Origin of the sequence: Sphingopyxis flava (assembly GCF_900168005.1) — a bacterium.
GTDB classification, from domain to species: domain Bacteria; phylum Pseudomonadota; class Alphaproteobacteria; order Sphingomonadales; family Sphingomonadaceae; genus Sphingopyxis; species Sphingopyxis flava.
Window position 1 is genome coordinate 55,734 of sequence record NZ_FUYP01000014.1, and the last position, 52,748, is coordinate 108,481.

At 63.6% G+C, this 52,748-nt stretch carries 54 protein-coding genes (1 of these 54 only partly in view); 33 read left to right on the forward strand and 21 right to left on the reverse strand.

Translation table 11 applies throughout. From position 1 onward, the window contains the following. From der to B5X69_RS12485, 3 genes are all read left to right on the forward strand, one after another. Positions 1-1,040, forward strand: the 3' portion of a protein-coding gene (der, locus tag B5X69_RS12475) for a ribosome biogenesis GTPase Der (protein WP_079639031.1). 328 nt of this gene lie to the left of the window's left edge; the window shows 1,040 of its 1,368 coding nt (coding positions 329-1,368); its start codon lies off the left edge, out of view; the stop codon is at positions 1,038-1,040. Beyond that, entirely contained in the window at positions 1,033-1,245 is a 213-nt protein-coding gene (locus tag B5X69_RS12480; protein WP_079639032.1) for a sulfurtransferase TusA family protein, read from the forward strand. Before der ends, B5X69_RS12480 begins: the two co-directional genes overlap by 8 nt. Positions 1,246-1,359: 114 nt before the next feature. Then, complete coding sequence (locus B5X69_RS12485; RefSeq protein WP_079639033.1) at positions 1,360-1,764, forward strand: Hpt domain-containing protein; 405 nt, start codon at positions 1,360-1,362, stop codon at positions 1,762-1,764. Here the strand turns inward: B5X69_RS12485 and B5X69_RS12490 are convergent. After that, positions 1,758-3,011 (reverse strand): DUF418 domain-containing protein, encoded by a 1,254-nt coding sequence (locus B5X69_RS12490; protein WP_079639034.1) that lies wholly within the window; start codon positions 3,009-3,011, stop codon positions 1,758-1,760. The genes B5X69_RS12485 and B5X69_RS12490 overlap by 7 nt on opposite strands. Before the next feature lie 175 nt (positions 3,012-3,186). Between B5X69_RS12490 and B5X69_RS12495 the strand changes: the two genes are divergently transcribed. Beyond that, the gene (locus tag B5X69_RS12495) at positions 3,187-4,005 is read left to right on the forward strand and encodes a Coq4 family protein (protein WP_079639035.1); all 819 of its coding nucleotides are present in this window, start codon (positions 3,187-3,189) and stop codon (positions 4,003-4,005) included. 10 nt (positions 4,006-4,015) lie between these two features. Here B5X69_RS12495 and B5X69_RS12500 read toward each other — a convergent pair whose 3' ends face one another. From B5X69_RS12500 to B5X69_RS21500, 4 genes are all read right to left on the reverse strand, one after another. Then, positions 4,016-4,756, reverse strand: a complete 741-nt coding sequence (locus tag B5X69_RS12500) for a DUF72 domain-containing protein (RefSeq protein WP_079639036.1) — start codon at positions 4,754-4,756, stop codon at positions 4,016-4,018. Positions 4,757-4,790: 34 nt separating this feature from the next. Then, positions 4,791-7,046 carry a phosphoribosylformylglycinamidine synthase subunit PurL gene (gene purL / locus B5X69_RS12505; protein WP_079639037.1) on the reverse strand — a complete coding sequence of 752 codons (2,256 nt, stop codon included), beginning with the start codon at positions 7,044-7,046 and terminating at the stop codon, positions 4,791-4,793. An 83-nt stretch (positions 7,047-7,129) separates the two neighbouring features. Further along, positions 7,130-7,423 carry a hypothetical protein gene (locus tag B5X69_RS12510; RefSeq protein ID WP_079639038.1) on the reverse strand — a complete coding sequence of 98 codons (294 nt, stop codon included), beginning with the start codon at positions 7,421-7,423 and terminating at the stop codon, positions 7,130-7,132. Between the two features lie 123 nt (positions 7,424-7,546). Continuing rightward, entirely contained in the window at positions 7,547-7,708 is a 162-nt protein-coding gene (locus tag B5X69_RS21500) for a hypothetical protein (RefSeq protein ID WP_176141592.1), read from the reverse strand. Positions 7,709-7,934: 226 nt separating this feature from the next. Here B5X69_RS21500 and B5X69_RS12515 point away from each other — a divergent pair, with 226 nt between their 5' ends. From B5X69_RS12515 to queA, 5 genes are all read left to right on the forward strand, one after another. Beyond that, positions 7,935-8,198, forward strand: a complete 264-nt coding sequence (locus tag B5X69_RS12515) for an exodeoxyribonuclease VII small subunit (protein ID WP_079639039.1) — start codon at positions 7,935-7,937, stop codon at positions 8,196-8,198. A 4-nt stretch (positions 8,199-8,202) separates the two neighbouring features. Further along, a complete protein-coding gene (locus B5X69_RS12520; protein WP_079639092.1) occupies positions 8,203-9,126 on the forward strand; it encodes a polyprenyl synthetase family protein in 924 nt (307 codons plus the stop codon). After that, positions 9,126-9,632 carry a pantetheine-phosphate adenylyltransferase gene (coaD, locus tag B5X69_RS12525; protein ID WP_079639040.1) on the forward strand — a complete coding sequence of 169 codons (507 nt, stop codon included), beginning with the start codon at positions 9,126-9,128 and terminating at the stop codon, positions 9,630-9,632. The genes B5X69_RS12520 and coaD overlap by 1 nt, the downstream gene beginning before the upstream one ends. Positions 9,633-9,719: 87 nt before the next feature. Beyond that, a complete protein-coding gene (locus B5X69_RS12530) occupies positions 9,720-10,523 on the forward strand; it encodes a peptidylprolyl isomerase (protein WP_245798724.1) in 804 nt (267 codons plus the stop codon). Positions 10,524-10,547: 24 nt separating this feature from the next. After that, a complete protein-coding gene (queA, locus tag B5X69_RS12535) occupies positions 10,548-11,594 on the forward strand; it encodes a tRNA preQ1(34) S-adenosylmethionine ribosyltransferase-isomerase QueA (protein WP_079639041.1) in 1,047 nt (348 codons plus the stop codon). Positions 11,595-11,675: 81 nt separating this feature from the next. Here queA and B5X69_RS12540 read toward each other — a convergent pair whose 3' ends face one another. Then, positions 11,676-12,335, reverse strand: a complete 660-nt coding sequence (locus B5X69_RS12540; protein ID WP_079639042.1) for a helix-turn-helix domain-containing protein — start codon at positions 12,333-12,335, stop codon at positions 11,676-11,678. An 801-nt stretch (positions 12,336-13,136) separates the two neighbouring features. Between B5X69_RS12540 and B5X69_RS12545 the strand changes: the two genes are divergently transcribed. From B5X69_RS12545 to B5X69_RS12565, 5 genes are all read left to right on the forward strand, one after another. Beyond that, on the forward strand, positions 13,137-13,685 hold the full coding sequence (locus B5X69_RS12545) for a hypothetical protein (protein WP_139375775.1): 549 nt from the start codon (positions 13,137-13,139) through the stop codon (positions 13,683-13,685). A gap of 107 nt (positions 13,686-13,792) precedes the next feature. Then, complete coding sequence (locus B5X69_RS12550; protein ID WP_079639044.1) at positions 13,793-14,344, forward strand: hypothetical protein; 552 nt, start codon at positions 13,793-13,795, stop codon at positions 14,342-14,344. A gap of 101 nt (positions 14,345-14,445) precedes the next feature. After that, positions 14,446-15,255, forward strand: a complete 810-nt coding sequence (locus tag B5X69_RS12555; protein WP_217699121.1) for a fimbria/pilus periplasmic chaperone — start codon at positions 14,446-14,448, stop codon at positions 15,253-15,255. Positions 15,256-15,264: 9 nt separating this feature from the next. Then, positions 15,265-17,751: a fimbria/pilus outer membrane usher protein gene (locus B5X69_RS12560; RefSeq protein WP_139375777.1), complete on the forward strand. Its 2,487-nt coding sequence runs from the start codon at positions 15,265-15,267 to the stop codon at positions 17,749-17,751. A 41-nt stretch (positions 17,752-17,792) separates the two neighbouring features. Continuing rightward, positions 17,793-18,635, forward strand: a complete 843-nt coding sequence (locus B5X69_RS12565) for a hypothetical protein (RefSeq protein WP_139375778.1) — start codon at positions 17,793-17,795, stop codon at positions 18,633-18,635. A gap of 198 nt (positions 18,636-18,833) precedes the next feature. On the opposite strand, the gene B5X69_RS12570 is transcribed toward B5X69_RS12565, so the two are convergent. Next, positions 18,834-19,247, reverse strand: coding sequence for a hypothetical protein (locus B5X69_RS12570; protein ID WP_079639049.1), 414 nt, complete (start codon positions 19,245-19,247; stop codon positions 18,834-18,836). Positions 19,248-19,874: 627 nt separating this feature from the next. Here B5X69_RS12570 and B5X69_RS12580 point away from each other — a divergent pair. Both B5X69_RS12580 and tgt read left to right on the forward strand, forming a co-directional pair. Further along, positions 19,875-20,363, forward strand: a complete 489-nt coding sequence (locus B5X69_RS12580; protein ID WP_079639051.1) for a hemerythrin domain-containing protein — start codon at positions 19,875-19,877, stop codon at positions 20,361-20,363. Between the two features lie 58 nt (positions 20,364-20,421). Then, positions 20,422-21,546 carry a tRNA guanosine(34) transglycosylase Tgt gene (gene tgt, locus B5X69_RS12585; protein WP_079639052.1) on the forward strand — a complete coding sequence of 375 codons (1,125 nt, stop codon included), beginning with the start codon at positions 20,422-20,424 and terminating at the stop codon, positions 21,544-21,546. 3 nt (positions 21,547-21,549) lie between these two features. Here the strand turns inward: tgt and B5X69_RS21505 are convergent, their stop codons facing one another. Next, positions 21,550-21,720 (reverse strand): NepR family anti-sigma factor, encoded by a 171-nt coding sequence (locus tag B5X69_RS21505; protein WP_176141593.1) that lies wholly within the window; start codon positions 21,718-21,720, stop codon positions 21,550-21,552. 210 nt (positions 21,721-21,930) lie between these two features. Here B5X69_RS21505 and B5X69_RS12590 point away from each other — a divergent pair, with 210 nt between their 5' ends. The 7 genes from B5X69_RS12590 (at position 21,931) to xth (ending at position 28,834) form a co-directional block, all read left to right on the forward strand. Continuing rightward, positions 21,931-22,722 (forward strand): response regulator, encoded by a 792-nt coding sequence (locus B5X69_RS12590; protein WP_079639053.1) that lies wholly within the window; start codon positions 21,931-21,933, stop codon positions 22,720-22,722. Between the two features lie 88 nt (positions 22,723-22,810). Further along, positions 22,811-25,519, forward strand: a complete 2,709-nt coding sequence (locus B5X69_RS12595; protein ID WP_079639054.1) for a bifunctional [glutamine synthetase] adenylyltransferase/[glutamine synthetase]-adenylyl-L-tyrosine phosphorylase — start codon at positions 22,811-22,813, stop codon at positions 25,517-25,519. Further along, positions 25,516-25,980: a peroxiredoxin gene (locus tag B5X69_RS12600; protein ID WP_079639055.1), complete on the forward strand. Its 465-nt coding sequence runs from the start codon at positions 25,516-25,518 to the stop codon at positions 25,978-25,980. Before B5X69_RS12595 ends, B5X69_RS12600 begins: the two co-directional genes overlap by 4 nt. Position 25,981: 1 nt before the next feature. Next, positions 25,982-26,773 carry a ferritin-like domain-containing protein gene (locus tag B5X69_RS12605; protein ID WP_079639056.1) on the forward strand — a complete coding sequence of 264 codons (792 nt, stop codon included), beginning with the start codon at positions 25,982-25,984 and terminating at the stop codon, positions 26,771-26,773. 183 nt (positions 26,774-26,956) lie between these two features. Further along, positions 26,957-27,595, forward strand: a complete 639-nt coding sequence (locus tag B5X69_RS12610) for a M23 family metallopeptidase (protein WP_079639095.1) — start codon at positions 26,957-26,959, stop codon at positions 27,593-27,595. A gap of 87 nt (positions 27,596-27,682) precedes the next feature. Next, a complete protein-coding gene (erpA, locus tag B5X69_RS12615) occupies positions 27,683-28,024 on the forward strand; it encodes an iron-sulfur cluster insertion protein ErpA (RefSeq protein WP_079639094.1) in 342 nt (113 codons plus the stop codon). 39 nt (positions 28,025-28,063) lie between these two features. After that, the gene (gene xth / locus B5X69_RS12620) at positions 28,064-28,834 is read left to right on the forward strand and encodes an exodeoxyribonuclease III (protein WP_079639057.1); all 771 of its coding nucleotides are present in this window, start codon (positions 28,064-28,066) and stop codon (positions 28,832-28,834) included. A gap of 33 nt (positions 28,835-28,867) precedes the next feature. Here the strand turns inward: xth and B5X69_RS12625 are convergent, their stop codons facing one another. Continuing rightward, on the reverse strand, positions 28,868-30,037 hold the full coding sequence (locus B5X69_RS12625) for an N-acetyltransferase (RefSeq protein ID WP_079639058.1): 1,170 nt from the start codon (positions 30,035-30,037) through the stop codon (positions 28,868-28,870). Between the two features lie 119 nt (positions 30,038-30,156). Between B5X69_RS12625 and B5X69_RS12630 the strand changes: the two genes are divergently transcribed. Further along, positions 30,157-31,254 carry a fatty acid desaturase family protein gene (locus B5X69_RS12630; RefSeq protein WP_079639059.1) on the forward strand — a complete coding sequence of 366 codons (1,098 nt, stop codon included), beginning with the start codon at positions 30,157-30,159 and terminating at the stop codon, positions 31,252-31,254. Positions 31,255-31,283: 29 nt separating this feature from the next. On the opposite strand, the gene B5X69_RS12635 is transcribed toward B5X69_RS12630, so the two are convergent. Genes B5X69_RS12635 through lptF form a run of 3 tightly spaced genes read right to left on the reverse strand, consistent with a single transcriptional unit; the run spans position 31,284 to position 33,877 of the window. Further along, the gene (locus B5X69_RS12635) at positions 31,284-31,559 is read right to left on the reverse strand and encodes a hypothetical protein (protein ID WP_079639060.1); all 276 of its coding nucleotides are present in this window, start codon (positions 31,557-31,559) and stop codon (positions 31,284-31,286) included. A 12-nt stretch (positions 31,560-31,571) separates the two neighbouring features. Then, positions 31,572-32,669, reverse strand: a complete 1,098-nt coding sequence (lptG, locus tag B5X69_RS12640) for an LPS export ABC transporter permease LptG (RefSeq protein WP_079639061.1) — start codon at positions 32,667-32,669, stop codon at positions 31,572-31,574. Next, positions 32,669-33,877, reverse strand: a complete 1,209-nt coding sequence (gene lptF / locus B5X69_RS12645) for an LPS export ABC transporter permease LptF (RefSeq protein WP_079639063.1) — start codon at positions 33,875-33,877, stop codon at positions 32,669-32,671. Before lptF ends, lptG begins: the two co-directional genes overlap by 1 nt. Before the next feature lie 132 nt (positions 33,878-34,009). Between lptF and B5X69_RS12650 the strand changes: the two genes are divergently transcribed. The 3 genes from B5X69_RS12650 to B5X69_RS12660 are packed head-to-tail and all read left to right on the forward strand — an operon-like array spanning position 34,010 to position 36,363. Further along, positions 34,010-34,519: a DUF2141 domain-containing protein gene (locus tag B5X69_RS12650; protein ID WP_079639064.1), complete on the forward strand. Its 510-nt coding sequence runs from the start codon at positions 34,010-34,012 to the stop codon at positions 34,517-34,519. A 2-nt stretch (positions 34,520-34,521) separates the two neighbouring features. Continuing rightward, positions 34,522-35,493, forward strand: coding sequence for a diacylglycerol/lipid kinase family protein (locus B5X69_RS12655; RefSeq protein ID WP_079639065.1), 972 nt, complete (start codon positions 34,522-34,524; stop codon positions 35,491-35,493). Between the two features lie 9 nt (positions 35,494-35,502). After that, positions 35,503-36,363, forward strand: a complete 861-nt coding sequence (locus tag B5X69_RS12660) for a hypothetical protein (protein ID WP_079639066.1) — start codon at positions 35,503-35,505, stop codon at positions 36,361-36,363. 47 nt (positions 36,364-36,410) lie between these two features. Here B5X69_RS12660 and B5X69_RS12665 read toward each other — a convergent pair whose 3' ends face one another. The 3 genes from B5X69_RS12665 to B5X69_RS12675 form a co-directional block, all read right to left on the reverse strand. Further along, the gene (locus B5X69_RS12665; RefSeq protein ID WP_079639067.1) at positions 36,411-38,375 is read right to left on the reverse strand and encodes an ATP-binding protein; all 1,965 of its coding nucleotides are present in this window, start codon (positions 38,373-38,375) and stop codon (positions 36,411-36,413) included. 112 nt (positions 38,376-38,487) lie between these two features. Continuing rightward, on the reverse strand, positions 38,488-39,690 hold the full coding sequence (spt, locus tag B5X69_RS12670) for a serine palmitoyltransferase (RefSeq protein ID WP_079639069.1): 1,203 nt from the start codon (positions 39,688-39,690) through the stop codon (positions 38,488-38,490). Positions 39,691-39,750: 60 nt separating this feature from the next. After that, the gene (locus tag B5X69_RS12675) at positions 39,751-39,987 is read right to left on the reverse strand and encodes an acyl carrier protein (protein WP_079639071.1); all 237 of its coding nucleotides are present in this window, start codon (positions 39,985-39,987) and stop codon (positions 39,751-39,753) included. A gap of 149 nt (positions 39,988-40,136) precedes the next feature. Between B5X69_RS12675 and B5X69_RS12680 the strand changes: the two genes are divergently transcribed. The 4 genes from B5X69_RS12680 (at position 40,137) to groL (ending at position 44,447) form a co-directional block, all read left to right on the forward strand. Next, positions 40,137-40,712 (forward strand): Pycsar system effector family protein, encoded by a 576-nt coding sequence (locus tag B5X69_RS12680; protein ID WP_079639072.1) that lies wholly within the window; start codon positions 40,137-40,139, stop codon positions 40,710-40,712. 195 nt (positions 40,713-40,907) lie between these two features. Next, positions 40,908-42,305, forward strand: coding sequence for an MATE family efflux transporter (locus B5X69_RS12685; RefSeq protein ID WP_079639073.1), 1,398 nt, complete (start codon positions 40,908-40,910; stop codon positions 42,303-42,305). 131 nt (positions 42,306-42,436) lie between these two features. Continuing rightward, positions 42,437-42,724, forward strand: a complete 288-nt coding sequence (gene groES / locus B5X69_RS12690; RefSeq protein ID WP_079639074.1) for a co-chaperone GroES — start codon at positions 42,437-42,439, stop codon at positions 42,722-42,724. 79 nt (positions 42,725-42,803) lie between these two features. Beyond that, positions 42,804-44,447 carry a chaperonin GroEL gene (gene groL / locus B5X69_RS12695; protein ID WP_079639075.1) on the forward strand — a complete coding sequence of 548 codons (1,644 nt, stop codon included), beginning with the start codon at positions 42,804-42,806 and terminating at the stop codon, positions 44,445-44,447. A gap of 99 nt (positions 44,448-44,546) precedes the next feature. On the opposite strand, the gene B5X69_RS12700 is transcribed toward groL, so the two are convergent. Both B5X69_RS12700 and B5X69_RS12705 read right to left on the reverse strand, forming a co-directional pair. Further along, on the reverse strand, positions 44,547-45,026 hold the full coding sequence (locus tag B5X69_RS12700; RefSeq protein WP_079639076.1) for a vgr related protein: 480 nt from the start codon (positions 45,024-45,026) through the stop codon (positions 44,547-44,549). 6 nt (positions 45,027-45,032) lie between these two features. Continuing rightward, positions 45,033-45,581, reverse strand: coding sequence for a copper chaperone PCu(A)C (locus B5X69_RS12705; RefSeq protein ID WP_079639077.1), 549 nt, complete (start codon positions 45,579-45,581; stop codon positions 45,033-45,035). 163 nt (positions 45,582-45,744) lie between these two features. Between B5X69_RS12705 and dnaK the strand changes: the two genes are divergently transcribed. Both dnaK and dnaJ read left to right on the forward strand, forming a co-directional pair. Beyond that, complete coding sequence (dnaK, locus tag B5X69_RS12710) at positions 45,745-47,649, forward strand: molecular chaperone DnaK (RefSeq protein ID WP_079639078.1); 1,905 nt, start codon at positions 45,745-45,747, stop codon at positions 47,647-47,649. Positions 47,650-47,768: 119 nt separating this feature from the next. Next, on the forward strand, positions 47,769-48,893 hold the full coding sequence (dnaJ, locus tag B5X69_RS12715; protein WP_079639079.1) for a molecular chaperone DnaJ: 1,125 nt from the start codon (positions 47,769-47,771) through the stop codon (positions 48,891-48,893). Between the two features lie 13 nt (positions 48,894-48,906). On the opposite strand, the gene B5X69_RS12720 is transcribed toward dnaJ, so the two are convergent. From B5X69_RS12720 to B5X69_RS12735, 4 genes are all read right to left on the reverse strand, one after another. Continuing rightward, entirely contained in the window at positions 48,907-51,258 is a 2,352-nt protein-coding gene (locus B5X69_RS12720) for a patatin-like protein (RefSeq protein ID WP_079639080.1), read from the reverse strand. 39 nt (positions 51,259-51,297) lie between these two features. Then, a complete protein-coding gene (locus tag B5X69_RS12725) occupies positions 51,298-51,969 on the reverse strand; it encodes a DJ-1/PfpI family protein (RefSeq protein WP_079639081.1) in 672 nt (223 codons plus the stop codon). Next, positions 51,966-52,172 carry a hypothetical protein gene (locus B5X69_RS12730; protein ID WP_079639082.1) on the reverse strand — a complete coding sequence of 69 codons (207 nt, stop codon included), beginning with the start codon at positions 52,170-52,172 and terminating at the stop codon, positions 51,966-51,968. Before B5X69_RS12730 ends, B5X69_RS12725 begins: the two co-directional genes overlap by 4 nt. A gap of 85 nt (positions 52,173-52,257) precedes the next feature. After that, positions 52,258-52,554: an entericidin EcnAB gene (locus tag B5X69_RS12735; RefSeq protein WP_079639083.1), complete on the reverse strand. Its 297-nt coding sequence runs from the start codon at positions 52,552-52,554 to the stop codon at positions 52,258-52,260. Positions 52,555-52,748: the final 194 nt, after the last annotated feature.

Here is a 52,748-nt window from a genome sequence, read left to right on the forward strand (position 1 = left end):
GCAGCGAAGACACGCCGATCATATTGTGCGCGAACAAGGCCGAAGGCAAAGCGGGCGAAGCCGGACTGATGGAGGCCTATTCGCTGGGCTTTGATACCGTCCTTGCCTTGAGCGCCGAACACGGCGATGGCCAGGTCGAGTTGTTCGATGCGCTGCGCCCCATCGTCGAACCCTTCATGGACGCTGAGGCCGAAGAGGCTGCTGCTGAAGAGGATGCGCTGGGTCCGATGAAGCTCGCGATCGTCGGACGGCCCAATGCCGGCAAGTCGACGCTGATCAACCGCATGATCGGAGAGGACCGTCTCATCACCGGGCCCGAGGCCGGGATCACCCGCGACTCGATCCGCGTGGATTGGCAGTGGGAAAAGGACGGCGAGGTTCATGAAATCCAGCTGTTCGATACCGCAGGGATGCGCAAGCGCGCCAAGGTCCAGGACAAGCTCGAGAAACTGTCGGTCGCGGACGCGCTTCATGCGGTCGATTTCGCCGAGGTTGTCGTGCTCTTGCTCGATGCGACCAAGGGGCTTGAGGCGCAGGATCTGCGCATTGCCGACCGGGTGCTGCAGGAAGGGCGCGCGCTGATCGTCGCGCTCAACAAATGGGACGTCGCTGAAAATCCCTCAGCCCTTTTCAATGGCGTGCGCGGCGCGCTCGACGACGGGCTCGCGCAGGTGAAGGGGGTCCCTGTCCTCAGCATTTCGGGCGCGACGGGGAAGGGCATCGATACGCTGGTGCGCGTCGCCTTCGAGCAGCGTGCGATCTGGACCAATCGCGTTTCGACCGCAAAGCTCAACCGCTGGTTTGAGGGGGCGGTAGCCGCCAATCCGCCACCGGCGCCGGGCGGCAAGCGGATCAAGCTGCGCTATATCACCCAGGCTCGCACGCGTCCGCCGACCTTCGTCGTCTTCGGCACCCGGACCGATGCGTTGCCGGCGAGCTATGAGCGCTATCTGGTCAATGGCATGCGCAAGGAACTGGGCTTCCAGGGCGTCCCGGTGCGTCTCAACTTCCGCAATTCGCGCAACCCCTATGATGAATGAGCCGTCCGCCGCGGCGGTGGTCGATGCGCGCGGCATGCGCTGTCCCTGGCCGGCGCTGCGTCTTTCGCGCGCGATGCGCGCCGAAAGCGAAGTCCTCTTGCTTGCCGACGATCCGCAGGCCGCGCGCGAGATTGCGGCGCTTGCGGCTCAGCACGACTGGACGGTCGAAACCGCGGGGGAGGGGTGCTGGCGGGTCGCGCGCTGATCCGTTTCGGGACATGTTGCGGGCGGGCTTTCCTGCTGTAACGGCTTTTTTACCCAAGTGGGGCATGGAGGCCGCTGGGACCAAGGACCAAATCGAGCACCAAGGAACGGAACATTGGAAGATATCCTGGTCGATTGGGATGAATTCCGCGCGACGCGCGCTCAGCTCGGCGCTGCATTTATCCGGATTCTCGGCTATTTTCGCGAGGATGGCACCAAGTCGGTCGCCGTGATCGAAGAGGCGATGCGCGCGCGCGATGCGCGCGGTCTCGTTATGCCGGCGCATACGCTGAAGAGCGAGGCCCGGCAGTTTGGCGCCGAACGGCTGGGCGAACTGGCCGAGGATATCGAGATGTTCGCACGCCGCTGCGTCGAAAGCCAGGTCAGCCCCGAAGAATATCTGCCGCGTGTCGTCGAACTGCGCCCGCTGTTCGAAAAGACACTCGCAGCGCTTGAGCGCGAGGCCAATCCGCTCGTTCAGCGCCGTCCGGCGAGCTTCGGAAACGCCGTCAGTTACTGAGCGGGCGGGCGTCGTCGCATCGGCTGCGGCGATGCGCGCGACAGGCTGCGCCACAGCCACTCGAGCGGGCCATAGTGAAACCGGTCAAGCCACGGCTTCGACCAGAGCAGCATCGCGGCCCACATGCCGAAGCAGAAGAGATAGAGCGGCGCTCGGCCCACGCTGCCGAACAGGCCGAGGCCATAGCCATAAAAGATCGTCGTCATCACGATCGAGGTCGTCAGATAGTTTGTGAAGGCCATGCGGCCCGCAGCCGCAAGCCGGGCGCGGACAGCATCGCTTACGGTGATGCGGATCAGCCACAGGATGAGCGCGGCCCAACCGAAGGTCATCATGATGTCGAAGGGGAGCGAAAGCGCTGCCGCCGATCCGAAGACCGCCACGCCGCTGAAGCCTGCCTTTGCCTGATAGACAGCAAGGCCGGCGAGCGGCGGCGCGGCGAGGAGAAATCCGGCGATGGCCCATTTCAGATAGCGCGCCGCGGGCCATTGCCCCGTCAACATGCGGGACTTGAGCAGCGCCATCCCGGCGAGCATCAGCCCCATGGTTTCCCAGAGCATCACGATCAGGCCCTCCACGGGTTTGCCCGCGGTCTCGGTGATGCGATGCGTGACGATCGCGCCGTAGCTTCCAAGATAGCGCGCAAGCTCCTTCGCATAATCGGGCGAATTCGCGCCCATCGCCGTCTCGATCTGACGCAGCGCGGTGCTAGCGCCTGCGCCGGCATCGACCGGCAGCGCGCCCGCTTGCGCCGCGAGGAGCGAGGCCCAGAGCGCGAGGAAAAGCGCTGCGCCGACCAGGAAAAAGCCGGCCGCCCACCAGGCCAGCGCCCTTGCGGAGAGGCGCCGAAAGGGGAAGAGAAGCAGGCCGCAGACGGCATAGAGAAAGAGAATGTCGCCGAACCAGATGAAATAATAGTGGGCGAGACCGAAGAGCGCGAGCCAGAGCATCCGGGCATAATGGGCACGCAGCGGGCTGCGTCCCGCAGCTTCGGCGCGTTCGATGACGAGCAAGGTGCTCGCGCCGAAGAGCATCGAGAAGAGCCCGCGCATCTTGGAGTCGACAAAGAGGAAGTTGAAGAACCATGCAGCAAGGTCGGCCCCGCCGGGCGGCCCGCCCGCAGCAGGGTTGGAATAGGCCGGGAAGGGCAGGGCAAAGGCGACGATGTTCATCGCCAATATGCCCATCACCGCGACCCCCCGGATTGCATCGAGGCTTTCGAAGCGTTGGTTCGTCGCCGCGTTCATGAGCTGCCCCTGCTGTCTTAGGGGGATGATACAGTTTAGGGCGCGCGGCGTCCAGCGCGCTGATCGAGGCTTTCCGAACCCCAAATCTGCATTTCTCCGCCCAGTGAGACCGTATTGACATTTATGTCAATAATGCTAGGTCGTACAGCGACATCGATTCCCAGCGAGACTGAAGATGACGCGCCTACCGCTTTCCCACCCCGACCGCACCGACGGCGGTTTTCGTCCGATGAAGGCGCTTCATCATTTCCGCAGGCTGATCGCCGACAAGGAAGACACCGAGCAGGTGTTTCACATCATCGACGCCCTGCGCGACAAGCGTTTCGGCCGCTCGGTAGAGCGTTTCTTCGAGACCGCGGAAGGCCAGCGCGTGCTTGCCGAACGGCCCTATTTGCCCGCGCTGCTCGACGACCATGATGCGCTTCGCCGCCTGCCCGAAGCGAGCGTCGGACGCGTCTATGTCGATTTCATGGAGCGCGAGGGTCTGACCGCGCAGGGGCTGGTCGACGAGTCGCTCAAATTCCGCCGCGGCAAGCCGAGCTATGATGACATGCTCGAAATCTATGGCGACCGGCTTCGCGACACGCACGACCTGTTCCACATCCTGACCGGCTACGGCCGCGACGCGCTCGGTGAGCAATGCGTGCTCGCCTTTTCCTACAGCCAGACGCCGAGCTGGGGGACATTGTTCATCGCGTGGGCGGGCGCGCGCGAAATTCGCAAGGGTATTGGCCGGCGCTATCCCATCTATGCCGCGGTCCGCGAGGGGCAGCGGATCGGCCGCGTCGCCGAGCAGATTGCGCACCAGAATATCGAGGCGCTGCTTGCCGAACCGCTTGCCGCCGCGCGCAAGCGACTGGGGATCCTGGAGCCGGTGGTCTACAAACAGGTTCACGCAATGATGCGCGCCGATGGTATCGATCCCTATGATCTGTTGGGGACCAAGCCCGCCGAGGCGGGCGCTGCGAAGCCCGAACTCGCGCAGGCGGCGTGACGGCGCGCCTTTATGAGCCCAATTTTTCGATCAGTGCCTGCGCAGCCGCAGGATTTCGCACCTTCGCGCCCGCGATAAAGAAGAGATAGACATCGCGGCCGCCCTGTGCCCAGTCGCGGGCCTGCTTTGCCCAACGGTCCAGCGCCTTGTCGTCATAGCCGGTTTCGACATCCTCCCGGCTCCTTTGCAACCGCGCATAGGTGAAATCCGCGGTCGGCTCGTCGATGCGCGGAAATTCATCGCTGTCGGCGAAGACGATCGCCATGTTCCGCTCGCGCGCGAGGTCGACGAAATCAGGATCGCAAAAACTCTCGTGCCGCACTTCGAGAGCGTGGCGAAGCGGCAGGCCGTCCTGCGTCTCGGGAAGCAGGTCGAGGAAGCTTGCAAAGTCGTCGCGTTCGAACCTCTTCGTTGCCATGAACTGCCACAGGATCGGTCCGAGCCGGGCGCCGAGCCGCGTCACACCCTGCGCCAGGAATTTTTCGACCGATCCTGCGGCGTCAGCGAGCCGTTTGCGATTGGTCGCAAAGCGCGATGCCTTGACGCTGAAGCGAAAGCCATCGGGTACGGCCTCCGCCCAGCTCGCGAAGGTTTCCGGCTTCTGGCTGCCATAATAGGTGCCGTTGATCTCGATTCCGGTCAAATGCTGCCCGGCGTATTCGAGCTCGCGCTTCTGGGGATGCCCGGGCGGATAGAAGGGCCCGCGCCACGGCTCATAGGTCCAGCCCCCGATTCCGACATGGATGCTCATGAGCAAAATCTCCCGGCCGCGCGACGCGGGCGCCTCACGCCAAAGCTGCGTCGGCTCCCATCAAGGTCGGGAAGAAGCCTTCGTGCGCCTCGCGCAGCTCGGCCAGCGTCACCTGATGGTCGCTTTCGGGCAGTTCGAAGACGATACGATCCTTGATCGTGCGGCCAAGCGGGTCGACCGGCACATCGGCGCGGTTCGCAGCGTCGAGGAAATCGGCAAGGCAGGTGTCGCAGACGGTGGCGAGGTAAAGGCCCTGATCCTCGCCGAAGAAGCTTTCGGCAATGCCGAATGGCTGTTCCTCGCTGACGAGGACGCCGATGTTCGACTTTAAGGCCATTTCGGCGAGTGCGACCGCGACACCGCCGTCGGAGACGTCGTGGCAGGCAGTGATCCACCCGGCATTGATGCTTGCGCGGATGAAATCTCCCGTGCGCTTCTCGGCCTTGAGGTCGACGGGTGGCGGCGGGCCCTCCTCGCGGCCATGGATCTCGCGCAGCCAGATCGACTGGCCCAGATGCCCCATGCGCTCGCCGATGGCGAGCACGATGTCGCCGGTGCGCTTGAAGCCGATTCCGACCGCCTTTGAAAGATCGTCGATGACGCCGACGCCCCCGATCGCGGGGGTGGGCAGGATGGCGCTGCCGCCGCCCGTTGCCTTCGACTCATTGTAGAGGCTGACGTTGCCCGAGACGATCGGATAGTCGAGCGCCCGGCACGCCTGGCCCATGCCCTCGAGGCAGCCCGTAATCTGGCCCATGATTTCGGGGCGCTGCGGATTGGCGAAATTGAGACAGTTGGTGATCGCGAGCGGTGTCGCGCCGACCGCCGTGATGTTGCGCCACGTCTCCGCGACAGCCTGTTTGCCGCCCTCGACGGGGTCGGCAAAGCAGTAGCGCGGGGTGCAATCGGTCGACATGGCCAGCGCGCGGTTGGTGCCGTGGATGCGGACAAGCGCGGCGTCGCCGCCGGTCTGCACCGTGTCGGCGCCGACCTGGCTGTCATACTGCTCCCAGATCCAGCGGCGGCTGGCGATGTCGGGGGTTCCCATGAGCAATTTGAGGTCGGCTGCGATGTCCTTCGTCTCGGGCACGTCGCTAAGCTCGGCAGGCTTGGGAGTCGCCACGTGCGGGCGATCGTATAGCGGTGCATCGTCGGCGAGGGGGGCGAGCGGAATGTCGCAGACGATCTCGCCCTTATGCTCCAGCACCATGCGGCCGGTATCGGTAACCGTGCCGATGACCGCGAAGTCGAGTTCCCATTTCTCGAAGATCGCCTTGGCGAAATCTTCCTTGCCGGGCTTGAGGACCATCAGCATGCGTTCCTGGCTTTCGGACAGCATCATTTCATAGGCCGTCATGCCGGTCTCGCGCTGGGGCACATCGTCCATCCTGAGGTGGATGCCGACGCCCCCCTTCGAGGCCATTTCGACCGACGAACTGGTGAGCCCGGCGGCGCCCATGTCCTGGATCGCGACGATCGCGTCCGACGCCATCAGCTCAAGGCAGGCCTCGATCAGCAGTTTCTCGGTGAAGGGGTCGCCGACCTGCACGGTCGGGCGCTTTTCCTCGGTATCCTCGCCAAAGTCCGCGCTCGCCATCGTCGCGCCATGAATGCCGTCGCGGCCGGTCTTCGAGCCGACATAGACGATCGGATTGCCGACGCCGCTCGCGGCCGAATAGAAGATCTTGTCCTGTTCGGCGACGCCAACGGTCATGGCGTTGACGAGAATATTGCCGTCATAAGCCTTGTGAAAATTGACCTCGCCGCCGACCGTGGGCACGCCCACGCAATTGCCATAACCGCCGATGCCATGGACGACGCCCGAGATCAGATGCTTCATCTTCGGATGATCAGGACGGCCGAAGCGCAGCGCATTGAGGTTCGCAACCGGGCGTGCTCCCATGGTGAAGACGTCGCGCAGAATGCCGCCGACGCCGGTCGCGGCGCCCTGATAAGGTTCGATGTAGGAGGGGTGGTTGTGGCTCTCCATCTTGAAGATCGCGGCAAGCTTCTTGCCGTCCGGTCCCGCGCCGATATCGATGACGCCAGCATTCTCGCCGGGACCGCAAATCACCCACGGTGCTTCGGTCGGGAGTTTCTTCAGATGGATGCGCGAGCTTTTGTAGCTGCAATGCTCCGACCACATGACCGAGAAAATGCCAAGTTCGACCAGGTTCGGCTCGCGCCCGAGCGCGTGGAGGACACGATCATATTCTTCCGCCGAGAGGCCGTGATCGGCCACAATCTCAGGGGTGATGGCAAAGTCGGACGGGGCTGCTGTCTGGGTCATGGCGCGCCTTTAGCCGCGCGCGCGCGATAGGAACAGACCCCATGCGCCTTTTTCAGCGCGCTGGGGTCTGTCCCGGGACCTCATTACCGCGCCGCAAGCGTGGTGGGGGCCGTATCGAGCGGCTCGACGTCGCGCAGCGGGAAGTTCACCTGCTGCGACCCGACGGTGCCGCGAACCCGGCGTTCGCCGATGCGCAGCCGGAAGCGCTTGCCGCTGCGTTCCTCGATGCCGGTGATGAGGCGCATGTCGCCCTTGCGCGTGATGCTGTAGCTGTAGATATGCCCCTCATGCTCGAACCGCTGCTTGGCATTATCCTCGGCCTGAGCGGTGGGCGCGAGCAGGGCAAGTCCGAGGGCGGCGGAGATGGTCGTCTTCATGACGCAAGTCCTTGTCTGATAAACAAAACTTGCCTTTCAGCCCCTCCTTATTGTGCGGTGCAGCATGGCTTATCGGCGGGCGAGCGGCAATTGCAAAGAATCAAAATGCAATTGCGCCCTCTGTCAGGCTGCGAGCGCGCGGCGCTCGCGCGTCGTCCACGAGGCCGCCCATGCAAGCAGCGCATAGGCGCCCAATATTGTCGCAGGGATCGCGAGCGAATAGGCATATTCCTTGGGGCCAAACCAGTCGATCGCCTGGATCAGGGCAAGCAGACCTGGAAGCATCCAGAGACGCCGATCGCCCCCCCGGCGCTCGCGGATCAGAAGCGCTGCAAAGCCGATGTCGGCGAACTACGCCGCGATGAATAAAGTGCAAAGCCCGGCAGCGCGGGGCTGCGCAGCCGCGAGGAGCGCCGGAGCGAAATGGCCGACGAACAAGGCGCGATGCCAGGGCGGCCGGAGGCGACGTCAAGCTTGACCGCAAGGGGGCGAAGAGGCCAAAGCAGGCGCCATGACGGACACGCCCGCACCTGCTGCTGCCCCTGAAATCGCCTCCATGTCGTTCGAGGCGGCGATGGGCGAGCTTGAAACCATCGTGCGGCGGCTCGAAAGCGGCGATGTCAGTCTCGAAGAATCTGTCGCGCTCTATGAACGCGGTCATGCGCTCCGTGCGCATTGCGAAGCGCGGCTCGCAGCGGCGCAGGCCCGCATCGAACAGGTCAGTCTCGGGGCGGATGGCCAGCCCGCGGGAACCGCGCCCTTCGGCGAAGCCTGAGGCCGTGACGACACGCGTCGAAGGCGGATCAGCGGCGGACGCATCGCTCGTTCATGCGGCACAGGCCGAGGTCACGGCGGGCATCGACCGGCTTTTCGACCGGCTGCTCGCCGTACCGTCCGATCCCAGGGGCCCGCTTTACGAGGCGATGCGCCACGCCGCGATCGGCGGCGGCAAGCGGCTGCGTCCGCTTCTCGTGCGCGCGGCAGGCGACCTTTACCATGTCGACCAAGCGCCGGCGCTGCGCGTCGGGGCGGCGGTCGAGGCGATGCACGTTTATTCACTGATTCACGACGATCTTCCGTGCATGGACGATGATGACATGCGCCGCGGCAAGCCGACGGTGCACAAGGCCTTTGGCGAGGCGACTGCGATTCTTGCGGGCGATTCGCTCCATGCCCTCGCCTTTGAATGGCTCGTCGATCCCGCAACCCACGCCGATCCGTTCGTGCGCGGCGAGTTGGTGCGCGAGCTCGCTCGTGCGGCCGGGCCGGCGGGCATGGCGGGCGGACAGATGATGGATCTCGCCGCCGAAACCGCCGATTTCGACCTGCCGACGGTCACGCGGCTGCAGCAACTCAAGACCGGCGCGCTGATCGCCTTTTCGGTCGAGGCAGGAGCGGTTCTTGCGCGCATCCCCGCCGAAGGACGCACGCCGCTGCGCGGCTACGCACGCGATATCGGGCTCGCCTTCCAGATCGCCGACGACATCATGGACGTCGAGGGAGATGAGGCGCTCGCCGGCAAGGCGCTGCACAAGGACGATGCCGCAGGCAAAGCGACCTTTGTCACGCTGATGGGGATAGAGCGCGCACGCGAGCAGGCGGCGCTGCTTGTCGACCAGGCGATTGCCCATCTGTCGGGATTCGGCGACGAGGCTGCGCTGTTGCGGGCCATCGCGCGCTATGTGGTGGAAAGGGACCGTTGATGCGCATTGGGGTTTATCCCGGAACGTTCGATCCGATTACGCTCGGGCACATGGACATCATCCGCCGCGGCGCGAAGCTGGTCGACAGGCTCGTGATCGGGGTGACGACAAATATCAGCAAGTCGCCGCTGTTCGATGATGAGGAGCGCATCGCGATGGTGCGTCACGAGGTCGCCGCGATCGAAGGCGATATCCGCGTCGTCGGCTTCAACTCGCTTCTGATGGACTTTGCCGAGCGCGAGGGCGCGAGCGTCATCGTCCGCGGCCTGCGCGCGGTCGCGGACTTTGAATATGAATATCAGATGGCAGGGATGAACCAGCAACTGAATGACCGGGTCGAGACGGTTTTTCTGATGGCCGATGTGGGATTGCAGCCGATCGCGTCGCGGCTGGTCAAGGAGATCGCGATCTTCGGCGGCGAGATCCACAAGTTCGTCACCCCCGCGGTGCGCGAGGCGGTCGAGCGGCGAATCGCCGAAAGGGGCTTGCGGCAGGGCGAGCCTTGACCGCAATCATTGAGCGTTCAGCTTTTTCCCGCTAGGGCGCGCAAAAACGGGGCGCAAACCGGATTCAACGATAAAGGCCGATATAGCATGATATTCCCACTCCGCCCCCTGGCCTTGACGGTGATGGCGCTCGGCCTCGCGGCTTCGGCCGTAGCGCAGGAAGCACCGCCGCCTCCGGGGCCCACGCCGGAAGAAAGCCCGGCTCCAACCGACATTCCCGAGCCGGCGCCGCCGCTCGAAACACCCCCCGCTCCGCCCGCCGAGGAGCCGGCCGCACCCGATGCAAGCGCAGCCGAGGAGACGTCGGTGGCTGCGGCGATGGCGCCCGAGCAATATCTCAACAATCCCGAATATATGCTCAACCTTGACCTTTCGACCGGCGGACGGGTGGTCATCCAGCTTTTCCCGAACGTCGCACCGGGTCATGTGGCGCGGGTCAAGGAACTCGCGCGCGCGGGCTTTTATGACGGGGTCAAGTTCCACCGCGTGATCGACGGCTTCATGGCGCAGACGGGCGATCCGACTGCGACGGGTCAGGGCGGCTCGCGGCTTCCCGACCTCAAGGCTGAATTCAACGACATGCCGCATCTGCGCGGTACGGTATCGATGGCGCGCGCCGAAAGCCCGGACAGCGCGAACAGCCAATTCTTCATCATGTTCCAGCCGCGCTTTTCGCTCGACCACCGCTATACCGTGTTCGGACGGGTTGTCTCGGGCATGCAATATGTCGACGCGATCCAGCGGGGCGAGCCGCCCGCAGTGATGTCGCGCATGGTGCAGGTGTCGGTCGCCGCCGACAACAAGCCCGTGCCTCCGGCGCCGATGCTGACCGAAGCGCAGGCGCCCGCGCTAGATATCACGGCCGACCAGCTCAACGCGCCGATCCAGTAAGCGGTCGAGGGCGCGCGATATCCCATGCGCGTCGACGCCTTCGATTTCGAGCTCCCTCCCGAGCGCATAGCGCTACGCCCCGTGCGGCCGCGCGACGCGGCGCGGATGCTCGTCGTCGAGCGCGGGGGGATCCGCGATGCCACGGTGAGCGACCTCCCCGGCGAGCTGCGGGCCGGCGACTGCCTCGTCTTCAACGATACGCGCGTCATCCCGGCCCAGCTCGAGGGGCGGCGAGGCGACGCCAAGATCGGGGCCACGCTCCACAAGCGGATCGACTTGCGCCGTTGGCAAGCCTTTGTGCGCAACGCGAAGCGGCTAAGGGTCGGCGAGAGCGTCGATTTTGGTTCGGGGGTCACGGCCGCGGCCGAAGAACGGCTGTCCGACGGCAGCTTCATCCTCGCCTTTGCCGGTGACGAGCCCGTTGAGCTGCTGCTCGAACGCGCCGGCACCATGCCGTTGCCGCCCTATATTGCCGGCAAGCGCGCGACCGACGAGGCGGACCGCCGCGACTATCAGACGATGTTCGCGCGCGAGGATGGCGCGGTCGCCGCGCCCACCGCGGCGCTCCATTTCACGCCCACGCTGCTCGATGCGCTCGCCGCCGCGGGTATCGCTTGTGAGACGCTGACGCTCCACGTGGGGGCGGGCACCTTCTTGCCGGTGAAGGCCGATAATACCGAAGATCATGTCATGCACGCCGAATGGGGCCGCATCGACGCTGCGACCGCCGATCGCCTCAACGCCGTGCGCGCCGCGGGCGGGCGCATCATCGCGGTGGGGACGACAAGTCTTCGCCTGCTCGAAAGCGCGGCGCTCGGGACCGGCCTCATCGAGCCTTTCGAGGGCGATACCGCGATCTTCATTACCCCCGGCTATCGTTTCAAGGCGATCGATGGGCTCATGACCAATTTTCATCTGCCGCGCTCGACGTTGTTCATGCTGGTCAGTGCCCTGATGGGGCTCGAGACGATGCAGGCGGCCTATGCCCACGCGATTGCGAACGGCTACCGTTTCTACAGCTATGGTGATGCAAGCCTGCTGCTTCCGCAGCGACCGGACCGCTCGGCGTGAAAGAGCCGTGCCGGCCCCGTGAATCGGGACCCGGCTAAGGCGACGAGAAGCTCAGCCGTTTCGCCAGCTTCCGGCGGGACATCACACTTCGATGACGACCTTGATGTTCTCAGGGCTAAGCTTGGCCGCCCGGGCAATGTCCTTCTTGGCCCGCGCGATGACATCCCCCAGGCATTCGCCCTCCTCGAGGCCGAGCAGCTCCGAAACGTCGGTTCCAAGTAACGCGGCAAGGGCTTCCATCCGCCCGGGCTTCGGGCGCGCTTTGCCTTGCTCCCAAGCCGAAATCGAGGGCTCGCTCACCGCCAGTTGCTTCGCCATTTGCGACTGGGTCAGTCCCCTTGCCATCCGCAATCTTTGCAGACGGGTACCGAAGCTCTCGGCGCTTCTTGGGCGCGGAGAGACGCGGGCGTCGGGACCGACAATGCTGCGAAGCTGCGCGGCGCTGAGCGTAGCAGACGTAATGGCCGTATCGAACTGACAGCCATAGATATGGGCGCTGTTCCAGATGATCCGCGCCCCGGTGGGGCCGGCGTGGGGCAGGTCGATCTCGATCCTCTCGCCGATTGCGAGCGCGACTTCGCTCTCGATCAGGAGCCCGCTTGCAGAAATATTGTGGACCTGCACCATGAGGTCATCGCCCGTCGCTTTAGCGCCGGGCAACTGAAGCCGAAGCGTGCGGCGCGGGCTTCGGGACTTGGCGCCGCGAACCTCGCCGGTCTCAATATATGCGGGAATTGCCATCGTCCTGCCTATTCGGGCAGATTGCGTTAAGAGAAGGTTACCGGCGCGACAAATGCCGTGCGGCCATATGTGCCCGCAAGGCGATGGCTGCAGCCGGCAGGATGGCTTCACAATGGAAGATTAAGCGGCGCGCCTCGAATTCGGGCCTCCCCGCAATGCTGTGCCGCACCGAGCGGCTCATCGGCAATTAACTTTTGGCTAAGTCATGCCGATTCCGCCGCGTGAACCTTATCCGCTGGCACTCTGCAAGGGGTTTAATATCGCGCCGCTGACAAACCCTCGCAGAAGACCCTCTTTTAGACGAAACAATCGGGGTTCACCTACTTTCGAGCCCACGCGCACTGGCCTCAGCTCAGACCCAGCAAAATTTAACTTTTTTTTAGTGAATGTCAGGGCGCGCAGCAAACGTCTTAGCGAGCGACAGCCCCGCTATTTTGGAATATTTTTGTACAAGTAAATCAATTATATAACGTCGTTAGAGGGGCGGGGGCAGCGCGCCGGCCTGGCCGGCGACTGTTTCGCCTTGGGACAAATGTTCTCCCGCTCGGCGCCAAGGCCGTGCTTTTGAGACTCGACTCAGACTTAACAAATTCTTAACCCCTACCGCGTCGAGCGAATCAAAACTGGTTGGCTTGGCCGGGGGGTCGCGCATCGAAGAAACTTAATGTTTCGTGTATGTTTCTGAGAAGGTGGGGAATTTCGGGATCAAGAAAATTTACTTGTATAAGTAAATTGTGAGCGTGATCAATTAAAATGCTCTAGGACCTCGTTATTCACTCCGTATTGTGCGGAATGAGTCAAATGTTATACATCAATGTCCGCGCCAGAAAGGCATTTATACTGATGGCCTCGGCGTTATCGTCGCTCGCTTTCGGGAGCTATGCTGCAAATGCGCACAGCGTGAATGGCGCGCATCAAAACTTGCAACTTAACATATCGGGGCAAATTAGCCCTAAGTGTGGGCTAAGTTTTCCCGATAACGAGGCAGATGTGGTGCTCACCGAAAGAGCGGGCACGACTTCCTTGCCCTTCGCTGTCAGTTGTAACCAGCGGATGAATGTTCAGTTGCGCTCGTTAAACGGCGGTCTTCAACACACAGAGGTTGGGCGCGCGCCCCGGTTCAACGGGTTCGCCAATTTCGTTCCGTATACGCTCACCTTTAGCATCGACTCCGAAGGTGCCCGGGACGTCTCGGCCGACAGTCGAGAAATGACATCACCTGTTCAAGGCACCGTTGGGCAAATCCCATTCGAGTCGAACGGCTCATTGACTTTGGCCTGGGCCGCCACGCCGCCGCTTCTCGGGGGCCAGTATCGCGACGTCGTCGAAATTCGCATCAGCGGATATTGACCGGCGTCCACAAAGATCTTCGGTCCGACATTCGGGCAGAAGGTAGAATGCGGCATTTATTGCCGTTGGGGAAGTGGGAGAAATCCCGAAATGAAGGAATTAACGACATGATTAAGCGTATTCTTATTGCTACCGCTGTGGTCGCTGCTGCCGCTCCGGCGATGGCTGCTGAAACCACCACCGTTAACGGTGCGACTGTCGCCTTTTCGGGTAACCGCGCGACCGTCTGCGAAGTCCGCGACTATGAAAACACCGTCCAGTTCGGCGCGCTCGGCGAATTCGGCGCGGCTACGCCCGTTAGCGACACGGCGTCGATCTACTGCAACGTGAAGTTCAATGCGTCGATCGCATCGCAGAACGGTTATCTGCGGCTCGTGACGAACGACGCAGGCGCGACCCCGATCTCGCAGTCGAACACCACTGCGACGGCGTATCAGCAGTTCGCATCGGCTCTGGATTACGGCATCACCGTTCAGGGCCTCGGCAGCGCCAACACCACGGCTATCGGTGCCTCGTCGCCGGTGAGCCTGGGTTCGAACCTGCCCCCGATCAGCGCTTCGGCTCAGCTGACCTACTCGACCGTCACCAGCTCGAAGCCTCTGCTCGGCGGTAACTATGTTGACTCGGTTACGCTGACGCTGACGCCGGTCGCGTTCTAATCGTCCAAACGACTTGAGTTCAGGCCGGGGCATTGTCCCCGGCCTGTTCGGCTTTCCGAGTGCCGGTCCCAGGGGGAAATATGAAACGTTGGTTATGCGCGATGCTGCTCGGTGCGGCTTTGATTTTGCCCCCATCGCAACCAGCGAACGCGCAATCTCTAGCTGTGGAGCCGCTGTTTATCGAAACCCAGCCTGGGCAGAGCGCAGCAATTCGCGTTCGCAACAGTTCGTCGGTGCGGCAGACGGTTGAAGTATCGATCGCGGAACGTGTCGCCGACGAAGCTGGCGAGGTCGCCCGAGTCCCGGCTGACGACGATTTCATCCTGTTTCCCCCGCAGAGCGTCATTGAACCCAATAGCGTTCAAGTGTTTCGTGCGCAGTCAATAAATCCGACACTCGACCGTTCGAAATCCTACTACATTACCGTTCGCCAGCTGCCCGTCGATCTGACGATGGACCCCGTCGCCGGCGGGGCACAACTTCAAGTCGTCTTCGCATTCGATGTAGCGATGCACACGGTACCGCGCGGAGCGGCATCAAATGCTGTCATTTCATCGGCCACGCCCACGACGACCACTATGTCGGCTGTCGCGATTGACGATCCCGCCCGTTCGCCTGATCCAGCGGTTCGAGCGAAAGAGCCGCGGATCGACGTCCCCGGGGTTGAGATCGTCCTGAGAAACGATGGAAACAAATATCTCTATCTGCATCATCTGGAATATCTGATCAGCGGCCAGACCGCGCAGGGCGAGAAAATCGACCTGCCAATTCTAAGCGAAGACGAAGTGCTGGAAGCGGTGACGATGCCGCTTGTTCTTCCGGGCGCTGCGCGCAAGTTCATCCTGCCGTTTCGCAATGGCCCGATTCTCACATCAGCGACGGTTCGCGTCCGCACGCGAGCGGGATATTAAGAACGAGCCATGGCCGGGATTTCGAGCCTTGCACACGCGCTGGAGCCGGTCCTTCTGCTCGCCGCAACTCAGCCGGCTGAGCCGGCAGCATTGGTGGCGCAAGTGCCGGACGCGCCCGCTCATTCCTCCGCTAAATCCATTTCTATTAGCCTACCCGTCACCCTGGATGGGCGCTACGTCGGTGACATCCAGATGGATATCGCGGGCGAACGCGTCACCTTTCCGGCCGAACGCTTCGTTCAGCTAATCCAGGCCGACGTGACAGCTGCTACCACAACTTCTGTCGCGCAAGCCGCCACCGCCGGTCGTTTGACGCCTATAGATGCGTCGGTGGCTGGAATGAAGGTCCGCTATGACTCTTCGTTGCAAGAGCTACAGGTCCTGACCCTCATTGAAGCGCGAAATCGTCGCCTTCTCAACGTCAGTCCTGGCGAAGGCGCCGACACGAGTCCCATCGAGACGCCCGAGCCCGTCTCGCTCTTTCTGAACGGCGCCATTTCCTACAGCTATATTGTGGAGGGACCGCGCGGGAGCGACCGGGGCCGCCAACCTCTCACCGGGTCACTCGAATTGGGTGGCCGCCTCTTCGGAAATGATGGCGTCGCCTTTATTACGCGGCAAGTTTACGACGAGGCTGCGGCTCATCCGTTCCGCCGAATTGAATCGCAACTGATTTACGATGATGTTGCACATCTTCTGAGGGTCACAGCAGGTGACCTTCGTAATCGCGGAACGAATCTTCAGGCGCTACCCCGCATGGCGGGGCTTTCAGTCGAGCGATTCTATGGGCTAGAGCCCACGCGCGTATTCCGCCCTATCGGACAGACCACCTTTGATCTTGAGCGCCCATCAACGGTTCAGGTGCGGGTCAACGGCCTCATTTTTCAAGAACTGTATCTCGATAGCGGTCGATACGACCTTAGGGATCTTCCTCTCAACCAGGGGTCGAACGCGATCGAACTCGTGATCCGCGACGACACCGGCCGCGAGCAGATCATCTCTCAGAATAATTTCTTCGATTTCGACTTGCTGGCGACCGGCGAGACCGATTTTTCGGCCGCCGTCGGTGTCGGCTCCGAAACGCCAAACGGCGTTATTCGTTACACCAATGATTGGATCTTCAGCGGCTTCGCGCGACACGGGTTTTCGGATAGCTTTACAGCGGGGCTTGACGCCCAAGGCGACAAGAAGGGGGGAGCCGTAGGGGCATCGGTCATCTGGGCCTCGCCAATCGGGACTTGGCGCCTCCAGGCAAGTGGGAGTCAGCGCAAAGCCATTGGCTTTGGCTATGCGGTAGGTGCAGGCTATTCCAACACCGGCTATGTCGGCCGCGACTGGAGATGGTCCCTTCGCGCCGATGCCCAATATGTCGACGACAAATTTGCAACGATCGGCGACATTGCTCTTTTGAATGGGGGGGCGATCGATCGGGCGGCTCGTACGCGTGTATCCGCAAACGCCCAAATCAACAGCGCGCGGTTGGCCTTCAATTTGTCGGCCGATTACGAAAGAATCCAGGGCGAGGGCACGCGCACAACGGCACTTGCGGGGGTGAACTATACGATAAATTCGACGTTGGCAGTGGGGGTTTTCGGACGCCATGTGAAAGCGTCCGGACAATCCAACACAGGTTTTTTCTTCCAGCTAAACTGGACACCGGGCAGAAACCGCCTCGTTCGCGGAACCTACGATACGGCGCGCCGCGAGGTGGACCTGAATTACCGCTATTCGCCTCAGCCCTATGTTGGTACGACAGCCTACGAGCTTGGTTTACGTCGCAGCGGCGAAATTGATACCGCGGAACTGAGCGGTCGCGTTGCGCATGTTTCCAACCGGTTCGAAGTGACTGCCCAGCACAATATCTTGTCGACATCGAATTTCGACAGTGACGAACGGGTACAGATCAGCCGGGCAACGCTGGCGTCGAGCCTGGTCTTGGCTGGCGGAAAGCTGTCTTTCTCCCGGCCCGTGCGTGAGGCTTTCGCGATTGTTTCACGGCATTCTACACTGGCGAGAAAACAGATCCTCATCGATCGGACCGAGAATGGCGTGCGGGCGCAAAGCGACGGTTTCGGTCCCGCGGTTATTCCCGATTTGCCGACCTACATCCGAACGTCCGCTTATGTGGACGTGGAAGATCTTCCGCCCGGATATGATATGGGATCCGGCCAATTCGGATTCAAGGCACCGCTCTATGCTGGTTATTCTCTAGAAGCGGGCTCGGCCGCTTCCGTTTCTATAATGGGCTCTGTGGTCAACAAGGAAGGCAAGCCACTCGGCTTTATCGCCGGGGAATTGCAGCGTAAGGATCGCCCGGGCGACGAACCGATCCCCGTCTTCACCAACCGGGCCGGCCGGCTCGTGGGGATCGGATTAACGCCCGGAGTTTACGTGCTGACACTTCGGACGGAACCGCAGTTTCAACAGGATATCACGATCGACGGAAACGGGGGCAACCTCGTGAACATCGGTGAGATAAGGGTAGATCAACGATGACCTCAATCCGAATTCTGACTGTCTGCGCTGCCGGATATGCCGTGATCACTCCTGCGTTTGCCGCGCCCGACAGGCCGGCGTGCGACGTCACAATACAGGAACTCGGCGAGGCCAAAGTTAACCACTATAATGCGCTAGACGGGGGGGATTATCTGGAACCGATCCGCCTCCGCCTCCGCAATAAGGGCGATGGCACATGCGTTGGAGCGGTGAAAATATCACGGATCACGGGTTCTCCGGAATTAATTGGGCCGCACGGCGGGAAATTGACCTACACGATCGTCGCCGAGAATGATCTGGGCAGAGTCGTTTACGACCCCGCAACGAATATCGGCAGCTTGATTCCGGTCTCGATCCCCGGCCGAGCGACGACCGAAATCAGTCCGCGTCTTTTCGTAAGCGGATCGCAGCCGGGACGGGCCGGTCGCTACGCGGCGACGCTCGAAGCCAGTTTTGTTCCAGCGGGCAACAATTTGGCGGCGGATGCGGCCCAATTCACCGTATCGGCGCAAGTCACTCCAAGCGTGCAGGCAAATTTCGTGGGCTCGACCAATCCGCAGCACGCACATCTGGATCTTGGCGAGCTTGCTCCCAACAAGCAGGGGTCGATCAGCCTTCAAATTCGGACAAGCAGTGAATATCAGATTTCGTTTCAGTCAGAGAATAGGGGAAATTTAAAAGGCCCGGCCGAAACGTTCATCCCCTATTCGATGACCTATGCGGGAAGGCTCATCGACCTGTCTCGAACCGACGAACAGCAGTTCAACCCTGCCGACCCCGTTCGCCCGCAAACAAATTTCATCAATGTCGTCGTAGGGCAATTCCAACGAGCCAGATCTGGAACTTACGTCGACCAGGTAACAATCACCATTTCAGCGCTTTGAAGAGCTTATTCATGAGCCTGCCGCTTTGAGCTATTCGCGCCTTGACCGACCGCATGCCATGTGAGCCGGCAATACGATCGCTAGCGACTCGGTCTCGTGGCGTCCTGATGAGGGGCTCCGCCTAACCCCGCGCAATTCAGATCAGAGGCCGGTGCCACCGCCTCTGATGCCCCGCGGTGAATAAGCCGGGCTATGGAATCAGAAGCCGATTGGTGTTATTTCGATCACCACGCTGCTAGCGAATTTTTCGGTATCGCCTGCCTCCCCGTTCGCCAACCAGAGGCTCTCAGCTCCGATGACCGGCTTTCCGTTCGGCTCGATTAGTGTCGACCCTGAGCTGGCTGCGGCAATTTTGTCGCCGAGCCCTAACATGGCGTTGGCGGAAAGGGGCTGATGGCTGAAGCGCATTTGATAACGCGTATTGCAGTATTGGTGGACGGTGCCGAGCGTAGAGACGCCCGCAACTTCGCTAACAGAAGGTGTGAACGTCATTTCGCACCGAATCGGAACGAATGCAGTTAGCATAATACGCGCGTCCGAGGCTTGTGCCGGGGCAGCCGCGGCGAAGACGGTCGTTGCGGACAAAAGCATTCGGGCAATATGCTGCTGCATCGAAGAAACCTTTCGAGTTTCCTTCTGGCACGGAGAGGTTAAAGTTCTGCTAAGCGAAACTCGGGTTGGCGCCCCCATTGCAAAGAGTGGGCCTCACCTAGTCAAATTGATGGAATGGTCCAACGCGGATCGATTTCAGGACCGGGACGACGATGCGCGCGAAATTCCGCAAGAGTTTTTAGGCACGATTGCCTCACGCACACCAAGCCGCGTGGCCGCGCCAAATCTGCATGCCCGCGCGAAGCAGCGCTGCTACTCCAAGATTATGCGGCAAGCATGGATTTTGCCGCTTCCGAGGGGCGTCTGACCTGCACCATCTATAGGTCGCCCGGTTGAGGGGGCAATATGCCCGCCGCACCGTACGGCGCGATGCTCAGCGCTCTGTTTCCTGCAGTTGGCTTGTCATCGCGAGTACCAGCGCACTCAGCTGACAGCCGAAGTTCCGGCATGCCGCAGTCCAGCGCCGCGCGACCGAGATGCCTCGCTCCTTGCCTTTTGCTGGCCGGCCCCCAGACCGTATCAATATTTGGCTGCCTTGACACGACTGCGGACTGGCAAAGATTTTGAAGGGGAACCGAAAGGGACCCGGGTCCGTTTTCCCTCGCGCAAGTCAAAGGGGACCCCGACATGGCCGAGACCAAAATCTTCGCGCGGCTAAAGGCTGACCACGATCGCCACCGCAAACTGCTGGACCAGATTGACGCCACGAAAGGCGACAGCCCAGAACGCGAGCGGCTGTTCGAGGCGTTCCGCGTCGAGGTCACCGCGCATGCCGCCTCGGAGGAAATGTCCCTCTACGCGACGATGCTGGCAAACGCGGATCTGCGCGATGAGGCGCAGCACAGCGTTTCCGAGCATAAGGAAATCGAGGATATGCTGACCGAGCTATATGAAATGGATTTTGGCTCGACCGGTTGGCTTACGCGCTTCCGCACGATGAAGGATCGCTATCTCCATCATATCGACGAGGAAGAGGAGGATATGTTCCCCGCAGCCGAGGAGGAATTATCGGACGCCAAGAAGGCGGAGCTTCTGGCGATTTTCGACAAGGAAAAGCCAAAGGAAAAGGCAAAGGCGGCCGCCGAGGAGCCTTCGAGCGAGGATGAGCGCGAGTAGGAAGGGGCCTTCCCCCCCATCTCGACTTTCGGTGCCGCCCAGCCCATAGGCGCGCGCCATGACCGACAGATTCGCTTTCCAGCTCGCCGCGACCGATGGCGCCGCGCGTACCGGCGTCATTCGCATGATGCGCGGCGAGATCCGGACGCCCGCCTTCATGCCCGTGGGCACCGCGGCGACGGTGAAGGCCATGCGTCCGGCCGAGGTGCGCGCAACCGGCGCAGACATCATTCTTGGCAACACCTATCATCTGATGCTGCGCCCAGGCGCCGAGCGAATGGCGCGCCTCGGCGGGCTGCATGGCTTCATGGGCTGGGACCGGCCGATCCTGACCGACAGCGGCGGCTATCAGGTCATGAGCCTTGCCGCGCTCACCAAGCAGAGCGAGGAAGGCGTGACGTTCAAAAGCCATCTCGACGGCTCACGCCATATGCTCACCGCTGAACGCTCGATGGAAATCCAGCGGCTGCTTGGCAGCGATATCGTGATGGCCTTCGACGAATGCCCGCCCGCAGGCGTCGACGCGAAGCGCGCCGAGGCGAGCATGGAGCGCTCGATGCGCTGGGCGGCGCGAAGCCGCGCGGGCTTCGAGGCGGGTGAGGAGCATGCCTCGCGCTCAGCGCTCTTCGGCATCCAGCAAGGATCGCTCGATGAAAAGCTGCGCGCGCGCTCGGCCGCGGCGCTCGTCGACATCGGTTTCGACGGCTATGCGATCGGCGGCCTCGCGGTCGGGGAAGGGCAGGAGGCGATGTTCGCCGTGCTCGATTTTGCGCCCGCGCAGCTCCCCGCCGACAAGCCGCGCTATCTGATGGGTGTCGGAAAGCCCGACGACCTTGTTGGCGCGGTTGCGCGGGGGGTCGACATGTTCGATTGCGTGCTGCCGACGCGGTCGGGCCGAAATGGCCAGGCGTTCACCTGGGAGGGGCCGGTCAATATTCGCAACGCGAAGCATGCCGAAGATCCGGGGCCGCTCGACGCATCGTGCGCATGCCCCGTTTGCACCACTTGGTCACGCGCCTATCTCCATCATCTCGTGCGCGCAGGCGAAATGCTGGGCGCGATGCTGATGACGGAGCATAATCTCCATTTTTACCAGGCGCTGATGCAGGCGATGCGCGATTCGATCGCGGCCGGACGCTTTTCGGCCTTCCAGGCCGACTTTGAGACCCGCTATCGGCGCTGAAGATTAGTTAAGTTTGTTGAGCAGGTCGAGCATCGACTGCGGGATCGTTTCGTCGACCGCAGACTCATACGCCCGTCGCAGGGCGAGGTTAACGTCCTGACCTTTGCGGGGAATTTTCCTTTTGGCGTCTTTCCCGGGAGCCTTTTGCTGTGGCGATCCGGCTTCAGACGACATTATTGAGGTTTCCGCTGAACATGGCGCCTTCTGCTAACCGCGCTGTCACCAAAGAGCAATGGCGCGTTTGCCGCTTTCCCATGAAACTAATTTGCGGCTAGATCGTTCCCCCACCGAGCAATTATATCGGGTGCCGGGGGAGCGGGGATGAAAATGCCTGCATTTCCGGTGCTCAAGGCGGGTTTTTGATCCCGCATCAGGAGGTTGTCTATGTCATTGGGTCAGGCGATTGCGCCGCATCTTCCCTATTTGCGGCGCTATGGCCGTGCCATTTCGGGAAGCCAGGCAAGCGGCGATGCCCTGGTGGCTCAGCTCTTGGAGACGCTGGTTGCCAATCCAGGCGCTGTCGATTCGGGCGCCGACCTTCGAATCCAGCTCTATCGCATGGTCCATGACAATTTCGGGCTCGCAAGTGCGCCGCCGCCCACCGATCCCGATGCAGCGGCCGACATCGCGATCGCCGATGCGCGTTTGAGGCGGATCCCCTCGCTTGCTCGCCAGGCGCTGCTCCTGACCGCGGTCGAGGGGTTCGGTGAGGCCGAGACGGGACGCATCATCGGACGCGACGTCGAAGATGTCCGCAAGCTGATCGCCGAGGCGCTTGAGGAGATCGACCGCCAGACGCGCGCGCGCATTCTCATCATCGAGGACGAACCCATCATCGCCATGGATATCGAGATGATCGTCCGCGATCTGGGACATGAGGTCGTCGGTGTTGCAACCACACACCGCGAAGCGGTGGCGGAGGCGCAGAAGCATCAGCCCGGCCTCGTGCTCGCCGACATCCAGCTTGCCGACAACAGCTCGGGCATCGAGGCGGTGCAGGAGATACTGAACGATCTCAAGGTGCCGGTCATCTTCATCACCGCTTTCCCCGAACGGCTGCTCACCGGTGACCGCCCCGAGCCCGCCTTCCTGCTCACCAAGCCCTATCAGCCGGCAACGCTCCGCGCGGCGGTGTCGCAGGTGCTGTTCTTCGACGAGAGCACGGTCCCCGCATAATCTTTGGTCCTCCAAGGATCATTGGGGTATCGGAAAAAGCGCGCGCGGGGTTGCTACCCGAAGTAGGTCACGCAATAGCTGCGAGCCGATGAATGCCCCCCACGCTTCCGCCCGCCAGTCGGCGCTCGACCGGCTGATCGCCAACGCGCCTTTCCTCGCGCGGCTTGCCGCACTTTATCCCGATGACGTCGCACGCTACCTCGACGAGGGATGTGACGCAGCGCTCGCGCGGCTTTCGCCGCCGCCGCTCGAAGATGATATCATGCGCGCGGTGCGCCAGTGGCGAGGGCGCATCGCGCTTCTCCTCGCGCTCGGCGATCTTGCTGGCGAGCATGACGTCGCGACGACGACGCGGCTGCTCACCGCCTTTGCCGATCAGGCGTGCGACGCCGCTCTCGCCGCCGCCTTTGCCGAGCGGGTTCCGGGCGATGCTCCGCGCGGGCTCTCGATCATCGCACTTGGCAAGCTTGGCAGCCACGAGCTCAACTATTCGTCGGACATCGACCCGATCCTGATCTTCGACCCGGAAACATTGCCGCGGCGTTCGCGCGACGATCCCGACGAGGCCGCGGTAAGGATCGCGCGGCGGATGGTCGAAATTCTGTCAGCGCGCACCGCCGACGGCCATGCGCTGCGCGTCGACCTGCGGCTTCGTCCCCATCCCGAGGTGACACCTATCGTGCTCCCGGTGAATGCGGCGATCTCATATTATGAGTCGGAAGCCCTCGCGTGGGAGCAGGCAGCTTTCATCCGCTCGCGCGCGAGTGCGGGTGACCGGGCGCTCGGCGAGACCTTCCTCGCTGCGATTCAACCCTTCATCTGGCGCCGCAGCCTCGATTTCCGGCAATTGAAGGAAATCGGGGCAATGAGCGACCGGATTCGCGACCATTTCGCGCAGGGCCAGCGGTTCGGACCTGGCTATGATTTGAAGCGCGGGCGCGGGGGGATTCGCGAGATCGAGTTTTTCGCGCAGGTTCACCAGCTCATCTACGGCGGTCGCGACCCCTCACTGCGCGCGCCCGCAACCGTCGATGCGCTCGGCGCGCTGGCAAAGGCCGGACGCATCGACGCCGATGTCGCCATGCAGCTGAAGGGGCATTATGCCACATTGCGCCGGATCGAGCACCGCCTGCAGATGATCGAGGATCAGCAGACGCATAGTTTGCCCGTCCAGCCAGGCGCACTCGATGCGGTCGCGCGGCTCGATGGTGCGGCAGACGGCGCAGCCCTTCTCACCGCGCTTGCGCCCGTGGTGACCGAGGTTGGCCAGTGCTACGACCGCCTCGTCGTCGACCGCGCGTCTGGCGGCAGTCTCCCGCGCGATGAAGGCGAGCTCGCGACGGCGCTCGTGGCGGCGGGCTTTTCATCGCCTGACGCGGCGCTTCGCACGATCGCCGAATGGCGCGGCGGCAAGCTGCGCGCGCTGCGCAGCTCCGCGGCACTCGAGGCGCTCGAGGCGGTGCTTCCCGAACTCGTCAAGGCGATCGGGGCGGCCCCCGATCCGCAGGCGACGCTGGTGCGCTTCGACACGCTCGTTTCGGGTTTGCCGAGCGCGGTGGGTTTCTTCCACCTGCTCGCCGCCCAGCCCGACCTTGCGAAGATCGCGACGCGCATCCTGTCGATTGCTCCGACGCTTGCCGACGCGCTGGGCGCGCGGGTCGAACTGATCGAGGGGCTGATCGACAAGCGTGCCTTCGATGCGCCGGCGACGAAAGCCGAACTGATCGCCGAATGGGCGCCGGGACTCGCCGGGCTCGACTATGAACGATTGCTCGACCGGGTGCGCGACCGCGTCGGCGAGCGGCGCTTTGCCTATGGGGTGCAGCTCATTGCCGGGGCAACCGATCCCCTGGCGATCGCCTGCGGCTACTCCGAGCTTGCCGAAGCGGCGCTGCAGGTGCTCGCTGACGCGACGGTGGCCGAGTTCGAAGCGGCCCACGGGCGCGTTGTGGACAGCGAGCTAGTTGTGCTTGCCCTCGGCCGGTTGGGGGGGAGGGCGCTGACACACGCATCGGATCTCGATCTCATCTATCTTTTCACCGGCGATCACCTCGCCGAATCGGATGGGCCGCGGTCGCTCGGTGCGACGAGCTATTACAACCGCCTCGCACAGCGGGTGACCGCAGCGATGTCGGTGCCGACCGCGGCGGGCAAGCTCTATGATGTCGACACAAGGCTTCGTCCGCAGGGCGCGCAGGGGCCGCTGGTGGTGACGCTCGAGAGTTTCGAACGCTACCAGCGCGAAGAGGCGTGGACCTGGGAGCATATGGCGCTGCTTCGGGCGCGCCCGGTCTATGGGTCCGACGGCGCGAAGGCGGCGGTGCAACGCATCATCGACGAGCTGCTTGCCGAGCGCCGCGAACCTGGGAGGCTCGCGCAGGACGCAGCCGAGATGCGCGACAAGATATCCCAGCACAAGCCGCCCAAAGGTCCGCTCGACATCAAGGGCGGGCCGGGCGGGCTCGTCGACCTCGAATTTGCGATGCAGGTGACGCAGCTTGCCAGCGGCCAGTGCCACGATCCCAATATCGGCTCGGCGCTGGCCTGTCTGAAAGCGAGCGGGCTCGTACCTCCCGAGGTGTGCGAGGCGCACGGCCTGCTTGCCCGAATGCTCGTGATGCTGCGGCTGACCGCCCCCCAGGGAGAGCCTGCAACGCCCGCCGCGCGGCAGCTTGTTGCGAGCGCGTGCGGTGAGCCGGGCTGGCCGCAGCTGCTTGCCGCGCATGACGCGGCGCGGCAACAGATCGCAAACTGGTGGGCCTCGATTCGCCCGCCGCAGCAGGAGACCAGCTCATGACCCTTGCCATTGGCGACGCCATTCCCGCGGTGACGCTGCACGATGCCGACGGCGCCGCGATCGACCTCAAGGCGCTGAAGGGCGCACCGCTGGTCGTTTATTTCTACCCCAAAGCCGACACGCCGGGCTGCACCGTCGAGGCGCAGGATTTCACCCGCCTTGCACCCGAATTTGCCCATCTCAATGCACAGGTCCTCGCCGTCTCGCGCGATACACCGGCGAAACTGTGCAAGTTTCGCGACAAATATGGGCTCACCGTGCGGCTCGCATCCGATGAGGACGGCAAGGTTTGCGAGGCATTCGGCACCTGGGTGGAAAAGCGGAATTACGGCCGCACCTACATGGGGATCGAACGCTCGACCTTCCTGTTCGCCGCCGACGGAAAGCTTGCAAGGGAATGGCGCAAGGTGCGGGTGAAGGGGCATGCAGACGCCGTGCTGGAGGCGGCAAAGGCGCTCTAATATGACCTCGCTCGGCGAAGCTGCGCGGGCGGCTCTGCTGACGCCCGATCCGCCGGCCAAGCGCCGCGCGGCGCGCGCGCTCGCGCGCGCGTGGCGCCGCGGCGAGCTTGATCATCGCTGCGATATCACGATGCCCGATCAGCCGGCCTGGCCTGCGGCACCCGAACTCTTGCTGCCCAGCCAGATGCCGCGCCGCCGGAAGGGCGGGTCGGAGCGCGGCCGCATCGCGATGCTCCATGCGCTCGCGCATATCGAATTCGTCGCGATCGACCTTGCGGTCGATCTCGTGGGCCGGTTTGGCGGGCAGTTTCCCCGCGCTTTCGTCGATGACTGGCTCGGCGTCGCAGCCGACGAAGCGATGCATTTCGCGCTGCTCGACCGGCGCCTGCGCGCGCTTGGCAGCCATTATGGTGCGCTTCCCGCCCACGCGGGTCTTTGGGAGGCTGCGGCGGCAACAAGCGACGATGCGCTTGCGCGTCTCGCAATCGTTCCAATGGTGCTCGAGGCGCGCGGGCTCGATGTCACGCCGGCGACGGTCGAACGCTTCCGTGCCGTGGGCGACGAGGCGTCGACGAAAATTTTATCGCGTATTTACAAGGACGAAATCCGGCATGTGCGCGCGGGCACAGTCTGGTTCGGCTGGATGTGCGACGAAAGGGGATTCAACGCCGTCGAAACGTGGCAAAGCATCGTAAAATCGCGATTTCGGGGGGATTTGAAGCCGCCGTTCAACGACTCGGCGCGCCGGGACGCCGGTTTAACGCAAGAATACTATGCGGTAGTTGCTTCGTAACCTTTGCCCATGCACCAAGGCTCCCGCGGGCAGGGAATAATCCCATCCAGGCAAACAACCGGCACCGACGGGACCAGATACCGTCGGCGACATGGCGAAGAGCGGGGTCGATACGTGCGGAACGCGACACGAACGCAAAAGTTTCATCTTGGGCTGATTTTCTTCGCGCTGGCGTCGATGGGCATGAGCGCCCCGGCCCAGGCGTTCGAAACGAGCGCCGCGGGCGTTCCGGTTCCCGACGAGCCCGACGATGAGGCCTATGACGCGGGCGTGGCGCCCTCGGTCAAGGAAGACGGCGAAGCGCGCGCGGTGTTTCAGGCGTGGAAGCGCCTCGACACCGGACTGACCGCCTCGATCGGCGTTTCGGTGCCCTCGCGCCGTCCGATCGAGCAGATGTCGTTATCCTCTTCCTACGGCATGCGTACCCACCCGATTACGGGTCGCGTCGCGCGCCACAATGGCATCGACATTCCCGCGCCGCGCGGCACTCCCATTTATGCAACCGCCGACGGCATTGTTGGCCGCGCTCAGCGTCTTGGCGGTTATGGCAATTATGTCGAGATCGCGCATGGCAATGCGATCGAGACGCGCTACGGTCACATGTCCTCTTACATTGTCCATCCCGGACAGCAGGTGAAGAAGGGCGAAATCATCGGTTACGTCGGCTCGACGGGCCGCTCGACCGGCAATCATCTGCACTATGAAGTCCGTATCGACGGCGCGCCGGTCAACCCGCTGCCCTTCGTGCGTTCGGACTCGATGGCGATCGCGGCGCTTTCGGGCGATGGCAAGCCGCTCGCGATGGGCGGTCCCGAGGAATAAGAGTTTGAGGGTCGGAGAGGAGGGGCGCCCTCCGGCCTGAAGCCGGGGCGCCCTTTTCATTTGCGCGCGAAGCCCTATCTTGCCGCCATGGCCACGCAGCTTTCCGATATCGCCCTCTCGCCCGCCGCCGCCGCCCGCGTCCGCTGGATCGCGGATCGCAAGGGCGCAGCCTTGCCCGCGCTGCGTCTTGCGGTCGATGGGGGTGGCTGTTCAGGTTTCACCTATCGTTTCGATCTTGCCGAGACGATCGAATCCGATGACATCGTCACCGAGACTGACGGGGTGAAGCTGGTCGTCGACCCCGTCAGCATCGACCTTGTGCGCGGCTGCATCGTCGATTTTGTCGATTCGCTCGGTGGATCGTCCTTCAAGGTGGAAAACCCGAACGCGGCTTCGGGCTGCGGTTGCGGATCGAGCTTCTCGATCTGACGCCTTTCCTGGCGAAACGCTTCCTGCCATAGACAGGCGATGAAAATCGCCACCTTCAACATCAACGGCATCAAGGCCAGGATGCCGCGCCTCGTCGAATGGCTTGAGGAAACCCAGCCTGACGTCGCATGCCTCCAGGAACTGAAGTCGAGTGACGAAACCATGCCGACGGCCGAAATCGAGGCGGCTGGATATGGGATGCTCTATCATGGGCAAAAGGGCTTCAACGGGGTCGCAATCCTCGCGCGGGGCAGCGAGCCGGTCGAAATCCAGCGCGGCCTCGCCGGCGAGGCGGAGGATGAGCAATCGCGCTATCTCGAAGCCGAGGTTCTGGGGCTTCGCATAGCATCGATCTATCTTCCCAATGGCAATCCGCAGCCGGGGCCCAAGTTCGACTATAAGCTGCGCTGGATGAAGCGTCTGCGCGAGCGGGCAAAGGCGCTGCTCGAGGCTGAGATCCCGACCATCCTCGCCGGTGACTATAATGTCATCCCGCACGATGATGATGTGTGGGATCCTCGCGCAATGGCAAGCGATGCGTTGATGCAGCCTGATTCGCGTGACGCCTATTTCCGCATGCTCGGCGACGGCTGGACCGACGCGATCCGCAGCCGCCACCCCGCGGGGGGTATCTGGACCTTCTGGGATTATCAGGCGGGCGGCTGGCAGCGCGACCATGGCTTTCGTATCGACCATCTGCTCTTGAGCCCTGCCGTGGCCGACCGGCTGGTCGAGGCGGGCGTCGACAAGGACCACCGCGGGCGCGAAAAGGCGAGCGATCATGCGCCGACCTGGGCGGTGCTGCGCTGAGACGCCGCTGGCCTCGGCGTGCATGGACCGCGGTCAGTCGAGCGGTTTGTCGTAGATCTGATAGACGCGATTCTCTCTCGCCTCGATGGCATCGGCAACCGCAATCATCCCCTGGTTGTCGTCGAGAACCCAGCCGATGTCGCCCTGCTGCGCCCCGAAATGGGCAACACCGTCGCGGCGAATATATTCAATCATCATGAAGGCGAGAGTGCTCGCCATGCGGCTGTTCTGCAATCGCTTGACCACGCCCATCAACGGCACGCGCAGCACGCGGCTCTTCGGCTTGCGGAGCCACCAGAGCAGCCGTGCCCAGCCGAAGGGGAGGAGCGAGCCCTCCATGTCGATAAGCAGCTCGTTGATATTGGGAAGCACAATCATGAAGGCGACGGGTTCGCCGTCGACCTCTGCGACGCGGATCAGATCTTCGAACACGAGCGGCTTGAGTTTCTTGCCGACATAGGCGACCTCGCTGTCGGTCAGAGGAACAAAGCCCCAATTGTCCGACCAGGCGTCGTTCAATATGCCCAGGATTAACCTGGCTTCGGCGTCGAAGCGACGCTTGTCGACGCGGCGGATGCGGATGCGCTCATTTTTCTCGCCGGCGGCGACGATGCGATTGACGATCGGCGGAAAGCCGCCCCTAATCGCCACCGAATAATTGATCAGCCGCTTCACGGACCGGTAGCCCGCCGCTTCGACCCATGCGCGGTAGAGCGGGCTGTTATGGCCGAGCATGATCGTCGGCGGCGTCTCGAAACCCTCGACAAGAAGCCCGGGCTCATCCCAGATCGAGATTGAGAGGGGGCCGAGCGCGCGCGTCATGCCTTGCCCGCGCAGCCAGTCCTCGGCCGCGGCAAGCAGCGCCGCGGCAGTCTCGCCATCCTCGGCCTCGAGCAGACCCCAATTGCCGGTGCCCGGCCCCATGCCCTGTTCGGCGGGCTGGGCGAGCGCAAGGTCGTCGATATGCGCCGAGATGCGCCCGACCGTCCGCCCGTCGCGCCGAGCGAGAAAAAGCTGCGCCTTGCCATGTTCGAACCAGGGGTTCTTGCCGGGGGCAAGCAGGCCATACACCTCGCCCTTGAGCGGCGGCACCCACGCGGGATCGCCGCGATTGAGGCGAAAGGCGAGCTCGACGAACTCGCGCCTGTCTGCCTTCGTCTGGACGGGAAGAACGGTGATCGGACCTGGGGTGTGCGAGGCCATGGCTGGTTTCCTGAACTGGACTTCCTATCTTTATGGGCGATGCATTAGGGCATAGCTGCGGCGCTGGCGACCTGCATTTGGCCATTTTGCTGCCACGAAATCATGGTGAAGATCCCGATATGTTTGCAACGAACACCTTTGCTGACCGGCCATCGGCCGCGCCCGCGGCGCCGCTTCCCAAGTCGGCGATCGCCGACGATATGGCGATGATCCGCGCGGCCTCGGAGCTGACGCGCGATCTCGTTGTGCCGAACGCGCGCATCTATTGGGCCGATTTCCTGGCCTCGGTTTTCATCGGCTATGCCGGTGTCGCTGCCGCGATCCTTGCGCCCTCGATCCCCTGGATGTTCGTCGCCGCGCTCGTGGCAGTGCCCGCGCTCTATCGCGCGGGCAGCTTCATTCACGAGATTACGCATATCCGCAAGAAGGCGCTCCCGGGCTTTCGGCTCTGGTGGAACATCCTCATCGGCGTGCCGCTCCTCATACCCTCCTTCATGTATGAGGGTATTCACAGCCTTCACCACAACCGTACGAAATATGGCACGGTCGAGGACCCCGAGTATCTGCCGCTCGCATTGATGAAGCCGTGGACGGTGCCGCTGTTCGTCGTTGCGGCCGCCTTTGCTCCGCTCGCGCTTGTCTTTCGTTATGCGGTCCTGACCCCGCTCTCCTTCCTGATCCCGCCGCTGCGCCGGATCGTGATGGAGCGTTATTCGGGACTGATCATCAACCCGCTGTTCCGCCGCAGGCCGCCCGAGGGCGAGTTCCGCCGCCAATGGGCATGGCAGGAAGGCGGCGCCTGGGCCTGGTCGACCTTGCTCGTCGCCGCCGCCGTCTTCGGCTGGGTGCCGCTGCGCGCGCTTCTCATCTTTGGCGGCATTGCCTCGGCGAGCATCGTGCTCAACCAGATCCGCACGCTCGTCGCGCATCTGTGGGAAAATGACGGTGAGGTACTGACCGTGACTGCTCAGTTCCTCGACAGCGTCAACGTGCCCCCGCCGGGACTGCTTCCCGAGCTCTGGGCGCCCGTGGGGCTGCGCTATCATGCGCTCCACCATCTGCTGCCCGGCGTCCCCTACCACGCGCTGCCCGAGGCGCACCGCCGCCTGAAGGAGGCGCTGCCGTCCGATTCGCAATATCACCGGGCGAACTACAAGGGGTTGCCCGGGCTGGTGGCGAAACTGGTTGCGGGGTCGGCGCGGGGCGGGGCGGCCTGAACCATTCCGAACTGGCGTCAGGGCCGTGCTCAGCGCAGCCTGGCAAGTGAGGCGATAAATTTATCCCGCGCGGCGAGGCATTTGAGCCGCCTTCTTCTAAGCCCAAATGCTGCAACGGCGAACAAGGAGCAGCAGATCAATGCAAGACCCGCGGAGCTGAGTATCGCCCGCGCGTCTTCGGCGTGACGCACGATAATCTGCGCGAAGATGATGACCGAGCCCAGCGATGTCGCCCCCCAAATGCCGAGAAGCAAGCGCTCGGCTATGTTCGAGGAAAGGCTCCTGGCTGACGGGTAACGGTCCATTTGTCGAAAGGCCTATTCTTCGGTTCGGATCAGGATCATCTCGCCGATCAGCGCGAAGAGAATGAAGGGCCCCCAGGCGGCGAGGAAAGGGGAATAGGCGCCAAGGTCGCCCATCGCGAGCGCGAAATTGTCGGCGACGAAATAGGCAAAGCCCAGCGCCATGCCGAGGATCGCACGCACGAACAGCTTTCCCGATCGCGCAAGGCCGAAGGCGGCGACCGCGCCCAGGAGCGGCATCAGAATCGCCGAAAGCGGTCCCGAAATCTTGTGCCACAAGACACCCTTCAGCGCGTCGACGGGGCGCCCGGCGGCTTCGAGGTCGTCGATCGCGCGCTTGAGCTGGAGGAAGGGAAGCTCGTCGCCATCGACCTGCGCGAGGGTAAACTGATCGGGGCGCACACCCTTTGCGGCGATGATGGTGCCGAGCTCCTCGACCGTCCCCGAGCGGCGCAGGAAGCGCTTGGCGTCGGTCAGCTCCCAGCCGCCCTCGACCGCGCGGCCGCTGTCGGCTGAGAGGATCGATGAGAGGACGCCGCCCGAGCGTTCATAGATCTTGACCCCGCGAAGCACGATCGCCGGCCCGCTGGTCTCGACCGTTTCCGCGTTGATCAGGTCGTCGCCCTCGCGCACCCAGATGTTCGAGCGCAGTCCGCTGTCGCGCGGAACCTGCGCATATTCAACCTTCTGCCAGGCGCTGAGCGCACCGGTCGCGCGCGCGACGATGCGTTCGTTGAAGCCGAAGCTGATCGCAGCCACGAGCAGCGCGGCGAGGAACAGCGGCGCCAGCACCTGATGGGCGGACATCCCCGCCGCTTTCATCGCGATGACCTCGCTGTTCTGGTTGAGCGTGATCAATGTCAGGATCGTACCGAGCAGCACCGAAAAGGGCAGGAAGGTTTCGATGATCTGCGGGATGCGGAGGCCCACATAGCGCCACACCTCGGCGTCGCCATTGCCGGCGACGGCAAGGATCTTGCCGCTCTCGCCGAGCAGATCGAGCGTCTGGAGAATGATGACGAGCGCGAAGAGGATCGCGAAGGTGCGCACGAAGAAGAGCCGCCCCATGTAGAGCGCCATCGTACGCGAGGGGAAAAAGTGGAACTGGTGCATCAGGCGAGCTTCTGCTTGCGCTGGACGAGACGAAACAGCGCCTTGACCCGCTGGCCGGCCTTTGCAGCGACGCGTTCGAGGGCGCCGATCGGCTGGCCGCCTGGAACATGCGCGAGCGTGTAATACATCCAGAAGGCAAGCGCGGCGAAAAGCAGATAGGGAACCCAAAGCGCGAGCAACGGGTCGACGGCGCCGCGCGCGCCCAGATCCTCTGCATATTGGTTGATCTTGTGCTGGGTCACGAGAATCACGATCGAGAGGAATACGCCGAGGGACGAGGTTGATCGCTTGGGCGGAATGGCAAGCGCGATCGCCAGGAGCGGAATGAGGAACATCGAGGCGACCTCGACGATGCGGAAATGGAAGTTCGCGCGCGATTCGAGCCGCGTTGTCAGCGGCTCGGTCTTGTCCTTGCCGACCACGAAGAGCTCGGGGATCGTCAGCTCGCGGTCAGCGCCGCCGCGAGTCCGGAACGCCTCGATCTTGGGCAGCGGGATCGGCAGGTCGTGGTTGTCGAAGGTCAGAACGCGCGGCACGGCAAATTTGGGCGATTCGTGGATCAGCACGCCGCTCGTGAGCCTCAGAATGATCGTGTTGGGGTCGTCGGTGGCGAGGAACTGGCCCTCGGCCGCGGTCGCCGAAACCGCCTGCCCCTCCTTATTCTCGCCGCGCACGAAAATGCCGCGCAAAGATCGTCCGTCGTTGTAGCTTTCCTCGATGCGCAGCGTCATGCGGCTGCCGAGCTTGGTGAATTCGCCGACCTTGATCGAGGCACCAAGGGCGCCCGAGCGCAACTCGAACTGCAGTCCTTCATAGGCATAGCGCGCGTAGGGCTGGATGAAGCCGACGATCGCGAGGTTGAGCAGCGCAAGCGCGAAGGCGAAGGCATAAGGGACGCGCATCAACCGCCCGAAGCTCATGCCGACCCCGCGCAGCACATCGAGTTCGCTCGATGTCGCGAGGCGGCGGAAGGCGAGGAGAATGCCGAGCATCAGCCCGATCGGAATGCCGAGCGAGAGATATTCAGGGATCAGATTGGCAAGCATCCGCCACACGACGCTGACCGGGCCGCCCTCGGTCGCGACGAAATCGAAGAGGCGCAGCATCTTTTCAAGGACCAGCAGCATCGCCGAGAGGACCAGCGTGCCGAGCATGGGGAAGAAGATGAGCCGCGCGATATAGCGGTCGATGGCGGGTATCTTGTTCAAGCTTTCGTCGCCCCATCACCATGATTTGGCCGCAAATGTTTCCGATATGCCGAGTCAAGGGCGACAGGGACCCATGTCGGCGCGCGCTTTCGCGCGGCTGGCGTGGCTATAACCTCTGGAGGTATTGAGGTCATGTCGAAAATGTTTCTCGCCGGGATACTCGCCGCCGGCACCGCAGGAGCGCTGATGGCGCCCGTCGCGGCGCAGGGCGCTACGCTGGGTCCAGCGGCCGCCCTTTGCGACAGCAATGCGACCGCCGTGCTGGTCGACGTGCGCGGATTCAAGGCGCGCACGGGGACGCTGCGCGTGCAGATCTACAATGCGGACAAAAGCTATCTTGAAAAGCGCAAGTGGCTGGAGCGCGTCGACGTTCCCGTGCGCGGCGGCGCCATGCAGGTCTGCGTGCCGGTCAAGGGCCCGGGCAATTATGTCGTGTCGGTCCGTCACGACATCAATGGCAATGGCAAGTCGGACAAGAGCGACGGCGGGGGCCTTTCGGGCAACCCCGACATGAAGCTCACCGACTTCATCTTCAAGCGCAAGCCCAAGCTGGCGCAGGTCAGCTTCGCGGTCGGCGGCTCGACCAAGCGCGTGCCGATCACGTTGAATTACGTCAACGGCCTGGCCTTCGATCCGGTCTGACGGTGGCCAGCGTCGCGCTCCTTTCCAATCCTCGCTCGACGGGCAACCGCTCGCTGCTGCCCCGAGTGCGCGAATATTGCGCGGCGCACCCCGACATATTCCACTATGAGGTCGAGGCCGTCGATCAGATCGGCGAGGCGATCCGCACCATCGCGATGGTGTCCCCGCGGGTCATTGCGATCAACGGCGGCGACGGCACCGTTCAGGCGGCGCTGACCGAGCTTTATTCAGGCGGCCATTTCGGTGGCTCGCCGCCCCCGGTGGCGGTGCTGCCCAATGGCAAGACAAATCTCATCGCGTTCGACCTCGGTGCCGAGGGCGACCCGATCAAGGCGCTCGAACGGGTCGTCGAACTGGTCGGCGATGGCCGGCTTGAGGATCATGTCATCGAACGCCAGCTCATTGCGCTCGACAGCGGCGGTGCGCGTCCGGTGCTCGGCATGTTCCTCGGCGGCGCTTATCTGGCCGACGTGATGCTCTATTGCCGCCACCGCATCTATCCGCTCGGGTTTCCGAACGGCGTGTCGCATTTCCTCGCGGCCATGCTCGCCTTTTTCTCGATCCTCTTCGGCGTAGGCGGCGGGCGGCTTCCGCCCAAGCCCGAGCCGATGACCGTGTCGCTGATCCGCCAGGGCGAGTTCAAGGGCAAGTTTTCGCTGCTCATTGTCACGACGCTCGAGAAGCTGCTGCTCAGCATCCGCACCAGCGACAAGCATGGCACCAACGGCCATATGAAGCTGCTGGCGACCGAAAGCAGTGTCGGCGCGCTCTTTCGCATGCTCGGCGCAACATGGCGCGGCACGCTGGGCCAGCGGGAGCTCGCGGGCGTTCATTTCCAGCAGGGCGACGAGATCCGTATCGAGGGCGAACGCTCGAATGTCATCCTCGACGGCGAGATTTTCGAGGCGACCGGTGGGCGGCCGATCATCCTGACCTCGACCCAGCCGGTGCCATTTCTGCGGCTTGCGGCCTGAGGGACTTCGATGGCTCCCCTGAGCGATCTCGTCCGCGACGAATTGTCGACGCCCGTCGATCCGCGCGTCGCGGCAATGGCCGCGGCGATCGCGGCACAATTTCCAGGCAGCGCGCGTGCGGTGCTTTTCTACGGCAGCTGTCTTCGGGAAACCCGGCTCGAGGGGTTGATGCTGGATTTCTACCTGATCGTCTCGAGCTATGGCGATGCCTATGCGAGGCGCTGGATGCGGCTTGCCAACCGGCTGATTCCCCCGAATGTCTTTCCGTTCCAGTCTGAGGGGCTCGTCGCCAAATATGCGGTGCTGAGCGAAGCCGATTTTGCGCGGCTGAATGGGCCTGACACGCGCAATGTATCGGTCTGGGCGCGCTTTGCGCAGCCGTCGCGGCTGGTGTGGGCGGCCGACGAGCGAGCGCGCGCGCGCGCGGTTTTAGCCGTTGCGCAGGCGGCGCCGACATTGCTTGCCGCCGCCGGACGGCGCGCGGACGAGGAGGCGCTCGCCTGGTGGCGCCGCGCCTTTTCGCTCACCTATTCGGTCGAGCTTCGCGCCGAGCGCGCGACGCGTGCGCAATCGGTCGTCGATGCCGACACCGAGCGATATGAGCGCTTCAGCGCCCCCGCGATCGCCGCAATTCCGGCGCACGCGCCGAGCGGGGGCTGGACCAGGCGGCGCATCGAGGGAAAGCTGCTCAGTATTGTACGGCTGGCCAAGGCGAGCCTCACCTACGCGGGCGGCATCGATTATCTTGCGTGGAAGATCAACCGTCATGCCGGCACAAAGATCGAGATCAAACCCTGGCAGCGGCGCTGGCCGCTGATTGCGGCGCTGACGCTTGTGCCGCGGCTGATGAAGAGCGGCGCGATCCGGTAGCGAGGCGGGGAGGGGCGGGAATTCCCGAGCGCGCGAAGCGCCGTATCTCAACTCGCGAGCCGCTGGTGCTCCTCAGCGCGCGCTTGGCTGGAGCGCCGGATCGCCTGGTCGAGCGCGCTGAGGGTGAAGGGTTTGCGCAGCACGTCATGATCGCCAAAGCTTGCCTCATCGCCGGCATCGCCGGCGAAGCCCGTGACGAACAGCACCGATAGTAGAGGCCAGCGCTGTTTGAGCCGTGCGACCATTTCGGGTCCAGTGAGCTCGGGCATCAGCACGTCAGAGAGGATAAGGTCGAAGCCGCCGTGGCTCTCGACGAGCGCCTCGGCTTCGAGCGGGTTGCAGCAGGCCACCGCCTTGTGGCCAAGCTCACCCACCGCATCGACCGTTGCGGCGAGGACGCGGTGATCGTCCTCGACCACCAGAATGTTCAGCCGGTCGGAGGGGTCGACCCGCGCAAGCGCTTCATCGCCTTTGCCCTTTTCGACCCCCGCGATCGCGGCTTCGGTAACCGGCAGCAGCATCGCGACGCTTGTGCCTTCGCCTTCGGACGAGTGGATCTGCACCTCGCCGCCCGATTGGCGGCAGAAGGCAAATACCTGGCTCATGCCGAGTCCGGTGCCCTGCCCGGCAGGCTTTGTCGTGTAGAAGGGGTCGAAGACGCGTTCGAGTACGTCCGCGGACATGCCGCAGCCGGTATCGATCACCTGCACCGCGAGCGCCGCCGCCTCGCCGCTTTCGTCGCGCGCTGTGCGGATGGTCAGCGATCCATGACCGTCCATCGCGTCACGCGCGTTGACGGCAAGATTGAGCAGGGCGTTCTCGAACTGCTGCCGGTCGATCCAGCAGGCAAGCCCTTCGGCGTTGAGGTCGAGCGTCAACGCGATGCGGTCGCCGATCGTCCGCGCGATCAGTTCGGCGAAGGAGGCGATGCATGCATCGATGTCGGTCATTTCGGGCCGCGCGGGCTCGGAGCGGGCGAAGGTCAGGAGCCGCCGCGTCAGATCGGCGGCGCGGTTCGCGCCGTCGAGCGCATTATGAATATGGCGCTCGGCCTTTTCGGGCGCCTCGCCCAGCCAGCGCTGTGCGAGTTCGAGTCCGCCGACCACCACCGCCAGCATGTTGTTGAAGTCGTGGGCGATGCCGCCGGTGAGCTGGCCGACCGCCTCCATCTTCTGCGCCTGACGCAGCTGCGCCTCGGCGGTCTCGCGCTCGGACATTTCGGCGCGCAGCGCGGTGTTCGCCTGCTCAAGCTCCGCGGTGCGGTCCTCGACCGCGGCTTCGAGCTCCATCGCACGCTCGCTTTCTGCAAACCGCTCGCGCTGCGCGAGCCGCCGTTCGCCCTCGGCGCGAAGCAGCGAGAAGGTCGCCGCGATCGCAATGATCGCGGCAGCAGCGCCGAGCAGCGAGAACATCAGGATCGCTTGGTTGAGACTGGCCCGGTCCGATGCCGCAATCCGGTTGCGCTCGGACAATCGCTCCCGTTCGTCGCGGATCAGCTGCGCGAGCAGCTTGTTGATCCGGCCGAGAGCCGGATCGTGCGCTGCTGCGTTATATTTGGAGATGGCCGCGATCGTCTGGCGATAATTGGCACTGAGCGCTGCATCGCCAAGCTGCTGCCCGCGGCGCTCGAGTTCGACGCCAAGCTGGCGCACCAGTTCAGCCTGCTCGGGGCTGTCGCGCACATTGCGCTGAAGCAGGCGCAAATATTGCATCGCGACGCCGAACTGCTGCTGATAGATGCGGCCGTCGTCCTTTTGCAGGCCGACTGCGAAGCGGCCGAGCGCTGCCTCGGCGCGCGCAAGCGCGGCATCGAGCGAGCGGGTCTGCGAAATGACCTCGAGGCTGTGCGCCTGCCAGCCGAGCGACCGATCATAGGCGTCGTTGGCGCGCATCAGGAGAAGGACGAGCGCGACGACAACCCCAGTCAGGATCGTCCCGACGCCGGTCGTCAGCCAAAAGCGCAGACGCTCCCGGCGGCTCTCGCTTTCCTGGTCGCTATCCCTCTCGAACACGCGCCTCTCTTACCTCTTCGCCCGTGTCCCGCAAAGCAGGTAAGGCCGCCGGGGCGTCGCCGTCTTTCGCTTCGCCCCGAAAATATGCCCTTTGGTCGGAAAGGGAGGTGGGTCAGCCGATAATCCCGGCGCGCTTGCCGGCGCGTTCGAAACGGGCGAGGATCTCGCCCACCTGATCGCTCGAATGCTCCGCGCACAGCGAACAGCGCAGCAGCGTCATGCCCGCGGGGGTTGCCGGGGGACGAGCGAGATTGACATAAAGTCCTTCCTCGAGCAGCGCTTCCCACATCATGGCGCCTCTCTCGAGGTCGGGCATGATGACCGCGATGATCGCCGATTGCGGCTCCTCGGTACCAAGCGTGAAGCCGAGATCGCGCAGCCCCTTGTGGAGCATCTTCGAATTTTCCCAAAGATGCGCGCGCTTGTTCGACCCGTGCATCAGCTTGCGGATGCTCGTCGCGGCGGTCGCAACGACGCTTGGCGGGAGCGACGCGGTGAAGACATAGGGGCGGCAGACGAGGCGCATGATCTCGAACTTCGGATGGTTCGACACGCAAAAGCCACCAACGGTGCCAACGCTCTTCGAAAAGGTACCGATGATGAAATCGACATCGTCGATAACGCCCTGTGCTTCGGCAACGCCGCGACCGTGCTCGCCGATGAACCCCATCGAGTGGGCCTCGTCGACCAGAACCATCGCGCCATTGTCCTTGGCGATGCGGATCATTTCCTTGAGCGGCGCGACGTCGCCGAGCATCGAATAGACGCCTTCGAGCACGACAAGCTTGCCGGCTTCGGCGGGCAGGCGCTTCAGGCGCTTTTCCAGCGCCTCGATGTCATTGTGGCGGAAGGCGACGATTTCGGCATCGCCCATCTTGCACCCGTCATAGATCGAGGCGTGACTGTCGATGTCGAGGATGACATAATCGCCCTTGCCCGCAATCGTCGAGATGATGCCGAGGTTCGCCTGATATCCGGTCGAAAAGACCATCGCATGATCCATGGCGTAGAAGTGTTTGAGCGCCTCCTCGACCTCGCGGTGGCCCTGATAGGTGCCGTTCAGCACGCGGCTGCCGGTGGTGCCGCTGCCGAATTTGTCGAGCGCATCCTTGCCCGCAGCAATCACGTCCTCGTCGAACGTCATGCCCATATAATTATAGGTGCCAAGCAGGATGGTCTCGCGCCCGTTGCAGATCGCGACGGTTGGTGAGAGCACCTTTTCCATCACCAGGCTGAAGGGGTCGGTGACACCCGTCGCGAGCAGATCCGCGCGCTGCTGGATCAGCGGATCGAATTTGGAAAAAAGATCGGTCATATCGATGTCCAAGGGACCGCTCGCCCCAGCGCTTGCGCGGCGCGAGCGGTGAAGAGAGGGTCAGCCCTGCAGCTTTTCCACCGCCGCGACGAGCTGGCCGACATTCTCGATCTCGGCCTGCTGGTTCATGCTGATGATGATGTCGAACGTGTCTTCGACCTCGGCGACGAAATCCATCACAGTGAGACTGTCCCACTCGAGGTCGCCGGCAAAGGTGGTGGCGTCGGTCAGCTCAACGCCCTTCTTGTTGAAGGGCTCGATGAGGCCGTGGATCTGGTCGGTAAGGGGGGTGCTCATGGGGGTGCGTCCCGAAAAGGTGAAGTTTGCGCGCGGGAATGCCGCGCTTGCCTCCGCTTGGCAAGCGATTGCTGCGGCAATCGGGCAGCATCTTGCCGATATGCGTCGAACATGCCAGTCATGGGCCGGGTCGGGACTGGGGATGACCGATGGACGATAAGGCGAAGTATAGCACGGCATCGCGCCCGGGGGCGGGCGCATTTCCGCCCAATGCGGTGCACCTTGCGCGCACCAGCCAGCAGATGACGATGCAATTGTCGCAAATGGCCGACCAGAAGGCGTCGATCCTGATGGGCGCGACCTTCGTCGTCTTCACCCTGGCGGTCGGGCAGGCACGCGCCGGCGTGGGGGCCTTTGCGATGCCGCTGACGATTCTCGCGACCTTTTCCTTCCTGTCCGCGCTTCTCGCGGTCTCCGCGGTCCTGCCGCGCGTCGGACGCGCTCCGCCGGCGCTGGTCAGGGACGGAAAGGATCACAGCAACATCCTCTTTTTCGGCCGCTTTGCCGAGATGGAAGAGGATGAATTCATCGCGGCGGTGAAGGCGCGGATGCGGTCGGAAGAGGATCTTTACGAAAGCATGCTGCGCGACGCCTATCAAAATGGCCTCATCCTGGCGCGGCGCAAATACCGTTTTCTTGGCCATGCCTACCGGCTGTTCGTCGTCGGCTTGACGCTGACCTTTCTCGCCTTTGCCTATGAGATGATGCTCGCCTGGACAGGGTGAGGGCGAGCGGGGCCCTTCGGCGGTGAGCCTCTCCTGCGCGGGCAGCGAGACTCCTCGCGCCCTGCGTTTCGGGGGCGGGAGGATAGCGAGGTGCCCAGCCCCTGTTGCCATTTTGCCACCTCCGCCCCCGAAACGCCGGGCTGCGCACGCGCCCGCTATTGAACGGCTCTGGCTGCCCGCCTATCCGGGCCGGCTATGCGTCAGCAGGCCCACCCCTTGACCGCGGACGTCCCGCGCAGCCTGCGCGCCGAATTCGGCGCGACGCTGGCGCTTGCCTGGCCGCTTGCCGCGGCGAACCTCTTGCAGATGATGGTGCATGCGATCGACGTCATTTTTGTCGCACGGCTCGGCGACGCCGAGCTTGCCGCCTCTTCGCTCGGCGTGTCGATCTTCGGCCTGCTTGTGTGGACGACGACGGGGCTCGTGGGAGCATCGGCGCCGCTGATCGCGGCTGAACTCGGGCGCCGCAAACATGCAGTGCGCGAGGTGCGGCGCACCGTGCGCATGGCGCTATGGCTGAGCGTGCTCACCTCGATCGCGGCCATGGGCATCTGCGCCGCGGGCGGGCCGATCATGATTGCGACCGGCCAGGCGCGCGATACCTCCGAGCATGCCGCGAGCTTCCTCCTCATTTTGATGTGGGGGATGTTCCCGATGGTTGCGGCGAGCGTTTTGCGCATCTTTGTGTCGGCGCTCGGCCGGCCCAAGATCGCCACCGCCATCACCTTCCTCGCGCTCGGGGTCAATGCGCTCGGCAACTGGTCGCTTGTCTTCGGTCATCTCGGGCTGCCCGCGCTCGGCCTCCACGGTTCGGCGCTCTCGAGCGTGATCACGAGCACGGTCATGCTGCTTGCCTATGTGGTGGTCATTCAGCTCGACCGGCAGCTGCGCCGCTATCATCTGTTCGGCAATTGGTGGCGGTCCGAATGGGCGCGCTTTTTCGAGATCGTGCGTATCGGCGCGCCGATCGGGCTGATCATTCTTGCCGAGGCGGGGCTGTTCACCGGCGCCGCCTTCCTGATGGGACGTATCGGCGAGGTCGAACTTGCAGGTCACACGATTGCGCTGCAGGTCGCCGCGCTCGCCTTCCAGATCCCCTTCGGCGTCGCGCAGGCGGCGACGATCCGCGTGGGCCTTTCCTATGGTGCGCGCGATCCGCACGGCATCGCGCTGGCGGGGCGGGCGTCGCTGATCCTCGGCATCGGCTTCATGACCCTGACCGCGGCGACGATGTGGCTCTTCCCACGGCTCGTCTTGTCGATCTATGTCGATGTCGACGCGGCGCGTAACGCCGCGCTCGTGAGCTATGCGATGCAGTTCCTCGTCGTCGCCGCCGCCTTCCAGCTGTTCGACGGCGCCCAGACGGTCGCTGCGGGCGTATTGCGCGGCCTCCAGGACACGCGCGTCCCGATGATCATCGCGGTGTGCGGCTATTGGTTTGCAGGCTATGGCACCGCCATCTATCTTGGCTTCTGGACTCCGCTCGCCGGCGTCGGCATCTGGATCGGCCTTGCAGTAGGGCTCGTCGTCGTTGCCGGGCTGCTGCTTGCGCGCTGGCGGCTGCGGGCGCGATTGGGTCTTCTCCCCGCCTGACGAAAAAAAAGCCAAAAAAGAATCTCGCCCAACGCTTGACGGGCTGCGCCCATCGACCCATATGGCCGCCTGTTAGCACTCTCCTCAGGTGAGTGCTAAACTGAGATCCATTGCATATCTGGAGGACATCCATGCAATTTCGTCCGTTGCACGACCGCGTGCTCGTTCGCCGCATCGAAGCTGAAGAAAAGACGGCCGGCGGCATCATCATTCCCGATACCGCCAAAGAAAAGCCGCAGGAAGGCGAAGTTGTCGCCGTGGGCACCGGCATCAAGGCTGAAGACGGCAAGATCACGCCGCTCGACGTCAAGGCGGGCGACCGCATCCTGTTCGGCAAATGGTCGGGCACCGAAGTCAAGGTCGATGGCGAAGAGCTGTTGATCATGAAGGAATCGGACATTCTCGGCGTTCTCGCCTGAACCTTTTCGCCTGACCTGGCGAAATCCCGATTTCAGTGTGAAGTCTCGCAGTTTTCTGCGGAATCGAAAGGAAGCATAAATGGCTGCCAAGGACGTTAAATTCAGCCGTGACGCCCGCGAGCGCATTCTGCGCGGCGTCGACACCCTCGCCGATGCGGTGAAGGTTACCCTCGGCCCCAAGGGCCGCAACGTCGTCATCGACAAGAGCTTCGGCGCGCCGCGCATCACCAAGGACGGTGTGACCGTCGCCAAGGAAATCGAACTCAAGGACAAGTTCGAGAATATGGGCGCGCAGATGCTGCGCGAAGTGGCGAGCAAGGCCAATGACAAGGCCGGCGACGGCACCACCACCGCGACCGTTCTCGCGCAGGCGATCGTTCGCGAAGGCATGAAGTCGGTTGCGGCCGGCATGAACCCGATGGACCTGAAGCGCGGCATCGACCTTGCCGTCACCAAGGTCGTGGAGACGATCAAGGCGCAGTCGAAGGCTGTGCAGGGCTCGTCCGAAATCGCCCAGGTCGGCATCATCTCGGCGAACGGCGACAAGGAAGTCGGCGAGAAGATCGCCGAGGCGATGGAAAAGGTCGGCAAGGAAGGCGTGATCACCGTCGAGGAAGCCAAGGGCCTCGATTTCGAGCTGGATGTCGTCGAAGGCATGCAGTTCGACCGCGGCTATCTGTCGCCCTATTTCATCACCAATCCGGAAAAGATGCTCGTCGAGCTGGCTGATCCGTACATCCTGATCTTCGAGAAGAAGCTGTCGAACCTCCAGTCGATGCTGCCGATCCTCGAGGCGGTTGTGCAGTCGGGCCGCCCGCTGCTGATCATCGCCGAGGACATCGAAGGCGAAGCGCTGGCGACCCTCGTCGTCAACCGCCTGCGCGGTGGCCTCAAGGTCGCGGCGGTCAAGGCTCCGGGCTTCGGCGATCGTCGCAAGGCGATGCTGCAGGACATCGCGATCCTGACCAAGGGCGAGATGATCAGCGAAGACCTCGGCATCAAGCTTGAGAATGTCACGCTGAGCATGCTCGGCCAGGCCAAGCGCGTCACCATCGACAAGGACAACACCACGATCGTCGACGGTGCGGGCGAAGCCGATGCGATCAAGGGCCGCGTCGAGCAGATCCGTGCGCAGATCGAAACCACGACGTCGGATTACGACCGTGAAAAGCTGCAGGAACGTCTGGCGAAGCTCGCCGGCGGTGTTGCGGTGATCAAGGTCGGCGGCGCGTCGGAGGTCGAGGTGAAGGAACGCAAGGATCGCGTCGATGACGCGCTCCACGCGACCCGCGCTGCCGTCGAGGAAGGCATTGTTCCGGGTGGCGGCACCGCGCTCCTCTATGCGACCAAGGCACTCGACGGGCTTTCGGGCGAAAATGAAGACCAGACCCGCGGCGTCGACATCATCCGTCGCGCGCTGCAGGCTCCGGTCCGCCAGATCGCCGAGAACGCGGGCTTCGACGGCGCCGTCGTCGCGGGCAAGCTGTTCGATCAGCAGGACTCCAACCACGGCTTCAACGCCGCGACGGACACCTATGAGGATCTGGTCAAGGCCGGTGTCATCGACCCGACCAAGGTCGTGCGCACCGCGCTTCAGGACGCTGCGTCGGTCGCAGGCCTGCTCATCACCACCGAAGCCGCGGTGAGCGAGCTGCCTGAAGACAAGCCGGCGATGCCGATGGGCGGCGGCGGTATGGGCGGCATGGGCGGCATGGATTTCTAAGGTCCGCCGTCACCGCTCAGCGCAAGCTGACAGCGAAGGGCCGGGGAGGAAACTCTCCGGCCCTTCTTGATTTACAAAAAGAGCCTCAAGCGCACGGTGTCATCCCTTGCGGCGTCCCGCAAACGGCAGGATCGCCCGGTAGGCCTCTACCCCCGGCGCCCCGCCGATCGTCACACCTTGTGTCAGCAGCCAGTAATGCCGCACAATCTCCGCCTGCTGTTCGAGCCCGTAGCGGTGGAGCGGCCATCCGGGCTTCAGGCTGTAATGATAGGTTGCAAAGGGGTGCCGCATAAGCACCAGGTACCAGCGGCCACGCGTCTGCGCCTGCCAGACATGCGTCATCTCGTGGATGAAAAGCCCTTGAAGCGACTGGGGCGCGGCGCTGAAATCCTCTGCATAAAGGTCGCCGTGCGGATGAAAGTGAAGCGCCCCCATCGGTGCCATCACGACGCGCCGCGGCTGGAAGAAAGCCCATTTGTGGTGGCACACGCGCACTCGCCTATAGTCGATCGCGTCGCCGAACACGCTCTGGGCGAGCACGATCTCGCCTTCCGTCAAGCTGCGCGACGGCCCCGCCATGCGCCGCTATTTCTTCGCTGCGTCTGCCGTGCCTTCGCCAGCTGCCTTGCCGGCGCCGCCCATGTCCATCGCGCCATGATCCATCGCCGCACCGCTGCTATCGCCTCTTTGCGGCGCCTGCCGGATCGTGAGGTCGAAGAGGATGCGTTCATTATTATTGTTCGAGAAAACGAAGATCATCGGCAGCTTGCCTGCTCGCACCGCGGCTCCATTGATATTCCAGATCATCAGATGTCTGCCGCCGGGCTTGAATTCGAGCTCGCCCTTGGCGGGCACCGGCGCGCTGCGCAGCGGCTTCATCGACACGATGCCATTTTCCTTGACGGTTTCGTGCATCTCGACGCGCTGGGCAAGGTCCGAGCTCACGGCCATCAACTCGACATCGCGGGGACCGCCCTTGATGGTGAAATAGCCCGCCGCAGGGCGATCCGGGGTCGCGCCCATTTCGATATAGCCGCTTGCGACGTGCAGCACCGGCCCCTGACCGAGATTCTCGCCGCATCCCGAAAGGGACAGGGCGGCGGCGGCAAGAGCGGTGATTGCGAAGGGCTTCATCGGGAGACTCCGGGTCTGGCTGAAATTTGCCTGTCACCGATAAGCCGTCAAAGCCCTTGTGCCAAGGATTAGCGCACCTATATCGCGCCCAGAAACCCCGCATGGGATCAACGACGGGCGTGCCTTTTCAGGGCGCCGCAAAAACAACAAGGACGTGTATATTATGGCCAAAGTGATCGGGATCGACCTCGGCACCACCAACAGCTGCGTCGCGGTGATGGAAGGCGGAAAGCCCAAGGTCATTGACAATGTGGAAGGCGCGCGCACGACGCCGTCGATCGTCGCCTTTGCCAAGGACGGCGAGCGGCTGATCGGCCAGCCGGCGAAGCGCCAGGCAGTGACCAATCCCGAAAATACCGTTTTCGCGGTGAAGCGCCTGATCGGCCGCCGCTTCGACGATCCCATGACGAAGAAGGACATGGAACTCGTCCCCTATAATATCGTCAAGGGCAACAATGGCGACGCTTGGGTGAAGGCGGGCGGCGAGGATTATTCGCCTTCGCAGATCAGCGCGTTCATCCTTCAGAAGATGAAGGAAACGGCCGAGGCTTATCTCGGTGAAAAGGTCGAGCAGGCGGTCATCACCGTTCCCGCTTACTTCAACGACGCCCAGCGCCAGGCGACCAAGGACGCGGGCAAGATCGCAGGCCTCGAAGTGCTTCGCATCATCAACGAGCCGACCGCGGCCGCGCTTGCTTACGGCCTCGACAAGCAAGACAACAAGACCATCGCCGTCTATGACCTTGGCGGCGGCACCTTCGACATCTCGATCCTCGAAGTCGGCGACGGCGTGTTCGAGGTGAAATCGACCAACGGCGACACCTTCCTCGGCGGTGAAGACTTCGACAGCAAGCTGGTCGAATTTCTGGCCGACACCTTCAAGAAGGACGAGGGCATCGACCTGCGGGGCGACAAGCTCGCGCTGCAGCGGCTGAAGGAAGCTGCAGAAAAGGCGAAGATCGAACTGTCCTCGGCAGCGACCACCGAAGTCAACCTGCCCTTCATCACCGCCGACGCCAACGGGCCGAAGCATCTGGTCAAGACGATCACCCGCGCGGATCTTGAAAAGCTGGTCGAGGAACTGGTGAAGCGCACGCTCGAACCCTGCAAGAAGGCGATCAAGGACGCCGGCGTCGGCGCCAGCGAGATCGATGAGGTCGTGCTCGTCGGCGGCATGACCCGCATGCCGCGCGTGCGCGAGGTCGTGAAGGACTTCTTCGGCAAGGAGCCGCACACCGGTGTGAACCCCGACGAAGTCGTCGCCATTGGCGCTGCGATTCAGGCGGGCGTGCTGCAGGGCGACGTCAAGGACGTGCTGCTGCTCGATGTGACCCCGCTCAGCCTCGGTATCGAGACGCTGGGCGGCGTGTTTACGCGCATGATAGACCGGAACACGACGATCCCGACCAAGAAGAGCCAGGTCTACTCGACCGCGGACGACAATCAGTCCGCGGTGACGATCCGCGTCTTCCAGGGCGAGCGCGAAATGGCGGCGGACAACAAGCTTCTGGGCCAGTTCGACCTTGTCGGCATCCCGCCGGCGCCGCGCGGCGTGCCGCAGATCGAGGTCACATTCGACATCGATGCCAACGGCATCGTGTCGGTCCACGCCAAGGACAAGGGCACCGGCAAGGAGCAGCAGATCAAGATCCAGGCCTCGGGCGGGCTTTCGGACGCGGACATCGAGCAGATGGTCAAGGACGCTGAGCAGTTCGCCGAAGAGGACAAGAAGCGTCGCGAGGCGGCTGAGGCGAAGAACAATGCCGAAAGCCTGATCCACTCGACCGAACGCCAGCTTGAAGAGCATGGCGACAAGGTCGATGCAGCGCTGAAGGGCGAGATTGAGGCTGCGCTCGCCGAAGCCAAGACCGCGGTCGATGGCGGTGACCCCGCCGCCATGACCGAAAAGGCCCAGGCACTTGCGCAGGTGGCCATGAAGCTCGGCCAGGCGATCTACGAGAAGGAGCAGCAGGCCGCCGCGTCGCCCGGCGCCGAGGCTGGCGAGACCAAGGCCGACGAAGATGTCGTCGACGCCGAATTCTCGGAAGTCGAGGACGACAAGAAGTAAGGATGACCTTCAACCGTCATGCCGGCGGAAGCTGGCATCGCTCTCGGATCCCGCTTCGCCGGACCGGTAGCGACCCCGGCCTTGGCCGGGGTGACGGGTTGAAGTAGGGGCTTTTGAGAATGTCGCTCGACATCGATTATTATGAACTGCTGGAAGTTGATCGCACCGCTGACAACAGGGCGCTGAAGGCCGCCTACCGCAAGCTCGCCATGCAATATCACCCGGACAAGAACCCCGGGTGCAGCGATAGCGAGGCGCGCTTCAAGGCCATCAACGAAGCCTATGACTGCCTGAAAGACCCGCAAAAGCGGGCGGCCTATGACCGTTTCGGCAAGGCGGGTGTCCAGGGCGGCGCGAACGGCTTTGGCGGTGGGGCCGATTTCGGTGACATTGGCGACATTTTTGAATCGATCTTCGGATCGGCGTTCGGCGGCCGCCAGCAGCAGCGTGGTCCCGCGCGCGGTGCTGACCTGCGCTACGACATGGAAATCCGGCTCGAGGACGCCTTCACCGGCTGCACCCGCGAAATCCAGGTCGACGTTGCTGCGCGCTGCGACGCCTGCGACGGCTCCGGCGCCAAGCCGGGTACGTCCACCCATCGCTGCGGAACCTGCGGCGGTCACGGCAAGGTGAGGGCCCAGCAGGGTTTCTTCATGGTCGAGCGCACTTGTCCCGCCTGTCAGGGAGCGGGCGAGGTCATCGCGGACCCCTGCACCAGCTGTCATGGCGAAGGCCGCGTCGATCGGCGCAAGACGCTGACCGTCAACATTCCGGCCGGCGTGGACGAGGGGACGCGCATTCGCCTGTCGGGCGAGGGGGAAAGCGGTGCGCGCGGCGCAGCTCCCGGGGACCTCTACATCTTTCTTCACATGGCGCGGCACCGGGTTTTCGAGCGCGAAGGAACGACGCTGTTCACGCGCGCCCCGATCAGCTTCACGACCGCAGCGCTCGGCGGCGAGATCAGCATTCCTGGGCTCGACGGCAGCCGGCACGACATCCGCATCCCCGCAGGCATCCAGTCGGGCAAGCAGCTACGCCAGCGCGGGGCGGGCATGCCCGTGCTCAATGGCCGCGGCCACGGCGACCTTGTGGTCCAGATCGATGTCGAGACGCCGACCAAGCTCAGTGCCAAGCAGAAGGAACTGCTCCAGGCATTCCGCGAAACCGAGACGGGCGAGGAATGCCCGGCGAGCCAGGGCTTTTTCGGCCGCATCAAGGAAATGTGGGAAGATCTGACGGATTAAGCCGTCGCGCACGTCACCCAGTCGCCCCTTGCTCTTCCCGCAATGGGGGAACAGGGCCGATCTCTTCCCTGAGCTTGGCGATCAGCGCCTCGACCTGCGGCAGCCGCTTTTCCTCTTCGTCGAGGATCGCATGGAAAGCCTGCCGCTTGAGGTTCGCGAGCGCCTCGCCGCTCAGCGCCCCGTCGCCGGTAACGCTCGAGGCCACGATGTCGATCAGCCGGTCGGCGCCGTGGAGCCGGCCCCATAGATAGTCGTTCTCCCGGTAGGCCCGGCTGAAGAAGGCGCCGAAGCTGTTGAACTCGATCCCCTTGAGCATCGCGGCGGCGCCGCCGGTACGGATCGCGGTCGCATCGGAAGGGGAAATGCGGTCGACCTTGATCGGGTCGAATTCATCGAACCCCTCGCCCTGCAGCAGCGGCAGCGTCGCGATGTCGTAGAACGGGTATCCAAGATAGGCGAGCAGCATCGTCCGTCGGTCGTCCTTGGGGAGCGCGCCCAGCGCTTTGGCAAGAAGCACATCGGCCTCGCCATCGACCGCGACGAGGTCTCGCCGGTCGGCAATCGCGTCGATCCATGCGCCGAGCCCCGCATCGGCGGGGATGTCCAGGTCGCCAAGCCAGCTGTCACCCTCGCGCTCCAGATAGAAGCCGAGCGCGGCAAAGATCGCCTCACGCATGGCTTCGCACGCGGGGTCGCGCTCGTCGCGCTTCGCTTCGACCGCGGTGTCGAGCTCGCGCGCCAGAAAGCGCAGGCGGCGGATGCGGAAGCCAATGTCGTGGTTGCGAAAGAAGTCGATCGCGTCCCGGCTTGCCCCCGCGCCCTTCTTGCCCGAAATCCGGTCGAGCCCGCGCGCGCGCACCTCGTCCCACAAGGCCTGGCGGCGGTTGGCGCGGTGCACGGCGCCCTCGGCCGGGGCCAGTCGGTCGATCACGCGCGCCAACTCCTCGACGATCGCCGACAGCTTGAGATGTCCGTAGGGCGCATAGGCAAAGCCCGCGCGCGACGCCGCTTCGGTCTGCGCCCTGGTGCGCCACTTGTCGAGCCGCGCCGGGGTCGGTGTTCCTAAAAAGAAGGTGGTGCCGAAGAGTGCTGCGACCTGTTCCTCGACCTCCACCTTCATCGCGTCGACAATATGCTGCATGCGGCGGATGCGCCGCGACATCGCCTCAATCGCCTCGACATTGTCGCGGATCGGCTGCTCGCGAGGAATTTCGGACAGCGCGCCGAGGATGGTTGTCAGAAAGCCCGGCAGCTTCTTCTCCTCGCCTTCGACCGCGTCGCCGTGGCGGTTGAAACTGATCGAGCGATAATCGGGTTTGGGATCGATATAGACGAAGCGCCGGTCAATCTCGCGCCGCGCAGGCCGCTGCTTCAGCGCCGCGATGGCCGGCCGGAAGGGTGCGTTCGCGAGCACTGATCCGTCGATCAGCACCCGGTCGGCGGGATCGGCTTCATCGCTTTGCGGGAGCTGGACGCGGATGAAATCAGCGCGGTCGGGCCAGGCGATGCCCCGCTTTTCAAGAACGGCGTCGATCTCGCGCAGCGTAAAGGGCGGGAAGGCGCCGGGGAAACTCGCCGTCGCGCGCGCTGCCGCGGCGAGGCCGGCGACGTCGTCAAGGCGCTTGCCCGCGCGGCCGTCGTGCCGGAAATGGATGACGAGCCGGTGTTCCTGCTCGGTCACGCGCGTCGGGCTGTTGAGCGCTAGCGGCATGCTGTGCCCGGCAAAGTCGGTCACCGATACAAAAAGGTCCACCGGCTGCCCCGCCGGGACCAGTGCGGGCCCGCGCGGTCCGCCATCCATCGCGTCGAAGGCATCGAGGATCAGGTTGGAGAACGTCTCGCCGCCGAAGGGCGGCTCGAACCAGCGGGCGCGCACGAAGCGCGACAGTTTGGCGCGCACTTCCTCTTGCGCCGCGCCGCCGACGGTGCGGTCGATGACGTTGCCGCGCCGCTTCATCGCCCATCCGGCGATTGGCACCGCCCAGAATTTCGTCGCTGCCGAAAGTGGCCGTGCATCGGGGTCGAGCAGCCGGTCAACGTCGGCGTCGGTCAGCCATAATTCGGTGAGGGGGTCGAGCGACTGCCCGGTGGCGAGCGCGCGTGCGAGGAAAACGCCGTTGATGCCGCCCGCACTCGCGCCTGCGACAATGTCTGCGAGAACGCGCAGGCGGATATTGCTGCCTGCAAGAATGTCCGCAAGAAGGTCGCGATAGACGCGTCCCGATCCCTCGGCTGTCTCGCCATCATGAAAGGCGCGCGAGGCTGCGGCGAGCCGCCATACTTCCTTGGTGATGCCGTGCATATATACGGCAAGGCTGATGCCGCCATAGCATATCAGGGCGAAACGCAGTTCCTTTTCCCGCATGTTGAGGCTGATAGCGCGCTTTGGGGGGCGGCGTCACCCTCAACCCCGCAACGCTGCCTCCATCCGGGCGGCCGCGGCGTCATAGACGCGCGCTTTCAATCCGTCGGTGACCGCGGCCGGCGCGCGATCGGGGTGGCCGCCAGCAAAGGGCGGGGCGGGGTCATATTCGATGGCGAGCTGGATCGCCTGCGCCGCCGCCTCGCCGCGAAGCCTGGCGATCAGGGTGAGGGCGAAATCGAGTCCCGAGGTTACGCCGCCCGCGGTCACGATATTGCCGTCCTCGACGATGCGCCCCGGGGCGGGCTCTGCGCCGACAAGGGGCAAGAGCTGGGTATAGGCCCAGTGCGTCGTCGCGCGCTTGCCGCCGAGCAGCCCGGCGCGGCCGAGGAGGAAAGCGCCGGTGCACACGCTTGTAATCCATGCAGCGCCCGCGGCCTGCCGGATGAGGAATTCTATCGTGGCAGGGTCGGCGATCGCATCTGCCACACCGTGACCTCCCGGGACGCACAGAATGTCCGCTTGCGGCGCATCGCCGAAGTCATGCGTCGGGAGAATCGCAAAGCCACTATCGGTCGCGATCGGATCGAGCTTGGCCGCTGCGCCAGCGAGCCGGGCGCCCGGCATCCGGCTGAGCGCCTGCGCGGGCGCGGTAAAATCGAGCTGGGTGATGCCAGGAAACAGCGCGAAGACGATCGTGACGGCCTCGCTCATCGCGCGGATTCTCCGGCGGCCTGGTCGTGCCCCGCGAGCGGCGGGGGATCGCGGCTTTCGAGCATTTCAGCCGCCTGGTCGAGCGCCTTCGCCTCGCTGACCGTTACACCGCCGGGGCCGGGTTCATTCTCGGTGCGGCTGCATGCCGATGCCGATATGAGCAAGAGGGCTAGCAGAAATGTCCGCGCCGTCCTCCAAGCCATTGTCTGCCTCCCAAGAAAAAGGGCCCCATTCCATGCGGAATGGAGCCCCATTTTCGGATCACGCGCCGCAGCGCACGGGTCCCGATTACTGCTTGTCGTTGGCTTCCGCCTTCGCCGTCTCTTCGGCGACCTTGTCGCCGGCAGCAGCAGCAGCATCACCAGCAGCGTTCACCGTGCCTTCGATGGCGTTGCCGGCGTCGCTCGCAGCCGCGGCGGTCGCGTCGGCAGCGTCAGCTGCGCCTTCGGCAACGGCATCACCGGCGGCGGCAGCGTCGTCCGCAACCGCGGCGCCCGCTTCCGACGTTTCCTCCTGCGCCTTTTCCGAGCAGGCAGCGAGGCTGAAGGCCGCGGCGGCCATCGACGCGATGATGAACTTGCGCATGTAAATTCCTTTCGAATGCCATGGCGGCCGGTCCCGTCCGCCAGGCGCACAGGATTAACCCCAGATGAAGCGCTTGGCAACTGCGCTGCACGACTTCGCCAGGGGAATCGCTTCAGGTTAACGCGGTGTCTTTGGTGAGGAGTTTTTGGAGGTAGTCTGGGTTGAGATTGGCGAGTTTTCGGCGGACCTTGAGG

What these genes read in the sequence shown, in the direction of transcription:
- B5X69_RS12725 (WP_079639081.1), bottom strand. Translation starts at nt 51,969, where the DNA reads ATGAGCGAGGCCGTCACGATCGTCTTCGCGCTGTTTCCTGGCATCACC.
- spt (WP_079639069.1), bottom strand. Translation starts at nt 39,690, where the DNA reads ATGACCGATCTTTTTTCCAAATTCGATCCGCTGATCCAGCAGCGCGCG.
- B5X69_RS12490 (WP_079639034.1), bottom strand. Translation starts at nt 3,011, where the DNA reads ATGAACGCGGCGACGAACCAACGCTTCGAAAGCCTCGATGCAATCCGG.
- queA (WP_079639041.1), top strand. Translation starts at nt 10,548, where the DNA reads ATGCGCGTCGACGCCTTCGATTTCGAGCTCCCTCCCGAGCGCATAGCG.
- B5X69_RS12675 (WP_079639071.1), bottom strand. Translation starts at nt 39,987, where the DNA reads ATGAGCACCCCCCTTACCGACCAGATCCACGGCCTCATCGAGCCCTTC.
- B5X69_RS12610 (WP_079639095.1), top strand. Translation starts at nt 26,957, where the DNA reads ATGAGCGCCCCGGCCCAGGCGTTCGAAACGAGCGCCGCGGGCGTTCCG.
- B5X69_RS12705 (WP_079639077.1), bottom strand. Translation starts at nt 45,581, where the DNA reads ATGAAGCCCTTCGCAATCACCGCTCTTGCCGCCGCCGCCCTGTCCCTT.
- erpA (WP_079639094.1), top strand. Translation starts at nt 27,683, where the DNA reads ATGGCCACGCAGCTTTCCGATATCGCCCTCTCGCCCGCCGCCGCCGCC.
- B5X69_RS12635 (WP_079639060.1), bottom strand. Translation starts at nt 31,559, where the DNA reads ATGGACCGTTACCCGTCAGCCAGGAGCCTTTCCTCGAACATAGCCGAG.
- B5X69_RS12625 (WP_079639058.1), bottom strand. Translation starts at nt 30,037, where the DNA reads ATGGCCTCGCACACCCCAGGTCCGATCACCGTTCTTCCCGTCCAGACG.
- B5X69_RS12700 (WP_079639076.1), bottom strand. Translation starts at nt 45,026, where the DNA reads ATGGCGGGGCCGTCGCGCAGCTTGACGGAAGGCGAGATCGTGCTCGCC.
- coaD (WP_079639040.1), top strand. Translation starts at nt 9,126, where the DNA reads ATGCGCATTGGGGTTTATCCCGGAACGTTCGATCCGATTACGCTCGGG.
- B5X69_RS12550 (WP_079639044.1), top strand. Translation starts at nt 13,793, where the DNA reads ATGATTAAGCGTATTCTTATTGCTACCGCTGTGGTCGCTGCTGCCGCT.
- B5X69_RS12515 (WP_079639039.1), top strand. Translation starts at nt 7,935, where the DNA reads ATGACGGACACGCCCGCACCTGCTGCTGCCCCTGAAATCGCCTCCATG.
- B5X69_RS12650 (WP_079639064.1), top strand. Translation starts at nt 34,010, where the DNA reads ATGTCGAAAATGTTTCTCGCCGGGATACTCGCCGCCGGCACCGCAGGA.
- B5X69_RS12540 (WP_079639042.1), bottom strand. Translation starts at nt 12,335, where the DNA reads ATGGCAATTCCCGCATATATTGAGACCGGCGAGGTTCGCGGCGCCAAG.
- B5X69_RS12630 (WP_079639059.1), top strand. Translation starts at nt 30,157, where the DNA reads ATGTTTGCAACGAACACCTTTGCTGACCGGCCATCGGCCGCGCCCGCG.
- B5X69_RS12530 (WP_245798724.1), top strand. Translation starts at nt 9,720, where the DNA reads ATGATATTCCCACTCCGCCCCCTGGCCTTGACGGTGATGGCGCTCGGC.
- B5X69_RS12560 (WP_139375777.1), top strand. Translation starts at nt 15,265, where the DNA reads ATGGCCGGGATTTCGAGCCTTGCACACGCGCTGGAGCCGGTCCTTCTG.
- B5X69_RS12600 (WP_079639055.1), top strand. Translation starts at nt 25,516, where the DNA reads ATGACCCTTGCCATTGGCGACGCCATTCCCGCGGTGACGCTGCACGAT.
- B5X69_RS12495 (WP_079639035.1), top strand. Translation starts at nt 3,187, where the DNA reads ATGACGCGCCTACCGCTTTCCCACCCCGACCGCACCGACGGCGGTTTT.
- B5X69_RS21500 (WP_176141592.1), bottom strand. Translation starts at nt 7,708, where the DNA reads ATGCTTCCAGGTCTGCTTGCCCTGATCCAGGCGATCGACTGGTTTGGC.
- B5X69_RS12720 (WP_079639080.1), bottom strand. Translation starts at nt 51,258, where the DNA reads ATGCGGGAAAAGGAACTGCGTTTCGCCCTGATATGCTATGGCGGCATC.
- B5X69_RS12605 (WP_079639056.1), top strand. Translation starts at nt 25,982, where the DNA reads ATGACCTCGCTCGGCGAAGCTGCGCGGGCGGCTCTGCTGACGCCCGAT.
- lptG (WP_079639061.1), bottom strand. Translation starts at nt 32,669, where the DNA reads ATGCACCAGTTCCACTTTTTCCCCTCGCGTACGATGGCGCTCTACATG.
- B5X69_RS12660 (WP_079639066.1), top strand. Translation starts at nt 35,503, where the DNA reads ATGGCTCCCCTGAGCGATCTCGTCCGCGACGAATTGTCGACGCCCGTC.
- tgt (WP_079639052.1), top strand. Translation starts at nt 20,422, where the DNA reads ATGACCGACAGATTCGCTTTCCAGCTCGCCGCGACCGATGGCGCCGCG.
- groES (WP_079639074.1), top strand. Translation starts at nt 42,437, where the DNA reads ATGCAATTTCGTCCGTTGCACGACCGCGTGCTCGTTCGCCGCATCGAA.
- B5X69_RS12580 (WP_079639051.1), top strand. Translation starts at nt 19,875, where the DNA reads ATGGCCGAGACCAAAATCTTCGCGCGGCTAAAGGCTGACCACGATCGC.
- dnaK (WP_079639078.1), top strand. Translation starts at nt 45,745, where the DNA reads ATGGCCAAAGTGATCGGGATCGACCTCGGCACCACCAACAGCTGCGTC.
- B5X69_RS12500 (WP_079639036.1), bottom strand. Translation starts at nt 4,756, where the DNA reads ATGAGCATCCATGTCGGAATCGGGGGCTGGACCTATGAGCCGTGGCGC.
- B5X69_RS12570 (WP_079639049.1), bottom strand. Translation starts at nt 19,247, where the DNA reads ATGCAGCAGCATATTGCCCGAATGCTTTTGTCCGCAACGACCGTCTTC.
- B5X69_RS12555 (WP_217699121.1), top strand. Translation starts at nt 14,446, where the DNA reads ATGCTGCTCGGTGCGGCTTTGATTTTGCCCCCATCGCAACCAGCGAAC.
- B5X69_RS12595 (WP_079639054.1), top strand. Translation starts at nt 22,811, where the DNA reads ATGAATGCCCCCCACGCTTCCGCCCGCCAGTCGGCGCTCGACCGGCTG.
- B5X69_RS12730 (WP_079639082.1), bottom strand. Translation starts at nt 52,172, where the DNA reads ATGGCTTGGAGGACGGCGCGGACATTTCTGCTAGCCCTCTTGCTCATA.
- B5X69_RS12685 (WP_079639073.1), top strand. Translation starts at nt 40,908, where the DNA reads ATGCGTCAGCAGGCCCACCCCTTGACCGCGGACGTCCCGCGCAGCCTG.
- B5X69_RS21505 (WP_176141593.1), bottom strand. Translation starts at nt 21,720, where the DNA reads ATGTCGTCTGAAGCCGGATCGCCACAGCAAAAGGCTCCCGGGAAAGAC.
- B5X69_RS12480 (WP_079639032.1), top strand. Translation starts at nt 1,033, where the DNA reads ATGAATGAGCCGTCCGCCGCGGCGGTGGTCGATGCGCGCGGCATGCGC.
- B5X69_RS12735 (WP_079639083.1), bottom strand. Translation starts at nt 52,554, where the DNA reads ATGCGCAAGTTCATCATCGCGTCGATGGCCGCCGCGGCCTTCAGCCTC.
- B5X69_RS12545 (WP_139375775.1), top strand. Translation starts at nt 13,137, where the DNA reads ATGTTATACATCAATGTCCGCGCCAGAAAGGCATTTATACTGATGGCC.
- B5X69_RS12680 (WP_079639072.1), top strand. Translation starts at nt 40,137, where the DNA reads ATGGACGATAAGGCGAAGTATAGCACGGCATCGCGCCCGGGGGCGGGC.
- xth (WP_079639057.1), top strand. Translation starts at nt 28,064, where the DNA reads ATGAAAATCGCCACCTTCAACATCAACGGCATCAAGGCCAGGATGCCG.
- B5X69_RS12590 (WP_079639053.1), top strand. Translation starts at nt 21,931, where the DNA reads ATGTCATTGGGTCAGGCGATTGCGCCGCATCTTCCCTATTTGCGGCGC.
- B5X69_RS12510 (WP_079639038.1), bottom strand. Translation starts at nt 7,423, where the DNA reads ATGAAGACGACCATCTCCGCCGCCCTCGGACTTGCCCTGCTCGCGCCC.
- purL (WP_079639037.1), bottom strand. Translation starts at nt 7,046, where the DNA reads ATGACCCAGACAGCAGCCCCGTCCGACTTTGCCATCACCCCTGAGATT.
- groL (WP_079639075.1), top strand. Translation starts at nt 42,804, where the DNA reads ATGGCTGCCAAGGACGTTAAATTCAGCCGTGACGCCCGCGAGCGCATT.
- dnaJ (WP_079639079.1), top strand. Translation starts at nt 47,769, where the DNA reads ATGTCGCTCGACATCGATTATTATGAACTGCTGGAAGTTGATCGCACC.